This window comes from Modestobacter lacusdianchii (assembly GCF_054177765.1).
In genome coordinates this window covers 57,672-112,722 of record NZ_JBJJTJ010000012.1, presented here as the reverse complement: position 1 = coordinate 112,722, position 55,051 = coordinate 57,672, and the positions used below count along the sequence as shown (strand labels likewise).

General features: G+C 70.8%; 56 protein-coding genes and 2 riboswitches (2 of these 58 only partly in view). Of the genes, 31 read left to right on the top strand and 25 right to left on the bottom strand.

Annotated features, from left to right (window positions below; genetic code table 11):
- The 3 genes from ACJTNH_RS11250 to ACJTNH_RS11240 all read left to right on the top strand — a co-directional run.
- Positions 1-2,500, top strand: partial view of a LysM peptidoglycan-binding domain-containing protein gene (locus tag ACJTNH_RS11250; RefSeq protein WP_458175608.1) — the 3' portion only. It extends 728 nt beyond the left edge of the window; 2,500 of the gene's 3,228 nt are visible here — the last part of the coding sequence; its start codon lies beyond the left edge, outside the window; the stop codon is at positions 2,498-2,500.
- 25 nt (positions 2,501-2,525) lie between these two features.
- On the top strand, positions 2,526-2,960 hold the full coding sequence (locus tag ACJTNH_RS11245) for a hypothetical protein (protein ID WP_458175606.1): 435 nt from the start codon (positions 2,526-2,528) through the stop codon (positions 2,958-2,960).
- A gap of 146 nt (positions 2,961-3,106) precedes the next feature.
- Positions 3,107-3,261: riboswitch (cyclic di-AMP (ydaO/yuaA leader) on the top strand.
- 11 nt (positions 3,262-3,272) lie between these two features.
- A complete protein-coding gene (locus ACJTNH_RS11240) occupies positions 3,273-4,562 on the top strand; it encodes a peptidoglycan DD-metalloendopeptidase family protein (protein ID WP_458175604.1) in 1,290 nt (429 codons plus the stop codon).
- A 79-nt stretch (positions 4,563-4,641) separates the two neighbouring features.
- Here the strand turns inward: ACJTNH_RS11240 and ACJTNH_RS11235 are convergent, their stop codons facing one another.
- The 4 genes from ACJTNH_RS11235 to ACJTNH_RS11220 form a co-directional block, all read right to left on the bottom strand.
- Positions 4,642-5,319, bottom strand: a complete 678-nt coding sequence (locus ACJTNH_RS11235) for a TVP38/TMEM64 family protein (RefSeq protein WP_458175602.1) — start codon at positions 5,317-5,319, stop codon at positions 4,642-4,644.
- 17 nt (positions 5,320-5,336) lie between these two features.
- Positions 5,337-6,593 (bottom strand): peptidoglycan DD-metalloendopeptidase family protein, encoded by a 1,257-nt coding sequence (locus ACJTNH_RS11230; protein WP_458175600.1) that lies wholly within the window; start codon positions 6,591-6,593, stop codon positions 5,337-5,339.
- Between the two features lie 410 nt (positions 6,594-7,003).
- The gene (locus ACJTNH_RS11225) at positions 7,004-7,945 is read right to left on the bottom strand and encodes a M56 family metallopeptidase (protein ID WP_458175598.1); all 942 of its coding nucleotides are present in this window, start codon (positions 7,943-7,945) and stop codon (positions 7,004-7,006) included.
- On the bottom strand, positions 7,942-8,304 hold the full coding sequence (locus tag ACJTNH_RS11220) for a BlaI/MecI/CopY family transcriptional regulator (RefSeq protein ID WP_458175596.1): 363 nt from the start codon (positions 8,302-8,304) through the stop codon (positions 7,942-7,944). The genes ACJTNH_RS11225 and ACJTNH_RS11220 overlap by 4 nt, the downstream gene beginning before the upstream one ends.
- A 265-nt stretch (positions 8,305-8,569) precedes the next feature.
- Positions 8,570-8,721: riboswitch (cyclic di-AMP (ydaO/yuaA leader) on the top strand.
- Positions 8,722-8,810: 89 nt separating this feature from the next.
- Here ACJTNH_RS11220 and ACJTNH_RS11215 point away from each other — a divergent pair.
- The 5 genes from ACJTNH_RS11215 to ACJTNH_RS11195 all read left to right on the top strand — a co-directional run bounded on the left by ACJTNH_RS11215 (position 8,811) and on the right by ACJTNH_RS11195 (position 13,526).
- Positions 8,811-9,791, top strand: a complete 981-nt coding sequence (locus ACJTNH_RS11215; RefSeq protein ID WP_458175594.1) for a C40 family peptidase — start codon at positions 8,811-8,813, stop codon at positions 9,789-9,791.
- Between the two features lie 652 nt (positions 9,792-10,443).
- On the top strand, positions 10,444-11,049 hold the full coding sequence (locus ACJTNH_RS11210) for a DUF305 domain-containing protein (RefSeq protein WP_458175592.1): 606 nt from the start codon (positions 10,444-10,446) through the stop codon (positions 11,047-11,049).
- Between the two features lie 193 nt (positions 11,050-11,242).
- Positions 11,243-11,785 carry a TlpA family protein disulfide reductase gene (locus ACJTNH_RS11205; protein WP_458175590.1) on the top strand — a complete coding sequence of 181 codons (543 nt, stop codon included), beginning with the start codon at positions 11,243-11,245 and terminating at the stop codon, positions 11,783-11,785.
- Complete coding sequence (locus tag ACJTNH_RS11200) at positions 11,782-12,636, top strand: cytochrome c biogenesis CcdA family protein (protein WP_458175588.1); 855 nt, start codon at positions 11,782-11,784, stop codon at positions 12,634-12,636. Before ACJTNH_RS11205 ends, ACJTNH_RS11200 begins: the two co-directional genes overlap by 4 nt.
- 68 nt (positions 12,637-12,704) lie before the next feature.
- On the top strand, positions 12,705-13,526 hold the full coding sequence (locus ACJTNH_RS11195; RefSeq protein ID WP_458175586.1) for a F510_1955 family glycosylhydrolase: 822 nt from the start codon (positions 12,705-12,707) through the stop codon (positions 13,524-13,526).
- 56 nt (positions 13,527-13,582) lie between these two features.
- Here ACJTNH_RS11195 and ACJTNH_RS11190 read toward each other — a convergent pair whose 3' ends face one another.
- On the bottom strand, positions 13,583-13,990 hold the full coding sequence (locus ACJTNH_RS11190) for a four-helix bundle copper-binding protein (RefSeq protein WP_458175584.1): 408 nt from the start codon (positions 13,988-13,990) through the stop codon (positions 13,583-13,585).
- A 209-nt stretch (positions 13,991-14,199) separates the two neighbouring features.
- On the opposite strand from ACJTNH_RS11190, the gene ACJTNH_RS11185 reads away from it, so the two are divergent.
- The 5 genes from ACJTNH_RS11185 to ACJTNH_RS11165 all read left to right on the top strand — a co-directional run bounded on the left by ACJTNH_RS11185 (position 14,200) and on the right by ACJTNH_RS11165 (position 19,982).
- A complete protein-coding gene (locus ACJTNH_RS11185; protein ID WP_458175582.1) occupies positions 14,200-14,502 on the top strand; it encodes a metal-sensitive transcriptional regulator in 303 nt (100 codons plus the stop codon).
- 85 nt (positions 14,503-14,587) lie between these two features.
- Positions 14,588-14,797 (top strand): heavy-metal-associated domain-containing protein, encoded by a 210-nt coding sequence (locus ACJTNH_RS11180; RefSeq protein ID WP_458175580.1) that lies wholly within the window; start codon positions 14,588-14,590, stop codon positions 14,795-14,797.
- A gap of 76 nt (positions 14,798-14,873) precedes the next feature.
- Complete coding sequence (locus ACJTNH_RS11175) at positions 14,874-15,062, top strand: hypothetical protein (protein ID WP_458175578.1); 189 nt, start codon at positions 14,874-14,876, stop codon at positions 15,060-15,062.
- A 70-nt stretch (positions 15,063-15,132) separates the two neighbouring features.
- A complete protein-coding gene (locus ACJTNH_RS11170) occupies positions 15,133-17,415 on the top strand; it encodes a heavy metal translocating P-type ATPase (RefSeq protein ID WP_458175576.1) in 2,283 nt (760 codons plus the stop codon).
- The gene (locus tag ACJTNH_RS11165) at positions 17,412-19,982 is read left to right on the top strand and encodes a heavy metal translocating P-type ATPase (protein ID WP_458175574.1); all 2,571 of its coding nucleotides are present in this window, start codon (positions 17,412-17,414) and stop codon (positions 19,980-19,982) included. Before ACJTNH_RS11170 ends, ACJTNH_RS11165 begins: the two co-directional genes overlap by 4 nt.
- Before the next feature lie 295 nt (positions 19,983-20,277).
- Here ACJTNH_RS11165 and ACJTNH_RS11160 read toward each other — a convergent pair whose 3' ends face one another.
- Together ACJTNH_RS11160 and ACJTNH_RS11155 are read right to left on the bottom strand one after the other, a co-directional pair.
- Positions 20,278-20,769, bottom strand: coding sequence for an ATP-binding protein (locus ACJTNH_RS11160; protein WP_458175572.1), 492 nt, complete (start codon positions 20,767-20,769; stop codon positions 20,278-20,280).
- Positions 20,770-21,192: 423 nt separating this feature from the next.
- On the bottom strand, positions 21,193-21,582 hold the full coding sequence (locus ACJTNH_RS11155) for an ArsR/SmtB family transcription factor (RefSeq protein ID WP_458175570.1): 390 nt from the start codon (positions 21,580-21,582) through the stop codon (positions 21,193-21,195).
- A 97-nt stretch (positions 21,583-21,679) separates the two neighbouring features.
- On the opposite strand from ACJTNH_RS11155, the gene arsB reads away from it, so the two are divergent.
- The 5 genes from arsB to ACJTNH_RS11130 are packed head-to-tail and all read left to right on the top strand — an operon-like array spanning position 21,680 to position 25,815.
- Positions 21,680-22,810 carry an ACR3 family arsenite efflux transporter gene (arsB, locus tag ACJTNH_RS11150; protein WP_458175568.1) on the top strand — a complete coding sequence of 377 codons (1,131 nt, stop codon included), beginning with the start codon at positions 21,680-21,682 and terminating at the stop codon, positions 22,808-22,810.
- Positions 22,807-23,484: an arsenate-mycothiol transferase ArsC gene (locus ACJTNH_RS11145; RefSeq protein WP_458175566.1), complete on the top strand. Its 678-nt coding sequence runs from the start codon at positions 22,807-22,809 to the stop codon at positions 23,482-23,484. The genes arsB and ACJTNH_RS11145 overlap by 4 nt, the downstream gene beginning before the upstream one ends.
- Positions 23,481-24,962 carry an FAD-dependent oxidoreductase gene (locus tag ACJTNH_RS11140; protein WP_458175564.1) on the top strand — a complete coding sequence of 494 codons (1,482 nt, stop codon included), beginning with the start codon at positions 23,481-23,483 and terminating at the stop codon, positions 24,960-24,962. The genes ACJTNH_RS11145 and ACJTNH_RS11140 overlap by 4 nt, the downstream gene beginning before the upstream one ends.
- Positions 24,959-25,387, top strand: coding sequence for an arsenate reductase ArsC (locus ACJTNH_RS11135; RefSeq protein WP_458175562.1), 429 nt, complete (start codon positions 24,959-24,961; stop codon positions 25,385-25,387). The genes ACJTNH_RS11140 and ACJTNH_RS11135 overlap by 4 nt, the downstream gene beginning before the upstream one ends.
- Positions 25,384-25,815, top strand: coding sequence for an arsenate-mycothiol transferase ArsC (locus ACJTNH_RS11130; protein ID WP_458175560.1), 432 nt, complete (start codon positions 25,384-25,386; stop codon positions 25,813-25,815). The genes ACJTNH_RS11135 and ACJTNH_RS11130 overlap by 4 nt, the downstream gene beginning before the upstream one ends.
- Positions 25,816-25,849: 34 nt before the next feature.
- Here ACJTNH_RS11130 and ACJTNH_RS11125 read toward each other — a convergent pair whose 3' ends face one another.
- Entirely contained in the window at positions 25,850-27,079 is a 1,230-nt protein-coding gene (locus ACJTNH_RS11125) for an MFS transporter (RefSeq protein ID WP_458175558.1), read from the bottom strand.
- Positions 27,076-28,491 (bottom strand): FAD-dependent oxidoreductase, encoded by a 1,416-nt coding sequence (locus ACJTNH_RS11120; RefSeq protein WP_458175556.1) that lies wholly within the window; start codon positions 28,489-28,491, stop codon positions 27,076-27,078. The genes ACJTNH_RS11125 and ACJTNH_RS11120 overlap by 4 nt, the downstream gene beginning before the upstream one ends.
- Before the next feature lie 101 nt (positions 28,492-28,592).
- Here ACJTNH_RS11120 and ACJTNH_RS11115 point away from each other — a divergent pair, with 101 nt between their 5' ends.
- The gene (locus tag ACJTNH_RS11115) at positions 28,593-28,952 is read left to right on the top strand and encodes an ArsR/SmtB family transcription factor (protein WP_458175554.1); all 360 of its coding nucleotides are present in this window, start codon (positions 28,593-28,595) and stop codon (positions 28,950-28,952) included.
- 186 nt (positions 28,953-29,138) lie between these two features.
- On the opposite strand, the gene ACJTNH_RS11110 is transcribed toward ACJTNH_RS11115, so the two are convergent.
- From ACJTNH_RS11110 to resB, 5 genes are all read right to left on the bottom strand, one after another.
- The gene (locus tag ACJTNH_RS11110) at positions 29,139-29,342 is read right to left on the bottom strand and encodes a hypothetical protein (RefSeq protein WP_458175552.1); all 204 of its coding nucleotides are present in this window, start codon (positions 29,340-29,342) and stop codon (positions 29,139-29,141) included.
- A gap of 259 nt (positions 29,343-29,601) precedes the next feature.
- The gene (locus tag ACJTNH_RS11105) at positions 29,602-30,264 is read right to left on the bottom strand and encodes an RNA polymerase sigma factor (protein WP_458175550.1); all 663 of its coding nucleotides are present in this window, start codon (positions 30,262-30,264) and stop codon (positions 29,602-29,604) included.
- A 292-nt stretch (positions 30,265-30,556) separates the two neighbouring features.
- Positions 30,557-31,540, bottom strand: coding sequence for a tyrosine-type recombinase/integrase (locus ACJTNH_RS11100; protein ID WP_458175548.1), 984 nt, complete (start codon positions 31,538-31,540; stop codon positions 30,557-30,559).
- A gap of 150 nt (positions 31,541-31,690) precedes the next feature.
- Positions 31,691-33,142 (bottom strand): apolipoprotein N-acyltransferase, encoded by a 1,452-nt coding sequence (gene lnt, locus ACJTNH_RS11095; protein ID WP_458175666.1) that lies wholly within the window; start codon positions 33,140-33,142, stop codon positions 31,691-31,693.
- 253 nt (positions 33,143-33,395) lie between these two features.
- The gene (gene resB / locus ACJTNH_RS11090; RefSeq protein WP_458175546.1) at positions 33,396-35,009 is read right to left on the bottom strand and encodes a cytochrome c biogenesis protein ResB; all 1,614 of its coding nucleotides are present in this window, start codon (positions 35,007-35,009) and stop codon (positions 33,396-33,398) included.
- A gap of 275 nt (positions 35,010-35,284) precedes the next feature.
- On the opposite strand from resB, the gene ACJTNH_RS11085 reads away from it, so the two are divergent.
- A complete protein-coding gene (locus ACJTNH_RS11085) occupies positions 35,285-35,887 on the top strand; it encodes a TlpA family protein disulfide reductase (protein WP_458175544.1) in 603 nt (200 codons plus the stop codon).
- Between the two features lie 2 nt (positions 35,888-35,889).
- Positions 35,890-36,765 carry a cytochrome c biogenesis CcdA family protein gene (locus ACJTNH_RS11080; protein ID WP_458175542.1) on the top strand — a complete coding sequence of 292 codons (876 nt, stop codon included), beginning with the start codon at positions 35,890-35,892 and terminating at the stop codon, positions 36,763-36,765.
- Positions 36,766-36,839: 74 nt separating this feature from the next.
- On the opposite strand, the gene ACJTNH_RS11075 is transcribed toward ACJTNH_RS11080, so the two are convergent.
- From ACJTNH_RS11075 to ACJTNH_RS11035, 9 genes are all read right to left on the bottom strand, one after another.
- The gene (locus ACJTNH_RS11075) at positions 36,840-37,427 is read right to left on the bottom strand and encodes a class I SAM-dependent methyltransferase (protein WP_458175540.1); all 588 of its coding nucleotides are present in this window, start codon (positions 37,425-37,427) and stop codon (positions 36,840-36,842) included.
- Positions 37,428-37,456: 29 nt separating this feature from the next.
- On the bottom strand, positions 37,457-38,824 hold the full coding sequence (locus ACJTNH_RS11070; protein ID WP_458175538.1) for a phenylacetate--CoA ligase family protein: 1,368 nt from the start codon (positions 38,822-38,824) through the stop codon (positions 37,457-37,459).
- 73 nt (positions 38,825-38,897) lie between these two features.
- Positions 38,898-39,437, bottom strand: coding sequence for a signal peptidase II (locus ACJTNH_RS11065; protein ID WP_458175536.1), 540 nt, complete (start codon positions 39,435-39,437; stop codon positions 38,898-38,900).
- A complete protein-coding gene (locus ACJTNH_RS11060; RefSeq protein ID WP_458175534.1) occupies positions 39,418-40,080 on the bottom strand; it encodes a cation diffusion facilitator family transporter in 663 nt (220 codons plus the stop codon). The genes ACJTNH_RS11065 and ACJTNH_RS11060 overlap by 20 nt, the downstream gene beginning before the upstream one ends.
- A complete protein-coding gene (locus tag ACJTNH_RS11055) occupies positions 40,080-40,472 on the bottom strand; it encodes an ArsR/SmtB family transcription factor (protein WP_458175532.1) in 393 nt (130 codons plus the stop codon). Before ACJTNH_RS11055 ends, ACJTNH_RS11060 begins: the two co-directional genes overlap by 1 nt.
- A gap of 73 nt (positions 40,473-40,545) precedes the next feature.
- Entirely contained in the window at positions 40,546-41,142 is a 597-nt protein-coding gene (locus tag ACJTNH_RS11050; RefSeq protein ID WP_458175530.1) for a cadmium resistance transporter, read from the bottom strand.
- Between the two features lie 11 nt (positions 41,143-41,153).
- Positions 41,154-42,053, bottom strand: a complete 900-nt coding sequence (locus ACJTNH_RS11045) for a F510_1955 family glycosylhydrolase (protein WP_458175664.1) — start codon at positions 42,051-42,053, stop codon at positions 41,154-41,156.
- A 165-nt stretch (positions 42,054-42,218) separates the two neighbouring features.
- Positions 42,219-44,360 carry a SpoIIE family protein phosphatase gene (locus tag ACJTNH_RS11040; RefSeq protein WP_458175528.1) on the bottom strand — a complete coding sequence of 714 codons (2,142 nt, stop codon included), beginning with the start codon at positions 44,358-44,360 and terminating at the stop codon, positions 42,219-42,221.
- A 256-nt stretch (positions 44,361-44,616) separates the two neighbouring features.
- Positions 44,617-45,066, bottom strand: coding sequence for an ATP-binding protein (locus ACJTNH_RS11035; RefSeq protein ID WP_458175526.1), 450 nt, complete (start codon positions 45,064-45,066; stop codon positions 44,617-44,619).
- 476 nt (positions 45,067-45,542) lie between these two features.
- Here ACJTNH_RS11035 and ACJTNH_RS11030 point away from each other — a divergent pair, with 476 nt between their 5' ends.
- Entirely contained in the window at positions 45,543-46,271 is a 729-nt protein-coding gene (locus ACJTNH_RS11030) for a GAF and ANTAR domain-containing protein (protein ID WP_458175524.1), read from the top strand.
- A 243-nt stretch (positions 46,272-46,514) separates the two neighbouring features.
- Here the strand turns inward: ACJTNH_RS11030 and ACJTNH_RS11025 are convergent, their stop codons facing one another.
- Together ACJTNH_RS11025 and ACJTNH_RS11020 are read right to left on the bottom strand one after the other, a co-directional pair.
- The gene (locus tag ACJTNH_RS11025; protein ID WP_458175522.1) at positions 46,515-47,255 is read right to left on the bottom strand and encodes an ANTAR domain-containing protein; all 741 of its coding nucleotides are present in this window, start codon (positions 47,253-47,255) and stop codon (positions 46,515-46,517) included.
- 315 nt (positions 47,256-47,570) lie between these two features.
- Positions 47,571-48,485, bottom strand: coding sequence for a recombinase family protein (locus ACJTNH_RS11020; RefSeq protein ID WP_458175662.1), 915 nt, complete (start codon positions 48,483-48,485; stop codon positions 47,571-47,573).
- A gap of 241 nt (positions 48,486-48,726) precedes the next feature.
- On the opposite strand from ACJTNH_RS11020, the gene ACJTNH_RS11015 reads away from it, so the two are divergent.
- The 9 genes from ACJTNH_RS11015 to ACJTNH_RS10975 all read left to right on the top strand — a co-directional run.
- Entirely contained in the window at positions 48,727-48,993 is a 267-nt protein-coding gene (locus tag ACJTNH_RS11015; RefSeq protein ID WP_458175520.1) for a metal-sensitive transcriptional regulator, read from the top strand.
- Between the two features lie 62 nt (positions 48,994-49,055).
- A complete protein-coding gene (locus ACJTNH_RS11010) occupies positions 49,056-49,358 on the top strand; it encodes a rhodanese-like domain-containing protein (RefSeq protein WP_458175518.1) in 303 nt (100 codons plus the stop codon).
- Positions 49,359-49,428: 70 nt separating this feature from the next.
- The gene (locus ACJTNH_RS11005) at positions 49,429-50,805 is read left to right on the top strand and encodes an MBL fold metallo-hydrolase (protein WP_458175516.1); all 1,377 of its coding nucleotides are present in this window, start codon (positions 49,429-49,431) and stop codon (positions 50,803-50,805) included.
- 259 nt (positions 50,806-51,064) lie between these two features.
- Complete coding sequence (locus tag ACJTNH_RS11000) at positions 51,065-51,691, top strand: rhodanese-like domain-containing protein (protein WP_458175514.1); 627 nt, start codon at positions 51,065-51,067, stop codon at positions 51,689-51,691.
- The gene (locus ACJTNH_RS10995; protein WP_458175512.1) at positions 51,688-52,467 is read left to right on the top strand and encodes a sulfite exporter TauE/SafE family protein; all 780 of its coding nucleotides are present in this window, start codon (positions 51,688-51,690) and stop codon (positions 52,465-52,467) included. Before ACJTNH_RS11000 ends, ACJTNH_RS10995 begins: the two co-directional genes overlap by 4 nt.
- A gap of 287 nt (positions 52,468-52,754) precedes the next feature.
- Entirely contained in the window at positions 52,755-53,426 is a 672-nt protein-coding gene (locus ACJTNH_RS10990) for a hypothetical protein (RefSeq protein ID WP_458175510.1), read from the top strand.
- Between the two features lie 451 nt (positions 53,427-53,877).
- Positions 53,878-54,150, top strand: coding sequence for a hypothetical protein (locus ACJTNH_RS10985; RefSeq protein WP_458175508.1), 273 nt, complete (start codon positions 53,878-53,880; stop codon positions 54,148-54,150).
- Complete coding sequence (locus ACJTNH_RS10980; RefSeq protein WP_458175506.1) at positions 54,150-54,956, top strand: hypothetical protein; 807 nt, start codon at positions 54,150-54,152, stop codon at positions 54,954-54,956. Before ACJTNH_RS10985 ends, ACJTNH_RS10980 begins: the two co-directional genes overlap by 1 nt.
- A gap of 19 nt (positions 54,957-54,975) precedes the next feature.
- Positions 54,976-55,051 carry the start of a hypothetical protein gene (locus ACJTNH_RS10975; RefSeq protein WP_458175504.1) on the top strand. It continues 1,544 nt past the right edge of the window, so the window shows 76 of its 1,620 coding nt (coding positions 1-76); its start codon is at positions 54,976-54,978; its stop codon lies beyond the right edge, outside the window.

The window sequence follows — 55,051 nt, the reverse complement described above, 5'->3', positions numbered from 1 at the left end:
CCTGACCGGCATCGCCGAGCAGCACGATCTGCAGCACTGGCAGCCGATCTTCGACCTCAACGCCGGTGAACTCCTGCCCGGCGGAGGCCGATTCACCGACCCCGACCTGATCCGCCCCGGTCAAGTCCTCGACATCCCGCCCGCCGACCCGGCCACTTCCGACCCGGCCACTTCCGACCCGGCCACTTCCGACCCCGCTCCGTCGGCCACGCCCGTCTCGCCAGCGGAGAAGGCGCCACCCGCGTTGCCGGGGGAGAGCGAGTCCTCGGATCCGGCCGAGTCGACACCGGCCACGTCGCCGACATCGGCGCGTCCATCCGAGCGCTCCGAATCACCGTCGGCAGATGTCGACGGCCGCGACGCCGACGAGAGCCCGGCACCGTCGGAGCTGGTGGCCGTTCTTGCTGGCAGCGGCGCGCTGCTCGCCGCCGGTGTCGGCGCAGTCTGGTTGGCATACCGCCGCCGGCGTCTGCGCCGTCGACGCCCTGGCCGCCGACTGGCCTCCCTGCCGAGGGAACTCGTTGGCGCTCAGAGGACCGTGACCGCAGCGGCCGACGCCGGCCATGCCGACTACGCGGCGCTGGACCGAGCAGTGCGCAGCCTCGCCGTCAAGATCTGCGAAGACCCTGAGGGAAGAATGCCCGACGTCGTGGCCGCGCGACTGGACAGCCGCCACCTTGGTCTTCGGCTGTACGCCCCGGCCAGCCGCCCGCCACCCGACCCATGGACCGCCGACGAGACCGGTCTCTGGTGGACGGTTCAGCTCGACCAGGACACCGGCGTCCCCGTGGATCTGGCTCGCGCACGCCTGGCGCCGTATCCAGCGCTGGTCACCATCGGCTCCGACAGCCGAGGTCGCTGGCTGCTGGACCTGGAGCGGATGGGCGCTGTCCACGTGGCAGGGACGGTCGACCGCCGGGATGACTTCGCCCGGCACCTGGCAGCCGAACTGGCCGTCAACAGCTGGTCAGACCTGCTCACCGTCACCACTGTCGGCTTCGGTCGGGAACTGGTCGACCTGGCGCCGCACCGGGTCCACCCCGTCGAGTCCGGTTCTCACATCGGCCTGGACGAATCCGGTGAGAGCGGCACCGTGGACGTGCTGGACGGTCGGCTCCGGGCCGGAACCGGCGACGGCTGGATGCCCCAGGTCGTTCTCGCTCCGCACGACATCGGCGATGACGGCGAACTGGCCGAAGCCGCCGCTGCCCTGCAGTCGCGACAGCAGCGCACAGCACTGGCCCTGGTGCTCGGCGCCGAGCCGGTGCAGCGGAGAAGCGAGTGGCTGCTCACGCTCACCGAGGACGGACTGCTTCTCGTGCCCGCTCTGGATCTTCGCCTGCCGGCGCCGCAGCTGACAGTTCAGCAAGCGCGCGACATCGCCGCGCTGCTGGCCTTCGAACGCGACTCCGGCGACGAACCCATCCCTGCCGCCGACGGCGACCGCCCATGGCAGGTGCACACCGACGCCGCCGGCGCACTGCGCGACAGCGTGACCCCTCCGGCAACCAGCCCGCCACCGGCCCTCGATCGGTTGCCGGCGCCACACCAACAGCCCGCTGCCGCAGCACCCTTCGAGGCAACTGCCAGTCACTCCGGTCCGTTGGCGACCAGCGACGTTGCGCAGGCGACGGCGCGGACTGTCCCTGCCGCACTTCGCCGGCGCATCCAGAACGACCTCACCCAGCTCGATCACGATCTGGCTGACTGGTGGTCACCCGACTGCACCCGGCCGCGGCTGACGTTGCTCGGACCGGTCACCCTGCGAGCCCACGGCAACGAGACGGCTGTGGCCAAGTCCGGGCTGCGCCGCCGCTACGAGGAGACGGTCGCCTACCTCGCCACCCGCCCGCACGGCGCCACCGCCGACGAGGCCGCCACTGCCTTGCAACCGGCCCGCGGCGGCAAGACAGACCCGGTCAGCGCCCGCGCGTACGTGCACCGGGTCACCGCCGGCGCGCGTGGGTGGCTCGGCGTCGACCCCGCCACCGGGCACAAGCACCTCAGCTCTGGTCACCGTGGCCGGTACACACTGACCAACGTGCTCGTCGACGCTGACCTGTTCCGTCAGCTGCGTGCCCGCGCGGAGGTACGCGGCGACGACGGTCTGCCCGACTTGCTCGCCGCCTTGGAGTTGGTGTCCGGGCCGCCGTTCGCCCAACGTCCCACAGGCTATGAGTGGTTGGACGGTCTCGACTTCACTCTCAGCGCCGCGATCTGCGACGTCGCCCACCAGGTCGTCACCGTCGCGCTTGCCATCGGCGACCTGGCTGCGGCGCGCACTGGCTCGGCGACCGCGCTGCTCGTCGCACCGGACGACGAACAGGTACTGCTCGACGCGATGGAAGTCGGCTACCACCAGGGAAACCGCGCCGAAGCCGAGACGTACGTAGCGCGCATCGTGCAGGTGCATGAGGGAGAGGATGAGATGGACCTGCCCATGAGCACGGCGGAGACCATCAACCGCGCCCGGCGGCAGTACCTCAACAAGGCATCCTGAGGCTCTCGACCGCGCCTCAAGATGAGTGCCCACCCGCGTCGATGAAGCAGCGACCAGCGGCACCCGGTGGCTGCACGTCCTGGCCAGTGATGGCGACGTCCTGGCGGCGATCGAGCAGCAGATCGTCGACGCGATCCATGCCCGCACCAGCGACGTCGACACCCCGGCATTCGGCCTGCAACAACCGTACCGGCCGGGTGTCGGGACTCGCGCGGGGGCGCGCACGTCCCGCCGCTGGCGCGTCGGTTCTCCCGTTCGCAAGCTACCGGCAGGACTACCGGCCCGCACGTGCTCACCGGCCACGTCAGCACTGATTGCCCGCGCCGTCACGAGCCGGAGTTCCCCGCAACCGTCGGTCCCGAGGACGACCAGCCTCAACGAAGCCCGCCAGGCGCTGGCCGAGGCCACCGCTGTGGTCGATGCCAGAGTCCAACTGCTGCCGGTGCTCGACATCTCCTGAGCCCAGGCCTGGAACAGAGATGGCAGCTAGCAGCGATGCGGCAGGCCGAAGTAGTTGGCCACTGTTACCGACCTGTGACAACTATCCAAGGTCGTAGTACCGTCCCATCCGGTCCGTGTGAGCCACGACCTCGTCCTGAGGTCCTCGCCCGGACCCCGTCGAACCACCACCGCTCGCGGTGGCGGACCGGGGACCCATCGATCCCCTGGGGTGAATCTCGCCTGGCCACAGTGCCGCCGCGAGTAGGGCTGTCTCCGGCCCGAACCCGTCAGCTAACTCGGTAGACGGTGAGGGAGAACGGAGCCCGTCGCGTTGGCGACATCGCACGACATCATCTGGCACCTCGCACAGCCGCAGTCGGCTCACCCGCAGCGCCCCCGCTGGCGCACCGCGGTGCTCGCACCGGCCTTGGCCACCAGCGCCGCACTGCTGCTGGCCCTCGCGGGCCCCGCAGCCCAGGCCGCACCCGCAGAACCGGCTGCCACAGCGAGCCAGTCCGAGCTCGCCGCCGCCGATGCCGCGCTGCGTGGCATCGAAGAGTCCGTGGCGGCAGCTGAGGAGAACCTGCAGCGGCTCACCGTGGAAGCGGAGGCAGTCGCCGACCAGAGCCTGGTCGCCCAGGCCGAACTGTCCGTCGCCCGGCAGCTGGCCGATACCCGGGTTGCGGAGCTGCATGCCGCACAGGCTGCGGTCGACCAGGCACGCACCGACGTCGCGGCTGTGGGCCGGCAGAGCTACATGGGTGCTGACGCCTATGGCGCTGCCTCGGCGTTCTTCGGTGCAGCAAGCCCCGAGGAAGTGCTCGACCGGGCCGCGACCTTGGAGTACCTCGGGGATGCCCGGGCCGAGCAGCTCGAGGAGTTCGAGGTCGTCGAGGTCCAGCAGCAGGCAGCGACCGAGGCCGCCAAGGCGGCCGTGGATGCGCGCGACGCGGCCGCTCAGGCCGCCGCGGAGGCCGAGCGGGTCGCCAAGGACGAACTCGCCACCGCCCAGCGGACCTACGACGCCGCCGTAGGCGAGAGGGCCGCGCTGGAGCAGCAACTCCAGCAGGCCCGGGAGCGAGTGGCCACCCTCGCCCGCGAAACGGCCACCTCAGCAGCTGCCGAGCAGGCAGACGCCGGCGAACCCGCAGTCGCAGCGGCCGAACGGGGCGAACAAGCGGCCTCCCGCGGAAGCGAGCGGACCTCCGCCGGCACGAGCACCGGCATACCGACGACCGGCCGGGTGACCTCGTGCTACGGCTCCCGTTGGGGAACCATGCACTACGGCGTGGACATCGCTGCTCCGATCGGCACCCCGATCTACGCGCCGGAGGGTGGTGTGGTCCTGCAGGCGGGGCCCGCGTCCGGCTTCGGCCTGGCTGTCTACCTGCAGCACGCTGACGGCTCCATCACCGTGTACGGCCACATCAACAGCTACTCGGTGGCCGCCGGACAGCAGGTGTCGGCGGGCGATCAGATCGCCGAGGTGGGCAACACGGGACAGTCCACGGGTCCGCACCTCCACTTCGAAGTGCACCAAGGTGGGCTCTACCAGAACCGCACCAACCCGATCCCGTGGCTGAGCCAGCGCGGCCTCCCTCTGGGCGGCAGCTGCGGCTGACAGCCGGGTTCGGCCACTCTTCCGCCTCGTCGAGGCCAGATCTCGGCGGCCGCGGCCGCTGAACCGTCGTTGCGCGACCTCAGGTCTCCGGTTCCTCATGGCTCTGGTGGCTGTGCCGCCCACGGCGCAGCCACCAGAGCGCGAGGAGGGCCACGGCGACGAGTCCCGCCAGGCTGGCCAGCCACGGCCGGTCCTGCAGTCCAGCCCACCAGCCGTCGGCACTGCCTGCCGCGGCTCCGAGGCTGACGTACAGCACGGACCCAGGAATGACGCCAACAGCCGTCCCGACCGCGAAGTGGACCAGCGCGATCCCGCTGACGCCGGCGGCATAACTGACCACCGCGAAGGGTGGCGCAGGCAGCATGCGAGCCGTCAGCACCGCCAGCACGCCGTGACGGCTCAGCACCTCGTCGACCCGGTTGAGGCGTTGCCGGAAGGCTCTTTGAACGAGGCTGCGGCCGAGCCAGCGGCTCGCGCCGAACCCGCCGATCCCGCCAGCCAGGGCAGCAGCAAGAACGAGCGCCAGGCCTGCCGACAGTCCGAAGACCGCGCCGGCGAGTACCGACAACGCTGAGCGGGGAGTCGGGAGCAACAAGGCCAGCGACAGGCCCAGCAGTGCGAGCCACCAGTCCGCCGGCCCAGGAGCACGGAAGCGGTCGCGCACCGCGGTGGCCGTAGGCACGTCGACCTGCCATGCCAGGCCCACGACGACCAGGACGGCGACGGTGAGCAGCACCGCGCGCCACCAGCGGTGCACCGGCCCTCCGTGGGAGATCACCGGCAGCGGCCGCCCATGGACACGCCGCGGGCAGCCAGCCACGAGATGGGGTTCACCGCACCGGCGTGCAGGCCCGCGGTGTTGACCTGGAAGTGCAGGTGCGGGCCGGTCGATTGCCCCGTGTTGCCGACCTCCGCGATCACCTCGCCGGCCGACACGCGCTGGCCGGCGGTCACGAAGTAGTCGTTGACGTGCCCGTACACCGACACCGACCCGTCGTCGTGCTGCAGGTAGACGGCCAGGCCGTAACCGGTGGCCTCCCCCGCACGGAGTACCCGACCGGAGGCTGGGGCGTAGATCGGTGTCCCGATGGGCGCGGCGATGTCCACGCCGTTGTGCATCACACCCCAGCGCATCTCGAAGCAGGTGGTGAACCGGCCACTGGTCGGTGCAACGCCACCGCCGGTCACCGGAGTTCGGAGCGCATTGTCGGTGTTGGCGGAGCGCGGGGGCGGCACGGGCGTCTGCCGCGCTCGGGCGGCGGCCTCGGCTGCCCCCTTGGCTGCGGCGGCGGTCCGCTCGGCCTCCGCGGACTGCTGCCTCGCCTGCTCATCCCGCCATGCCTGGTACGCGTTGCGTTGCCCCTGCAGCGTCAGCAGGTTGATCTGGGCATCCTGCAGTTGCCGCTCGTAGGTTGCCTTCTGGGCGCTGGTGGCCTGGGCAGTCGCCTGGAATACGGACAGCTGGGACTCCGCGGCGGCCTTCGCCTGCTCCGCTTCTTGCGCGGCAGCGTCCTTCTCTGCAACGGCCGTGCGAGCCGCTGCGTCCGTGTCGAGCTGACGCGCTTCCGCAACGCGCAACTGGTCGAGCATGGCGGTGCGCTGGTCGCCGAGCAGTTGCAGGGTGGCAGCTTGCTCCAGCAGCTGAGCCGGACCCTCAGCGCTGAGCAGTGCCGCCAGGCCGTTGATCGAGTCATTGCGCATGTAGCTCTCCCGGCCCAGCGTTGCGACGTCCGCCTGGGCCACGCCCACGGCCTCTTCGGCTTCCGCCAGCGCGGCTGCGGCGGCCGCGGCCGCGGCCTCCGCCTCCTCGAGCTGACCCTGCGCCACCCGGTAGGTCTCATTCGCCGCCTCGACGACCACGCCGGCCCGCTCCAGGTCCGACTCGGCGGCTGCGACCAGAGCCGAGATGCGACCGACCTCCGCTGCGGCCACGTCCTGCGCGCTGCGAGCAGACGACAGGGCGGCATCACTGGGGTTGGTGGGTGCGGCCAGCGCCGGAGCCCCCAGGGGGCCGATGAGGACGACGGCCACCGCGATGGCTAGCAACCCTGCTCGACGCCCTGGCTCATGCCGTGGGGAGCGGCCTGCGAGCGGGCGCAGCCGAGCAGACCAGCCGCGACGGTGCCCCGTCATCCGGCGCGGGAGGCTGCTGCCAGCGCCCTGCACGAGGGTGCTGCTGGAGCCGCCACGTCGAAGACGTCCGGTGCGCATCAGGTCTCGTCCTCACTTCACATCGCTACTACTGGTTGTAGTAGTAACGGCAGTGAAGTTGGCGCGCTTGAGGCCGAGGAGCCATCGATCAGTCTGGACCTGACGCATCAGACGGATCGGTGCGTGGAGTGGGTCGACGGACCAGGGGGTCCCAACGGCGGAACCTCAGGAGCCGAAGCAGGCGGACGTGCGATGGCCCTTGTGAGACTCAGTACTCGGGGAACCGCTGATCAGGTGACCGCGCACAGCACGATGTTGACACCCAGCCACGTGGTCGCTGCGGGCAGCAGGAGAGCTCCGGACGCCATCGCCAGAGCCCCCGGCCAGCGAAGAAGACGGCGCATGCGCCGGTCACCGGACCCTCCGAGCCGACTGATCCGCAGTTCGGTGAGCCGGGAAGCCATGGCCAACCCGAAGGGAAGAACCGGCTGCCCGGTCATCTTGCGCAGTGCGACCTGCACGGCCTCGGGCCCGCACCGCTGAGCCGCCTGCGCATCGGCGGCCAGTTCCACCAGGTCCCGAGTCGCGGCTGGCGCCGCGCGCAGCAGAGGACACCACGGAAGCGCAGCAGCCAACGTCTCAGCAACCGTGACGAGAGCATGGTGGTGTCCGCGCAGGTGAGCCCGCTCGTGCTCCAGTGTCGCCGTCACCGCCTCGGGAGGCAGCTGTGCCCGTAAGCCATCGGAGGCGATGATCACTCCAGGTCGGCCGCCGATGGACATGGCCATCGCGCGCTGGTCAGGAACCCACAGTGGCTCGCCTGATGAGGAGCTGAGGGCCAGGAGACGTAGCCGCTCGACGTGCGGGGCGTGCCGCCTCACCGACCTCGCACGACTCACGACGGCCTTGCCGAGCCGCACGACGATGGTCGCGGCCATGATCAGGCTGACTCCGGCGACAGTCTGCTGCCAGGCGGGCACGGTGCCCGTGGTGACCGCTGTCCAGCACCCCCCCACGAGCTGGAACAGCCCACTGGCCTCGTGTTGGTCCATCGGCAGGGCGAGCAGGCCGATCATGGCCAGGCCTGAGGCCACGAGCCCCACCGTCAGGAGTGACCAGCCCACCAACAGGATGGTCGGATCGACCCGCCGATCGGCGAGCCACAGCAATGGGCGGTGCCCGTGCGCGCCCAGAGCCGTACCCGCCAGCAGGACGGCGATCATGCCGATCACGAGGACGCGGCTCGCCGTGCGAGCGCCTCACGCAGCACAGAAGACTCTTCGTCGGTGGCTGTCTCGGCGAAGTGCAGCAGCACCGACCGCGGGTCCTCCGATGCGTCCAGGATCTCCCTGAGCGAGGCGGCCGCCGCCCCTTGGCGGGTCACGGTCGGGCGGTAGCTGAACGCACGGCCCACCGGCTCCCGGTCGAGAAGTCCCTTGCGCAAGAGGTTCCCCAGCACGGTCATCACGGTCGTGTAGGCCAGATTCCGTTGCGGGGGCATCCGCTCGAGGACCTCGCGCACGGTCAGCGGCGAGTCGCTGGACCACAAGACGTCCATCACGGCGGCTTCGAGCTTGCCCAGCCGGGGCATGGCCGCTCCTCTGCTTGCTGCGTCGACACGGGCGTGTGCCCCACGCCGGGCCGGCGGCCTGGCTCAGTTCGTACAACCGGACCAATCGTATGGGCCGCACCAGACGGACATACCGGCATCTGACGCTTTCGGGTGCCCGATCGAACCTCAGTGGTCACTCCAGTACCAACTACTCAACACGCATAGGAGGACGTGGTGGCGGAGTTGCCCCGGCCCTACTTTGAGCGGCGCCGGGAAGAGTTGTCGTCGCCCATGGGGCGGCCTTGACCCGGCGCCGCCGAACCTCGGGCAACAGCCGAGGACCGGGGACCCACCGCAGTCCTGGGGTCAATCGCGTCCGCCCACGTGGGCGGACGCGACGGGCGACTTCCCGCCCGAACCCGTCAGCTAACTCGGTAGGCGGCCATGGAAGACAGGAGCCGCCACCCGTGGCGACACTTCGTGCCGGAAGCACCCGTCGAGCAGTGACCGCCCGCCCTGGACGGCGACCCCTCACCCGTCTCACGGTGTTGGCGCTGCTGGGTGCGGCCAGCATGGGCCTGACTCCGGGCAGCGCCATCGCCGCGCCGGATGAGGCGACCACCGGCCAGCAGGCCGCCCAGCTCGCGGCCGAGAGAGGTCATGAGCTGGAAGTCCTCACCGAGGACTTCAACGAGGCCCGGGAGATCCTCGCCCAGCAGCAGGCCGCCGCGGCTGGCGCCGCCGCCCAGCTGGCGGAGGCTGATGCCCAGCTTGCCGCCCTGGAAGACCAGATCGCCACTGTCGCGCAGACCGCGTTCACCGGTGACGCCCTGGGGTCCCTGCAGGCGTTCATGACCAGCGGGTCTGCGGACGAGTTCCTCGAACGGGTCGCCACCCTGGAGTCTGTCGCCGGATATCACAACGACGTCCTCGAGCGTGTGGCTGCGGCACGCGCAGCTGCGGAGAGCGCAGGCGCTGCGGCGGCGGAGGCCACGGCCGAGGCCGAGGCCCAGTTGCGATCGGTCGAGGCGCAGCAGGAGCAACTGCAGACCGAGATCGAGGGCTACAAGGCCCAGTACGCCACCCTCACTGCTGAGCAGCAGCAGGAGGCCGATGTCGCCCACGGAGGGCAGTCGCTGCAGGCGCCTCCGGCAGGTTCGGTGGATGCGGGCAGTGACGCCGCTCAGGTGGTGATCGACACGGCGCTTGCGCAGGTGGGCGACCCGTACGTGTGGGCCGCCGGCGGGCCGGACGCCTTCGACTGCTCAGGGCTGACCCAGTACGCCTTTGCCGCCGCCGGCATCTCCCTGCCGCACTCCAGCAAGATCCAGGCGTCCATGGGGCGTGCGGTCTCCCGTGCGGAGCTGCAGCCTGGCGATCTCGTCTACTACTACAGCCCGATCAGCCACATCGGCATCTACATCGGTGGCGGGCAGATGGTCCACGCCACGACGTTCGGCGAGCCGGTCAGCGTCGGCAGCGTGGACATGTCCGGCTACGCCGGAGCCCGCCGCATCCTCCCCTGACGAGCCGGCCCGCGGGGCCCGGATGTCCCGGGTCGCCCGTGGGTCGAGTCGGCGGCCACGCTCAGTACTACAGGGCGTAGTAGTGTCTGGGGAGGCGCGCGAGAAGGGGGGGACGATGCGTTCGGTTCGCATGCTGGCGATGCTCGTCCTCGCTGCCGTGTTCTCCATGCACGGGCTGCAGTGCGTGAGCGCAGACGTAGGCGGCACCCACACCGGCACCCACACCGACATGGCTCACATGAGAGCTGCGCCGGCTGGTGCGGGGGGAGAAGTGACGGTGGTCGCAGCCTCGGTCGTGACCACCGTTTCCGCTGACGCCCTGACAGGGGGGAAGGTCGCGCCAGGAGCCAAGGCTTCCAGCCACCCCGCACCGGTCCACAGCGGCGCTCATGCTCTGGCGGTGTGCCTGGGGATCCTGCTCGCCGGACTGGCCTTCCTGGCCGCCGTACTCCTGATCCGGAGAACTCCACCCGGTGGCCGAGGAGCGGGCCTGGTCCGGGCCAGATCGTGGTGGGACTCCATCCAGCTCCCCAGACCGCCGGACCTCGCTTCTCTCTGTCTCCTGCGGATCTAGGCCGAATCGCCGACCCGGCGCGCTCCCGCGTGCATCGGGTCAGTCGTTCACACCCAGATCTCATCCACAGGAGAAGCAATGACCCGCACCGCCCTTGGCCTTACCCGCCTCACCGGAGGGCTCATCGCCGGCGTGATCGTCCTCGCCGGTTGTTCCAACGGCTCGGATGACAACAGCGCTGCCAGCTCGAGCTCGGCGAGTGTGTCGGCTGAGTTCAACGAAGCCGACGTCGAGTTCGTCCAGGGCATGATCCCGCACCACGAGGGTGCCCTGGAGATGGCGCAGCTGGCCGACGGACGCGCTCAGGACCCCCGGGTCCTGCAGCTCGCCAGCAGGATCGAAGCCGCTCAAGACCCCGAGATCCAGACCATGACCGGCTGGCTGGAAGACTGGGGACAGTCTGAGTCCGATGACATGGACGGCATGGACCACGGCTCAGGAGACATGGGCGGCATGGACATGAACATGGACATGTCGGGGCTGGAGACCGCCTCCGGCGCCGACTTCGACCGGATGTTCCTGGAGATGATGACCGAGCACCACCAGGGAGCGGTTGACATGGCCAAGACCGAGATGGTTGATGGTCAGAACATCGACGCAATCGCCCTGGCTCAGGAGATCGCCAGCTCTCAGGCCGCCGAGATCGAGGAGATGCAGGCGCTGCTCGCTGAGCTTGGGAGCTGACGGATCGATCCGGTGGCGGCTCGGTACACAGCTGGGCCGCCACCGGTCCGCCTCATCGGCCGCAGCGCCCGCCGGTCCACGGTGCGGAGGCTGCGCCTCTGCGTCGTCGATTCCGGAGGTCCTCAGCTTGTATCCGCACGCGCCAATCCGCTTACTCAGGCCACCAAGAGCGCTGACGTTGGTCGTTTGCGTCGTGTCGCTCGTGCTCCTGACCAGTTGTTCGTCATCGGACAAGGGCGCTGGAGCCTCTGAGTTCGAGTTCACGCAGGTGACCGAAGCCGGGCAGGTGATCGCCCCTGCTGACCGGGCGCCGGCACCTGAGTTCAGGGGGGAGCTCCTGGATGGAGCACCCTTCACTTCCGATGACCTGGCCGGCCAGGTGGCCGTCATCAACTTCTGGGGATCCTGGTGTGCGCCCTGCCGCCTAGAAACACCGGACTTGCAGGCGGTTCACGTCGACCTTCAAGGCCAGGGGGTCCAGTTCCTCGGGGTCGACGTGAAGGACCAGCGTCAGCTGGCCAGTGCGTTCATGTCCGACGCCGGGGCCGAGTACCCGTCGCTGTATGACCCGCGGGGTGAAGTGGCTCTGAGGTTCCGCAGCTTCCCCGCCAACGTGGTTCCCTCGACCATCCTGCTCGACTCGCGGGGCGACGTGGCCGCTGTCTACACCGGTGCGGTTCTGCAGAAGGACCTGCGGTCGGCGTTGAATGCGTTGCTCGCGGAGGATGGCTCGTGAGCGCGCTCGGTGAGACCTTCGCCGGCATCGTCACCGATGGGTCACTGGTGCTTGCGCTGCTCATAGCTGCCCTGGTGGGTCTGATCAGCTTCGCTTCTCCGTGCTGTCTTCCACTGGTGCCTGGCTACATCGGTTACATCACTGGGCTCGCGGGTGCAGAAGCCGCGGTCGCTGCACCGGCCAGCGAGGCGGTGGACCGGTCGTCCACATCGGGGTCGCTCGGTCGATCAACGGCTCTCGCACCGCCCCAGGTGCGCATCGCCGGGCGACGGCGAGTACTGCTCGGCGCGCTTCTCTTCGTCTGCGGGTTCAGTGCGGTCTTCATCTCCTTCGGCGCTCTCTTCGGTGGCCTGGGCAGAATTCTGCTGCAGTGGTCGCCCGTGCTCACTCGCGTAGCCGGCGTCCTCACCATCCTCATGGGCGTTGCATTTCTGGGCGGGTTCTCCTGGCTCCAACGGGAGCGGCGGATCCATCACCGCCCCACAGGCGGACTGGCCGGCGCCCCGGTCCTCGGCGTCGTCTTCGGTCTCGGCTGGACACCGTGTCTGGGGCCGACTCTCGCCGCGGTGAACACGTTGGCTTACACAGAGGCGTCCGCCGCCCGAGGTGCTCTGCTGGGCCTGGCCTATTGCCTCGGGCTGGGGTTGCCGTTCCTCGCCATGGCACTGGGGGCCAGCCACGCGCTGCGCTTCTCCACCTGGGCTCGCAGGCGCGCCCGCTCGGTGATGCGGGTGGGCGGCGGGCTGTTGGTGGGACTCGGGCTCCTGCTGGTCACCGGCCTGTGGGACACCTTGATCTTCTGGCTACGTGGATGGCTGGCAGCAACCGGACTGGGGGACTTCTTCCTGTGACTGGCACCGATCGATTTCGCGCAAGGCCCCGCGCACTGCCGGCTGTCAGCGGCCTTGCACTGGTGGTCGTGGGCCTGCTGTCCGGTTGCTCTGCAGTCGCTGGGCAGGCGAGCAACTCATCTCCGGCGCCGCACCTGGAGACCGACCCGCCGGACTTCAACCACGTGCACGGGGTGGCGGGTGAAGCCGGCAGCGACGCCGTCCTGGTCGCTGCCCACAACGGGCTGTTCCGGCTGTCCGCCGACGGTGACGTCCAGGTGGGGCCCACCATCGACCTCATGGGCTTCGCCGTCGCCGCGCCCGGGCGCTACCTGGCCTCCGGTCACCCAGGCCCCGGCGTCGACCTGCCGGAACCGGTCGGACTGATCGAGTCGGTCGACCAGGGTCAGAGCTGGCAGCCGCTGTCCCGGCAGGGCCAGTCGGACTTCCACGCCCTCACCGCCAGCCCCGCCGGCGTTCTGGGCTACGACGGCACCCTGCAGCGCAGCACGGACGGCCTGTCCTGGGAGCAGCTCCAGATCCCGTCCGCGCCGGCCAGCCTGTCGGCCGGCCCGGACGGGAACCAGGTGCTGGCGACCACCGAACAGGGGCTGCTGCACTCCACCGACGCCGGCAGCACCTGGGCACCGATCCCCGGGGCCCCGCTGCTCCAGCTCGTCGACTGGTCACCCGATGGCGGCGGAGCCGTCGGCGTCGACCCCCAGGGTCAGGTGTGGACCAGTCAGGACCGCGCCCTGACCTGGCAGCCTGCCGCGGACCTGGCTGCCCCGCCGCAGGCCATGGACGTCGGCAGCACCCCCGACGGCGGCAGCCGGGTGCTGGTGGTCACCGGCAGCGCCATCGCGGAGTCCCGCGACGGGGGACAGACCTTCACCGACCTCCGGGACTGACCCCGCGCCCGGGGTACCGGGCGCGGGGTGTCAGGCGGTCCGATGTGCTGGGCGGCTCAGCCGAGGGAGTTCAGCAGCGCGCGGCAGGCGGCCTCGCAACGCCGGCAGACTTCGGCGCAGACACGGCAGTGCTCATGCATCTCCGCGTGCTGGGAGCACTCGTCCCCGCAGGCCTTGCACGCCGCGGCGCAGGCCTCCAGCACCGCCCGGGTGAGGTTGGCGTCGTAGCCGGTGTGCCGGGACAGCACCCGGCCGGTGGTGTCGCAGACGTCGGCGCAGTCGAGGTTGGTCCGGATGCACGTGGTGAGCTCGGCGACCATGTCCTCGCTGAGACAGGCATCCGCGCAGGCGGTGCACGCCTGGGCGCACTCGAAGCACGCCTCGATGCACTCCTGCAGCTTCTGGCGGTCCAACCCGCCCAGGTCCTTGGGATAGGTCTCCAGCATCTGCCCGACAACAGTCACGGTTGCTCCTCGCTCAGGTGTGGAGGCTCGCCCTGGTGGCCACCCCCGGCGCCGACGGACCTACCCCACCCCGCATCTACTAAGCCGGTTAGTCCTCGTTGTTGCGGGTAGATCGCGGCCGCACCAACCACTTGGCAGGCATACCCCGGGGGGGTACTCTCTTCCATGGGTGGCGCGGACGACCCGCCGCGACCTGGAGGAGGCAGAAGGTGACCGAGGAAGCGCACAGTCAGCACGGCTACATCAGCAGCAAGGACGACTACCTCAAGCGGCTGCGCCGGATCGAGGGCCAAGCCCGAGGCCTGCAGCGGATGGTTGAGGACGACAAGTACTGCATCGACATCCTCACCCAGGTCTCAGCCATGACGAAGGCCCTGCAGTCGGTCGCTCTGGGACTGCTCGATGACCACCTCAACCACTGCGTCGTCCGCGCCGCCGCCACCGGCGGCCCCGAGGCCGACATCAAGATCCAGGAAGCGTCGGAGGCGATCGCCCGCCTCGTCCGCTCCTGACCCCGACCCGGCGCCCGCGACCCGCGCGGCGTCGCGGCGGGCCCCCTGCGGCTCGCCGCGCAACCACTGCAAGGAGAGAAGTCAGATGACCACGTCCACCTACACCGTCGTCGGCATGACCTGCGGCCACTGCGTCAGCTCCGTGACCGAGGAGGTCAGGCAGGTGCCCGGCGTCACCGACGTCGCTGTCGACCTGGCCAGCGGTGGCCTGACCGTCACCAGCAACACCCCGGTCGAGGACTCCGCGGTCCAGGCCGCGGTCGAAGAGGCCGGCTACCAGGTCGCCGGCCGCTGAGGCCCGCTCGCCCGGTCCCGCCACCGCAGACGGATGGGACCGGGCGACCCTCACCGGCCCGGTTCAGGAGGACTCCATGAACACCCCACTGAAGATCAGCTCCTACGTCCTGGGCCTCGTCGTCGTCTTCGCGGCAGCAACCGGGATCGGAAGCCTGGTCGGCCCGATCGGGGACGAGCCGGCCGCGGTGACCGAGGTGCCCCACACCGGCGGCACCGACCACGGCGACATGCAGCCAGGCACCGACCACCCAGCCGACGACTGAGCCACCCCGCGTCCGGCGCCCAGACCGGCACCGCGGACCCACGCAAGCACGCAGCGTCCCAGGAGGACCGATGAGCTCAGCAGCCCACCCCGCGCAGACCGTGGCCACCGACGGCGGCCAGGTCGAGCTGACCATCGGCGGCATGACCTGCGCCTCCTGCGCCGCACGGATCGAGAAGAAGCTCAACAAGCTCGACGGCGTCACCGCGACGGTCAACTACGCGACCGAGAAGGCCCGGGTCACCTACGCCGGCGGGATCGCACCCGAGACGCTGATCGCCACGGTCGAGCAGGCCGGGTACACCGCCAAGCTCCCCGCACCGCCCCGGGCCAGCACAGACACCTCCACCGAGTCGGTAGAGGCCGACCCGGTGCGTACCCTGCGACAGCGCCTGCTGATCTCCGCCGTCCTCACGGTCCCCGTCGTGGCCATGGCCATGATCCCGGCGCTGCAGTTCACCAACTGGCAGTGGATGTCGCTGACCCTCGCCGCCCCCGTGGTCGTGTGGGGGGCTTGGCCGTTCCACAAGTCGGCCTGGACGAACCTGCGCCACGGCACCTCCACCATGGACACCCTCGTCTCCATGGGGACCCTGGCGGCGCTGGGCTGGTCGCTGTACGCCCTGTTCTGGGGCACCGCCGGCATCCCGGGGATGACCCACCCGTTCGAGTTCACCATCAGCCGCACCGACGGCAGCGGGAACATCTACCTCGAGGCCGCCGCCGGGGTCACCACCTTCATCCTCGCCGGCCGCTACTTCGAGGCCCGGTCCAAGCGCCGCGCCGGCGCCGCCCTGCGCGCGCTGCTCGAGCTGGGCGTCAAGGAGGTCTCGGTGCTTCGCTCCGGCCGCGAGGAGCGGATCAGCGCCGACCTGCTGGCCCCCGGGGACCTGTTCATCGTGCGCCCGGGGGAGAAGATCGCCACCGACGGCGTCATCACCGAAGGCTCCTCGGCAGTCGATGCCTCGATGCTCACCGGGGAGTCCGTGCCCGTCGAGGTCGGTCCCGGTGACGCCGTCGTCGGGGCGACGGTCAACGCCGGCGGCCGGATCGTCGTCCGCGCCACCCGGATCGGTACTGACACCCAGCTGGCCCAGATGGCGCGCCTGGTGGAGGACGCGCAGAACGGTAAGGCCGAGGTCCAGCGGCTGGCCGACCGCGTCTCCGGGGTCTTCGTGCCCGTGGTCATCGCCCTGGCCGTGGCCACCCTCGGTTTCTGGATCGGCACCGGCGCCGGCCTCGCCGTCGCCTTCACCGCCGCCGTCGCCGTGCTGATCATCGCCTGCCCGTGCGCCTTGGGGCTGGCCACGCCGACCGCCCTCATGGTCGGCACCGGCCGCGGCGCCCAGCTGGGCATCCTGATCAAGGGACCCGAGGTCCTGGAGTCCACCCGCAAGGTCGACACCGTCGTGCTGGACAAGACCGGCACCGTCACCACCGGGCGGATGACCCTGGTCGACGTCATCGCCGGCACCGGTGAGGACGCCGATCAGGTGCTGCGGCTGGCCGGCGCCCTGGAGGATGCCTCCGAGCACCCCATCGCCGCCGCCATCGCCGTTGCGGCTCGGGACCGCTCTGGGTCACTTCCTCCGGTCGAGGGCTTCCTCAACGCCGAGGGGCTCGGCGTCCAGGGCGTCGCCGAAGGCCACGCCGTCATCGTCGGGCGGACCCGGCTGCTCGCCGACTGGTCCCAGCGGCTGCCCGCCGACCTCCAGCAGGCCATGAGCGCCGCCGAGGCCACCGGCGGCACTGCCGTGGCCGTCGGCTGGGACGGAGCCGCACGAGGCGTGCTGGTCGTCGCCGACGCCGTCAAGGACACCTCGGCCCAGGCAATCGCAGAGCTCCGTCAGCTGGGCCTGACTCCCATCCTGCTGACCGGTGACAACGAGACGGTCGCCCGGGCGGTCGCGGCGAAGGTCGGCATCGACGAGGTGATCGCCGAGGTCCTGCCCCAGGACAAGGTCGACGTGGTCAAGCGCCTGCAGTCCCGCGGCAAGGTCGTGGCCATGGTCGGCGACGGGGTCAACGACGCCGCGGCCCTGGCCCAGGCCGACCTGGGGCTGTCCATGGGCACCGGCACGGACGTCGCCATCGAAGCCAGCGACCTCACGCTCGTGCGAGGAGACCTCCGGGCCACCGCCGACGCCATCCGGCTCTCTCGCCGCACCCTGACGATCATCAAGGGCAACCTGTTCTGGGCCTTCGCCTACAACGTCGCGGCCCTGCCGCTGGCCGCTGCTGGCCTGCTCAACCCGATGCTGGCCGGCGCGGCCATGGCCTTCTCCTCGGTGTTCGTCGTCTCCAACAGCCTGCGACTGCGGCGCTTCACCAGCCTGGCCGCCACCAGCCAGTGAGCGGCGTCAGCCACCCACCACACCGTCGACAACCACGACAGCTCGCGCACGAACCGAACCGGCACACGGAGGGTGATGTGGCGACACCAGCAACAACAACGGTCATCGAGGTCTCGGGCATGCTGCGGGCCTCATCGAAAGCCGTCGTGGAGGCCAGGCTGTCCCGCCAGCGCGGCGTGCACGCGGTCGAGGTCAACCCGGTCGCCCAGACCGCGAACGTCGCCTACGACCCTGCGACGACGACGGTCACCGAGCTCACCGACTGGGTGCGGGACTGCGGCTACCACTGCGTCGGCCAGTCAGTGCCCACGCACGTCTGCCAGCCGCAGACCGAGCCCGCGCCGGCCGCCCACTCCCACGCTCACGCCCACAGGTCCAGCGACCCGGCCACACACACCAGCGACCACGCTCAGCACGCTGAGCCTGCCCCGCACAGCGAGCACGGCCACGCCGCCGGTCACCAGACAGGGCACGAGCAGCCAGCCGGCCCCAGCCCCCAGGACGCCATGGGTCACGGCGGGCACCACGGCTCGATGGCGATGGACGACATGGTCCGCGACATGCGCAACCGGTTCTTCATCGCCGCCGCGTTGTCGATCCCCATCCTGCTGTGGTCCCCGATCGGCCGCGACGTGCTCGGGTTCACCGTGGCGGCACCGTTCGGCATGCGCGACGACGTGTTCTCGCTGCTGCTGTCCCTGCCGGTGGTCTTCTACGCCGCCTGGATCTTCTTCGACGGCGCCTACCGGGCACTGCGGGCCCGCACCCTGGACATGATGGTGCTCGTCGCCGTCGCGGTGGGCGCCGGCTGGGTCTACAGCCTCGCCATCACCCTGACCGGCGGCGGCGAGGTGTTCTACGAGGCCGCCTCGGTGCTCACCGCGTTCGTGCTGCTGGGCCACTGGTTCGAGATGCGCGCCCGCGGTGGCGCCAACGACGCCATCCGCACCCTGCTGGAACTGGCACCACCGCGCGCGATCGTGCTGCGCGACGGTCAGCAGGTCGAGGTGCCCACCGCGGAGGTGACCACCGGGGACCTGCTGCTCATCCGGCCGGGAGCCAAGATCCCCGTCGACGGCACCGTCGAAGACGGTGAGTCCGAGGTCGACGAGTCCATGGTCACCGGCGAGAGCCTGCCGGTGACCAAGACTCCCGGCTCCGGCGTCATCGGTGCCTCGGTGAACACGACCGGCACCCTGCGCGTGCGAGCCACCAAGGTCGGCGCGGACACCGCACTGGCCCAGATCGTGGCCCTGGTGCAGGAAGCCCAGAACTCCAAGGCACCCGGGCAGCGGCTGGCCGACCGGGCCGCCTTCTGGCTGGTGTTCGTCGCGCTGATCGGAGGAGGCGCGACCTTCGCCGTCTGGCTGGCAGCCGGTGCCTCCTTCGCCACCGCCATGCTCTTCGCCATCACCGTCGTCGTGGTCACCTGCCCCGACGCCCTGGGCCTGGCCACCCCGACCGCGATCATGGTGGGCACCGGCCTGGGCGCCCAGCGCGGCGTGCTGTTCAAGAACGCCACTGCCCTCGAGGCCTCCGCCCGCATCGACACCGTCGTGATGGACAAGACCGGCACCCTCACCAAGGGCAAGCCCGAGGTCACCGACGTCATCGCCGACGACATGACCGAGGCGAAGCTGCTGGCCCTCACCGCCGCCGTCGAGCGGGAGTCCGAACACCCCCTCGCCGCCGCCGTCGTCCAGCACGCCGACAGCCGCGGACTGCCCGTCCTCACCGCACAGGGCTTCCGCAACGTCCCCGGTCACGGGGCCAGCGCCCAGGTGAACGGGCGACGCGTCCTGGTGGGCAACGCCCGCCTCATGGCCGATGAAGGCATCGAACTCGGTCAGCTGGGCCGCCGGCGGGACCAGCTCGCCGACAGCGGCAGGACCGCCGTCCTCATCGCCGTCGACGGCCACCCGGCCGGTGTCATCGCCCTCGCCGACGCCCCGCGGGAGACCTCGCCCGCCGCGGTCGCCGCACTCCGTGACCTCGGCGTCGACGTCGTGATGCTCAGCGGCGACAACGAAGCCACAGCCCGCCGCATCGCCGAGCAACTCGGCATCGACAGCGTGATCGCCGACGTCCTCCCCGGCGACAAGGCCGCCAAGATCACCGAACTCCAGCGCGCCGGCAAGCGGGTCGCCATGGTCGGCGACGGCGTCAACGACGCCCCAGCCCTCGCCCAGGCCGACCTGGGCATCGCCATCGGCGCGGGCACCGACGTCGCGATCGAGACCGCCGACGTCGTCCTCATGCGCTCCGACCCACTCGACGTCCCCACGGCACTGCAGATCGGCCGCGGCACCCGACGCAAGATGCGCCAGAACCTCGGCTGGGCGATCGGCTACAACGCGATCGCGCTCCCGATCGCCGCCGGAGTGTTCGAGCCGGCCTTCGGCCTCGTCCTGCGACCGGAGATCGCCGCCCTGTCCATGTCCGGGTCCAGCTTCATCGTCGCGGTCAACGCCCTGCTGCTCAAGCGCCTGCGGCTACCTGCTGCCGCTTCAACCCCGGCAGCCAGCCCGACCAGGCAGCCAACCGGCGCCCCGTCCGTTCAGCGGTGACCGCTGCCGCCGACATGCCTGCTGTCCCACCCGATCATGATGGCCGCCGTGACCAACCGCGCCACTGACAGCACCGACGCCGAACCGTCGCCCCTTGACCCGGACGACAAGTGCTGCCGCTCCACACCCCGCTGCGACGGCTGCCCCTACATCGGAGGCAACCCGAACCGCCAGCGGCAATGAACTGACGGCTGATCAGCTCGGTACATCGGCGGAGGACAGCGGCGGGCCAGCGAGAGCGACGACAATCAGGGCGCCGGGCCGATTCCTCGGGTGAGACGTCGCGGCGCGAGGATCAGGAAGGCTTATGGATGGAGACCCAGACCATCTTGCGTCCACTGTCGCGGTGGACGCCGTGGGCGGTGGTGAGGTCGGCGATCAGGTACAGCCCGTAGCCGCCCTGACCGGCGGGGCGTTCCCGAGCCGGGGTGGGTAGCCGGTCGGGGGCGCTGTCGGTGACGATCACGACCCACCTGCCCTCCTGGTCGGCAATGTGCAGGGTGGAGGGCGGGTCGCCGTGCCGCAGCGCGTTGGACGTCAGCTCGTCGATCACCAGGATGGCCTGCTCGACGGAGTCCTCGGCAGCTAGCGAGAGGACGCCGTCGGATTCTGCGTCCAGTGATGCGAGTAAGAAGACCTGCACCTGCTGGCGCACCGCGCTCAACCCGCGCAGGGACCCCAGCTGCAAGGTGAGCCGGGCATCCAGGGCCCCGGGAACGGGAGTGTCCTCATGCCAGGAGGCGTACGCCTGGGCGTAGTCCGCCGGCGTGCGGGTGGCCTCGTTCATAGGGTGGCGTCCTCCGGCGCTGCGTGCTCATCACGTGTCATCCCGCGTGGTGGGCACGAGGTCGGGACTGCGCGGCGAGCCGCTGGATCTGTGCGGGACGAACTGTGCCACGCCCTTGTGAGGTGCGGTCCGAGTGGAGCACCGGCGAGTCAGCGGATGACCCGAACTGCCGAAGGCCATCAGGCGCCAGACCTGACCTCCGCCATGTGGGCCTGGCGTCAGCTGCCGCGGCGTGCCTAGCGCCGCCGGCCGGCCAGCCGTGCTTGACGACCGAAGCGCGTCAAGTGGGGTGATGCGGTGCTCGTCCTTCCAGCCGCGCAACGACCACACGCAGGCCGGCCCACGCTGGGTGGCTTCGTCTCCAGCCCCGGTTGACTTCAGCTTCCGCCAGAGCCAGTCCGATAGCGGTCCGGGTGCCGGCTCTCAGCAGCTGGTTGGCGTTTTGAAGCCGACTGGCGCATTTGTAGTGCTCAGTACGCCGGCCAGTGCGTCCAGGGCCCCGGGAACCAGGGCGAAGTAGGCCCACACCCCGCGCTTGTCGCGGGAGAGCAGGCCGGCGTCGACGAGCACCTTCAGGTGGTGGGACACCGTGGGCTGGGACAGCCCCAGGGGCTCGGTGAGGTCGCAGACGCAGGCCTCGCCGTCCTCGTGGGCGGCCACCAGGGACAGCAGCCGGAGCCGGGCGGGATCGGCGATCGCCCTCAGGGTGCGCGCCAGGTCGGTGGCCTCAGTGGCGGTGAGCGGCTGGCCGACCAGGGGGGCGCAGCAGGCGCCGGCCACCGACGAGGGATAGGGCAGCAGCTCGGTACTCACCAGGCCATCATGCTGCCTTCATTGACACCTGTCGATACCTCAGCCACGATCGCATCGACAATCGTCGATGCTTGATCCGAGAAGGGCACCACCGCGCATGAGCGACACTGTCGCCGAGACACCCCGGCCGCACACCGACCTGGACACCCCGGTGATGGCGCGGCTGTCCACCCTGGATCGGTTCCTGCCGGTGTGGATCATCGTGGCGATGGCGCTGGGCCTGCTCCTTGGCCGGCTGATCCCGGGCCTGGACGACGCCCTGGACGCGGTGAAGGTCGGCGACGTCAGCCTGCCGATCGCGATCGGCCTGCTGCTGATGATGTACCCGGTGCTGGCCAAGGTCCGGTACTCCGAACTGGACCGGGTCACCGGCGACCGCCGGCTGCTGGGTGCCTCGCTGGTGCTGAACTGGCTGCTGGGCCCGGCGCTGATGTTCGCCCTCGCCTGGCTGCTGCTCCCCGACTTGCCCGAGTACCGCACCGGCCTGGTCATCGTGGGCCTGGCCCGCTGTATCGCCATGGTGCTGATCTGGAACGACCTGTCCTGCGGTGACCGCGAGGCCGGCGCCGTCCTGGTCGCGATCAACTCCGTCTTCCAGATCTTTGCCTTCGCCGCCCTGGGGTGGTTCTACCTGCAGGTGCTGCCCGGCTGGCTCGGCCTGTCGACCACCTCGGCGGAGTTCAGCGTCTGGGCCATCGTGGTGAGCGTCCTGGTGTTCCTGGGCATCCCGCTGGTCGCCGGGTTCGCCACCCGCACGATCGGGGAGCGCACCAAGGGCCGCGACTGGTACGAGTCCCGGTTCCTGCCGAAGATCGGGCCGGTCGCCCTCTACGGGCTGCTGTTCACCATCGTCATGCTCTTCGCCCTGCAGGGTGACGCGATCACCTCCGCCCCCTGGGACGTCGTCCGCATCTCGCTGCCGCTGCTGGCCTACTTCGCCCTCATGTTCGGCGGGTCCTTCCTGCTCGGCATGAAGCTGAAGCTTGGCTACGCCAAGACGGCGACGCTGGCGTTCACCGCGGCCGGCAACAACTTCGAGCTCGCCATCGCCGTCGCGATCGGCACCTTCGGCGTCACCTCCGGGCAGGCGCTGGCCGGTGTGGTCGGCCCGCTGATCGAGGTGCCGGTGCTGGTCGCGCTGGTCTACGTATCACTCTGGGCCGCCCGGCGCTGGTTCCCCGGTGACCCGACCGTCCCCGCCCGCAGCAACGAGGGAGCGTCACGATGACCCAGTCCACGAACCCGTCCCAGGTCGAGGCCCCGACCGGCCAGCCCGGGTTCCCCGGGCTGCTGGACCCCAACGTGGTGCTCGCCCGCCACGTGGAGGACCTCGCCACCCGCTTCGCCGGCATGGTGGGGCGGGAGACCGTCGAGCGGATGGTCTTCGAGTCCTACGCCGCCCTGGGACGCACCGCCAAGGTCAAGACGCACCTGCCGGTGCTGACGTGCCGCTTCGCCACCGAACGGCTCACCGCCCTCGCGCAGGCGAAGGGGGTGCTGGCCAAGGAAGCGCCGGAGGTGCTGTTCATCTGCGTGCAGAACGCCGGTCGCTCCCAGATCGCCGCCGCCATGGTCGAGCACCTGTCGCAGGGGCGGGTGCACGTCCGCTCGGCGGGCTCCATGCCCGCCGACGAGGTCGATCCGGTCGTCCTTGAGGTGCTCACCGCCCGCGGCATGGAGGTGACCGACGCCTTCCCCAAGCCGCTGACCGACGACGTCGTGCAGGCCGCCGACGTGGTCATCACCATGGGCTGCGGCGACGCCTGCCCGGTCTACCCGGGCAAGCGCTACCTGGACTGGGACGTCACCGACCCCGCCGGCCAGCCCGCGGCCAGGGTCGATGCGATCGCAGCCGACATCGAGACCCGCGTGCGCGGCCTGCTCGCCGAGCTCGGCGCATGACCCACCTGGTCGTCATCGGCGGATCCGACGCCGGCATCTCCGCAGGTCTGCGCGCCCGCGAGCTGGACCCCACCGCCGAGGTCACCGTCGTCGTCGCCGACGCCTACCCCAACTTCTCCATCTGCGGCATCCCCTACTACGTCTCCGGGGAGGTGGCGCCCTGGCAGTCCCTGGCCCACCGCACTTATGCCGACCTCGAGGCCGCCGGGCTGTCCCTGCGGGTCAACACCTGGGCCACCGGCATCGACGTCGCCGGGCAGCGCGTGGCGCTCACCAACCCCGACGGCAGCACCGAGCTGCTGGCCTACGACGAGCTGGTCGTGGGCACCGGCGCCCACCCCGCGCTGCCGGCCATCGCCGGTGTCGGTGGTGAGGGCGGTCTGGGACCGGCCGAGGGGGTGCACTTGCTGCACACCATCGGCGACACCCACGTCCTCATGGCCAGCCTCACCGACCGCCCCGTGCGCTCAGCGCTCATCGTGGGGGCGGGCTACATCGGGGTGGAGATGAGCGAGGCGTTCATCGCCCGCGGCATCGCCACCACCGTCGCCCAGCGCCCGGCCGAGGTGCTGGCCACCGTCGACCCGGAGCTCGGCGCCCTGGTGCGCGCGGAGATGGAAGCTCACGGTGTCGAGGTCCTCACCGGTACCTCGGTCACCGCCCTGGCCCGCACCGGAGACGGGCAGATCGCCGTCACCGCCACCGGCGGCCAGCTGGAGCGGGTCTTCGACGTGGTGGTCATCGTCGCCGGGGTCCGCCCCGACGTCGCGCTGCTGGTCGAGGCCGGTGCGACCCTGGGCGCCGGCGGCGCGGTCGTGGTCGACGAGACCATGGCCACCGGCCTGCCCCACGTGTGGGCCGCAGGCGACTGCGTCATCACCCACCACCGGCTGATGGGCATCACCTACCTGCCGCTGGGCACCACCGCGCACAAGCAGGGCCGGGTCGCCGGCGCCAACGCCGTCGGCGGGCACGCCCGCTTCGCCGGCAGCGTCGGCACCCAGGTGGTCAAGGTCTTCGACCTGGTCGCCGCCCGCACCGGCCTGCTCGAGCACGAAGCGATCGCCGCCGGGTTCACGCCGGTCACCACCCAGACCAGCCCCGATGACCGCAAGGCCTACTACCCCGGCGCGCAGCCCATCACCATCCGGGTCACCGCGGACGCCGACACCGGCCGCCTGCTGGGCGCCCAGCTGGTCGGCCGGCTGGGCAGCGAGGTCGCCAAGCGCGCCGACGTCTACGCCACCGCCCTGTTCCACGCCATGACGGTGGAGGGCATGGCCGACCTGGACCTGGCCTACACCCCGCCGCTGGGCTCCCCGTGGGACGCCGTCCAGATGGCCGCCCAGGCGTGGAGCCGGGAGCACCGCCCCACCAGCATCGACCCCCTACCGTCGGCAGCCAGCCCCACCCAGACTGCCCACACTGAGATCGGCCGCACCGAGACCGGCCCGAAGATCGAGGAGAAGACCCCGTGAGTGACCGACCCAGCGTGCTGTTCGTCTGCGTGCACAACGCCGGCCGCTCCCAGATGGCCGCAGGCTGGCTGCGCCACCTGGCCGGCGACGCCGTCGAGGTCCGCTCCGCCGGCTCGGTCCCAGGCGACCAGGTCAACCCCGCCGCGGTCGCGGCGATGGCCGAGGTCGGCATCGACATCTCCGACCAGCGCCCGAAGGTGCTCACCACCGACGCCGTCGAGGCCTCCGACGTGGTCATTACCATGGGCTGCGGTGACGCCTGCCCGATCTTCCCCGGCAAGCGCTACCTGGACTGGGCGCTCACCGACCCCGCCGGCAAGGGCGTGGAGGCGGTGCGCCCGATTCGGGACGAGATCGAAACCCGCATCCGCGGCCTGCTGGCCGAGCTGCAGGTCGTCCCCACCGGCGTGAGCAGCGCCTCGTGAGCGGCAAGCCCAGCGTCTTGTTCGTCTGCGTGCACAACGCCGGCAAGTCCCAGATGGCCGCCGGCCTGATGACAGACCTCGCCGGTGACGCGGTCGACGTCCACTCCGCCGGCACCGCACCCGGCACGAAGGTCAACGCCGAGGCCGCCGCGTCGCTGGCCGAGCTCGGCATCGACATCACCACCCAGCAGCCCAAGGTCATCACCGAGGAGCGGGTGCGCGCCGTTGACGTCGTGGTGATCCTGGGCCAGGAGGCGCAGGTAGAGCCGGTCGAGGGCACCCAGGTGGAGCGGTGGGACACCGTCGAGCCCTCCCAGCAGGGCATCGAGGGCATGGAGCGGATGCGGCTGGTCCGCGACGACATCGCCGTCCGCGTCCGCGTCCGCGACCTCGCCGGCCGGCTCGGCACCCCGGCCGAGCGGGTCTGACCCACCGGGCCGGTCCGGGCTAGGCCGGGCTGGGCTAGCTGCGGCCGCTGATCGTGGCCAGACCGGCCGCGGCGGCCACCAGCACCGCCAGCACCGCGAACATCGCCGGGTAGCTGCCCAGCGCCTGCGCGATCGCGGTGCCCGCCCACGGGGCTACCGCGGCCGCCGCGGTGATGGGGGCGGCGAACACACCCGACAGCGCGCCGTAGCGGGCGCTGCCCCACCGGTCAGCGACGACGGTGGCCTGCAGCAGCGTGGCCGTGCCCCGCACCGCACCGGTCACCACCGCCAAGGCCACCAGCACCGCGGCCGGCCCCGGGACGACGGCGAGCGCGGCGATCGAGGCGGCCGAGACCGCCACCACTCCGACCGTGCGCACCGTCGGGGTGGTGCGCCGCGTCAGCGGGGCGTAGCCGATCCGGCCCAGCAGCTGCCCGGCACCCAGCAGCCCCAGCGTGGTCGCCGCCAGCGACGCCGACATGCCCCGCCCGGTCAGCAGCGGGATCAGGGTGAGGCTGGCGCAGTACATGCCGAACGCGGTCACCGTCAGCGCCCCGGCCAGCAGCAGGAACCCCGGGCTGGTGACCACGGCCCGCACCGGCGCCGCCGGCGCCGCCCGGTCGGTGGCCGCGGCCCGGTCGGTGGGCGCAGGCATCCAGGGCGGGGTGAGCGCCAGCGCGTGCAGCGGGACGGTCACCACCGCCAGAACCAACGCCAGGGCCAGGTAGGTGCCCCGCCAGCTCAGGTGCTCCAGCAGCAGGTGGGTCAGCGGGGCGAAGACCGTGCTCGATAGCCCTGCCACCAAGGTCAGCCGGGTCAACGCACCCACCCGGGCCGCCCCGTACCAGCGGGTGAGCGCGGCGAACGCCGCCTGGTAGAACACCGCAGCCATCGTGACCCCGGCTACGAGCCAGGCCACCAGGAACCAGCCGAACCCCGGGGCCAGGGCGATGCCCACGGTGGCCGGCACCGCCAACACCGAGCCCACGGTCATCACCAGCCGCGGCCCATACCGGTCCAGCCACCGCCCCACCGGGACGCCAGCGACCGCGGAGACCACCAGCCCGGCGGAGAACGCCGCGGTCACCCCGGTGGCCGACCAGCCGGTGTCGGCGGTGATCGAGGCCAACGCCACCGGCAGCGCGTAGTACAGGACACCCCAGCTGGTGACCTGGGTGACGCACAGCGCCGCCAGCACCCGCCGCGGCGGACGGATGAGCCCGTCTGCCCCGGTGCGCGGGGTGCTGGCGGCGCTGGCGGTCAACAGCTCGAGGAAGCCGGAGCGCCGATCGTCACAGGCTGCGGGGTGCTGCTGCAGCAGCTGGCCGCCGGCGCCTCGGCGGAGTAGCCGTGCTCGCTGCCCGTGCTGAACCCAATCCCCGCGGCCGTGGTCTCGGCGGCTTCCCGGTCGCCCAGGTCGGTGCTGCACACCCCGGTGGAGGGCAGGTTCAGTTGCACCGAGTCCGCCGCCGCGAGGTCCCCAGCGAGAGCGGCGGCGATGGAGCGCACCTGCTCATAACCGGTGGCCAGCAGGAACGTCGGCGCGCGGCCGTAGGACTTCACGCCGGCCAGGTAGAAGCCCTCGTCGGGGTGGGTGAGGTCGTGGTGCCCGTGCGGGGGCACGGTGCCGCAGGAGTGGAAGTTCGGGTCGATCAGCGGCGCCAGCCGGGCCGGTGCCTCCACGCCCGGGTCCAATGACAGCCGCACCTCCCGCAGCATGTCCAGGTCCGGCCGGAAGCCGGTGGCCGCGGCGATCGCGTCCACGGTCAGCGCCAGCGCGCCGTCCCGGCCGGTACCGGTCACCTGCAGCTGCCCGTCCCCGGTCGGAGTCAAGTCGGAGATGGTGACCTCCCGGTGCAGCTCGACGTGCCCGGCCTGCACTGCGGCCTTGAGAGTGGAGCCCAGCAGCCCGCGGGCGGGCAGACCGTCGGAGTCTCCACCGCCGTACAGGCGGGCGGGGGAGCGGCCCCGGATGGCCCAGCTGATCCGGGTGCCCGGCTCGCTGCGCTGCAGCTCGACCAGCCCCAACAGCGTGTTCGCCGCCGAGTGCCCCATGCCCACCACCAGGATGTGCCGGCCGGCGAACCGCTCCCGGTCGGCCCCGGTCACGTCGGGCAGCGGGCCGACCAGCCACTGCTGCGCGTCGGCCTCACCGATCGCCGGGAGCCCCGCGGCACCCAGCGGGTTGGGCTGCCCCCAGGTGCCGGAGGCGTCGATGACCGCTCGCGCGGTCAGGTCGGCCACCCGCCCACCGGCCACGGTGCGCACCAAGTAGGCGCGCCCGTCCCGGCCCACCGTGCGGGTCTTGTCCACCCCGGCCCGGGAGACGGCCACCACGCGGGTGCCGGTGCGGATCCGCGACGCCAGCTGCTGGGTCGCGGCCAGCGGCGCGAGGTAGCGGTCGACCAGCTCAGCGCCGGTGGGCAGCTGCGTGCGGTCGGGGGACTCCCAGCCGGTCGGCTCCAGCAGCCGGGCGGCCGCGGCGTCGACGTCGTACTCCCACGGGGAGAACAGCCGTACGTGCGCCCAGGACCGCACCGCGGCCGCGACGTCCTCGCCGGCCTCCAGGACCAGCGGCTCCAAGCCCTGCTCCAGCAGATGCGCGGCCGCGGCCAGCCCCACCGGGCCCGCGCCGATCACCACCACCGGCAGATCACTCGTGCTGTAGGCGCTCATGGTCACTCTCGTCCTCACATCGACGGCTGCACGTCCCAACGCCGACCGACGTTAACAACAAGCACTGTTGATAGCAAGCATGGTGTGGCATACTTGCGGGCATGCGGCAGGACCTGGACGTGCGACTGCTCGACGTCGGCGAGCTCACCTCACCGGCCGACCGTGCGCGCCTGCTCGCCCCCCAGCTGAAGGCGCTGTCGGACCCCAACCGACTGCACCTGCTCCTGCTCCTCGCCGAGGGCGCTCGCACCGTCCGGGAGCTCACCGATGCGACAGGCATGAGCCAGACCCTGGTCAGTCATCACCTCACCCCGCTGCGCGAGCAGGGCCTGGTCACGATCACCCCCAAGGGTCGCAGCAACGTCTACTCGCTGTGCTGCGAAGCCCTCGCCGGCCCCGTCAAGACCCTGGCGACGCTCGCCGCCCTGACCCCCGAGGGTGCCGACGCCTGCTGCAGCTGAGGTGAACGCAGGCTCGGGGTGGAGACCTCGAGTCGTTCAACATGTCGCGGTCACCGTGCCCTGCGACTGAGCGTCGCTTCCCGTCGGCCTGCCGGCTCCGGGGGTGGCTGGTAGAAATCGACGCACAGGGCCCCCCGCAATTGGTGTGCGGGGGGCCCTGTTACCAGCGGCTGGTCAGGGTGAGGGTCAGCCCTCCTCGGTCACGCTGGTGTTGGGGTGGCGGGCCGCGGCGGCGTTGGAGATGTAGCGGCCGCTGATCGCCGAGCGGTGGTGTGTGCCGGCGCTGCGGTTGCCGCCGCTCTCGGTGACGCTGGTCCGCGGGTGGCGGGCCGCAGCGGCGTTGGAGATGTAGCGGCCGGTGATCGCGGAGCGGTGATGGCCTCGGGCCATGGTGGGTACCTCCTGAGTGAAGGACGGCTCCTGTTTGGATCCGCCTACTGGCTCATAGGTCCGTGACCGACGGCGATCCCTCAGGCCTTGGGCTTCTTCTTGGCCTGTGTGCGCATCTGGCCCCGAGCCGCTGAGCGAGCCACCAGAGACGCCGCCACGGCGGGCTTGACCGTGAAACGCACCGCGCGGGCGCGGGGGCTGCCCAAAGACGAGGCCTCGATGAGCTCACCAATGGGTGCGCTGCTGTGACGGGGAGGGGTCATGCGCTCTTCCTTTCACTGGCCAGGCGCCGCTTCCAGCGGCCGATGAGGTTCTCCACGGCCTTGGCGTCCTTCAAGCCGGTCATCATCGCGATCTCGGCGTGGCTGTAGCCCTCGGCCTGGTAGATGAGGGCGGACTGGGCCTCGGCGCTGTCGACGGCGCTGAGCACCTCTTGGATCTCGGCGTCACGGTCGAAGGTGGCGGCGATGTTGTCGTGCGCCGGCGCCAGGACGTTGTTCTCGACCAAGTAGTCCAGTGACTCGCCCGTCGGTGTGCGGCGCTGGAGCCGGGACCACTCCTTATAGACGTTGGGGAACTGCCACTTGCACTGGCCGATGAAGTAGGTCTTGAGGCTGGCACCCCGGGTGGGGTCCCACTTGTTCTGCTTGAGGACCTTCTCCAGGAAGTCGTGCAGGGCGTAGACGACGGTCATGGAGGCGAGGTCCTCGACCTCGACGGGGTCGGTGATCCGACCGTCGGGCAGGTCGCGGAAGCCGAAGTTGGTGGCCTTGGTGACGATCCCGAAGACGAGGCCCTGGCGGATCCAGCTCCGGAAGACGCCCAGGCCGTAGCGGGCGAACTCCTCGGCGACGGGGTTCCACACCTTCGGCGCGTAGGCGTTGAGCTGGAGGTCCAGCAGCAGGTCAGCGTCCCCGAGCATCCGGTCGAGGCGGTCGTCGTCGGGTTCCCGCTCGGCGGCGACGAGACGATCTGCGTAGCTCGGCTGATGATCGTCTTCGGAGTCTTCTGATGAGGGTTGTATGTCCTCGTGCGCAGCCCAGCGGCCACCGTCGCGGTGGGGTGACTGGCTCATGCGCGGTCTCCGGATCGAGTCATCAAGTAACGAGGCCTCGTTGCTTGGTTCCTCTTAAGTCCACCCGCAGGACCGATCCCTCACCCTGGACCAAGATTCTTGGAAAAATCTTCAGGGGCGGGACCACGGTGCCCTCTACCTAGGCGTTGTTGCTGGTCAGCGCGCTGGCGAGAAGATAGTTTGGGGATCGGTCGAGGTTGTGCCGGCTGCGGTCATACCGCCGGGTGGTGCGTGGATCGGCGTGCCCGAGGGCGTCTTGGACGTCCTGCAGCGCAGCGCCCAGGCGGAGCGCCTCGGTGGCGTAGGAGTGCCGCAGGCTGTGCGGGGTAACGCCGGCCGGCAGCCCGGCGGTGCGGCACAGCCGCCTCAGCTGCTCGTAGGCCAGCTGGTAGCCGTAGCGGTGCCTATCAGCGCCGGCGGTGAAGATCGGGCCGCTGGTCCGGTCCCCCAGGTAGGTCTCGAGCGCGCGCACCACCGGGGGAGCCAGCGGCACCCGCGCGGTCTTGCCGCCCTTGCGGGTCACCTTCAGCACGCGGTGGCCGTGGTCGTGGCCGTAGTCGCGAAGGTCAGCGCCCAGGGCCTCGGAGATGCGCAGCCCGCAGAAGGTCAGCAGGGTGACCAGGGCAGCCGAGCGCGGGGAGTGCGCGGCCGCGGCCGCGAGGAGCCGGCGCAGCTCATCAGCGGTCAGGCCGATGGCCTGCGAGTCATCGGAGACCTTGGGGCGCCGGACGGAGGCCACGGGGGAGTGGGTGAGCACCCCGGCGTCGTGAACCCCGTAGTCGTAGAAGCCAGACAGCGCCGAGAGCTTGCGGGCCACCGTCGCCGGGGACGCGGGGCGCCCGATGCGGGGCTGGGGCTCGGTGGTCAGGTGCCGGACCCACAGATCGACGTGGTGCCGCTCAGCGGCGAGCGGGTGGACGCCGAGTCGGGCGCACCACCTCGCCCACGCCTCGAGGTCGCGCCGGTAGGCGGTGGCGGTCTTGCCGGGGTGGCCCACCAGCCACCCGGCGGCCAGGCGCAAGAACGGGTCATCCTCGGACGAGCCGGGGAGGCGGTCCAGTGGAGCGGGGCGGACCGCGGGCACCGGAGCCGAGATGGCGGCGGTCAGCGGCACGAGGGTCACGCACCGACGTTAGCGGCGGGGTACGACAACAACGTCCCCCTGACGCGCCCAGACCACTGACGCGCCCGGGCCGGTGACCGCCAGCCAGGCGCCCGCCACACCATCACCGGGCGGGCTGAGTAACCGTGAGCAACTGAGTGAGCTGTCGCCTCAGCTGGCTGAGTCTCGGTGATGCACGACCTGGAGGAGCCCCGGACCTCTCGCCTGGTGCCTAGGGCGGAGCAGGCGCAGGGCTGGCCCGAAGAGGAGAAGAAGAGCGGTAGCCAGCAGAACCGGGAAGTCACCGGTCCGGGCGTAGGGGGTGAGGCCGGACCGAAGGGGAACCGTGGCGGTGAGAAGTTCGGGCGTGCCGAGCTCGCCCTGTGCAGCCACGCGTCCATCGGGCAGAACGATGGCGGTGTACCCGGTGGGTGCGGCCTGCAGAACGGCCCGGTCCATCTCTCGAGCCCGCATCCGGGCTGCGGCCACCTCAGTGGCCGGCACCTCCTCGGTGGTGTACGAGGCGGCGTTGGTCGGCACGAGCAGGATCTGCCCTCCGGCGGTCACGGCGGCCCGCGCTCGGTCGGAGAAGAACACTTCGTAGGAGATGACCACGCCCAGCGGCCCCGCGGGCGTCTCCAGCAGTCCCGGGCCGCGACCGGGAATGGCGTCCCGGGGCACCAGGGCGGTGGTGTCTGAGAGCCGTTCGAACAAGCTCCGGGCCGGGATGTACTCCCCGAAGGGAACCCGGTGCACCTTCTCGTAGCGATCCACCATGGCCCCGTCGGGCGCCCAGGCGACCGCAGCGTTGCGGAAGGCCCGCTCACCGGATTCGGTCACTCCGGCGACGACGGTGGCACCGATGCGAGGCGCAAGTGCTGCGATCCGGTCTGCTTCAGCGGTGTCGGCCACCGGCCCCGTCACCAGGATGCTGCTCTCGGGCCACAACACCAGGTCGAGCTCAGCAGGTAGGTCATCGCTGACGTCGAACAGCCGTTCTGTGACTGCCTGCTCGTCTGACTGCACGGCAGGTATCCCGCGCGGGCCGCCGCCCTGCACCACGGCTGCCCGGAGCTGGCCGGCCGGTGCGTCGCCGGGCGCGGCAAGAGCGACGCCAGCGGCGCTCACTGCAGCCAGGGCCGCGACGACCATCACCGTATGGGCCCGCCGGTGAGCCACAGCCAGACCAGTCACTGCTGCCCCAGCGCCTGTCGCCAGTCCGACGACGAGGAGGGAACCGCCGAGGGGTGCGGCCGCAGCGAAGGGGCCATCGAGCTGCCCGAGGGCCAGCCCCGGGATGGGGAAGCCGCCGAACGGAAAGCGGGCACGTACGGCCTCGAGCACGACCAGCGCCGCCGGAAGCGCCCACCAGCGCCCCTGAGTGACAGGGGCCAGGAGGATCCCGCCAGCGAAGATTGCGACCTCGATCAAGAGGACAGCCGCGAAACCGGCCGAGTGAAAGTCGGTCAGCCAGGACAGAGTCGGGGTGAAGAAGCCGGACCCGGCCAGGACGCCGAGCGCCAGGCGCTGGCGCCACTGCAGGCCCAACAGCGCCCAACCGAGGACAGCGGCCCCGCCCGGCGCCAGGACCCAGGCCGACCTCGGGGGCATGCTGCCTGCCAGGAGAAGCCCGGCGAGAACGCCGGCGAGCGAGCGTTCCCAGCCGGGTGTCCACCGATGACGTGCCTGGGCATCCGGCGTTGACCTCCGGTGCCCGAAGGCAGGAGCGCCTCTGTCTCCTGCCCGGGTCATGGGTCAGTCGACTCGGCAGCCACCGTCACGTCGGCAGCGCAGAGGTGGAGCGGTCGGCGGTGGGGGAGCCTGCAGGGGCCTGCACCGAATCCGGGTGAACCGGCAGCGGCGCGCTGGTGAGCCGTCACGGCCCGGTCCGGCGTTGGCTCAGCGGGGGACCGTCGAGCAGATTGGCGGCGAGTCGGTGAACCCGATCATGGACCTCGCCGTCTCCGCCCCGCGCCAACCCCGCCAGGGACAGCGTGGTCAAGGGACCGTCCCCGGCGTCTGTGTCGGTGCCGGTGATCCGGGCGAAGATTCGTTCGCGGCGAACCATCAGCGTGGCCAGGAGCCCCAGCAGCATGGTGATCGAGCTGACGAGGACGGCGACCTGCCCTGGATCGTTGGACAGCTGTAGGGCTGCAAACTCCCGGAACCCGTCGAAACGCACGATGGTGCCGTCGTCGAGCGTCGCACTCTGTCCGATGACGAGGTTCGCCTCACCGATCGCGGTCAGCACACCCGCGTCGATCTGTCGCTGCGGCAGGCTGAACACCGGCTGGGGCCTGCCACTGTCCAGGCCCAGGTAGCCCCGGTAGCCGATGATGGCCACCTGCGGGGCGAGGGGGCGCGCGTCGACCGAACTGAGGACACCGCCCTGGATCACGCCGGTGGGTGCGAAAAAGCCCTGGAGCGCGAAGTCGTCACCGGGACCGTCCCCGACGTCGGGGAGTTTCACCACGCCCTCACTGGCGAAAGTGGCGCTGTCTCGGGGCAGGAACGGCGCTGAGATCTCAGCGAAGACCTGCCCGTCGGGCATCGTCACCGTGAACAGTGGAGTAAAGCCGTGTCCGGTGACGTACAGCCGGTCACCGTCGGAGCGGAACGGGTCGTTGACCCCGATGGTCGTCTGCGCTGTGGAGGCTCCTGGTTTGGCCTGCACACCGACGTCGGCGGTGAAGGACGCTGGTGTCCCATCGAGCTCGTAGGTGGCGCGGAAGTCCACCAGGTCGAAACACAGTGGCGTGAGAGTGCCCTCATCGACCAGCGGCCCGGCGGTGTACTGGTCGTACTGCTGGAAGGAGTTGCAGAAGCCGTCGCCCTCAGTGACCAGGATGCTGCCTTCGTATCCCCACAGCTTCCCGCCGGCCAGCGAAACCAGCAGGGCCAGGAGGGAGAGGTGGAAGACCAGGTTGCCGGTCTCCTTGATTCGGCCCCGCTCCGCCGAGATCTCCCATCCGGTGTCGGTGCTGCGACGAACCACGCGGAACCGCGCTGATCGCAGGTCGGCCTCGACCCCGGCGGCGATGCTGGAGGCAGGTAGCGCCACCTGATCGGTGCTGTGCACAGGGAGACGATGGAGATGTCGCGGCACGGGTGGGGGATCGGCTCGCGCGGCCCGCAGGTGCTCCCTGCAGCGAGGCACCAGGCATCCGATCAGCGAGATGAACAGCAGTAGGTAGACCGCTGCGAACCAGGGGCTGGAGAAGACCTCGAACATGCCCAGCTTGTCCAGGATCGGAGCCAGCGTGGGGTTGTCTCGGAAGAACTGGGCCACCGAACTCGGGCTCAGCGAGCGCTGGGGGAACAAGGAGCCGGGAACAGCGGCCAGCGCCAGGAGGAACAGCAGCATCACCGCTGTGCGCATGCTCGTCAGCCAGCGCCAGCGGCGCACCATCCACCGGCTGAACCGACTCAGCACGGAGCCGCGGGAGACGCCGGCCATCGGCCGTTCCGTACGGGTCCGCAGGTCGGTCACAGCCGCCCCCTCAGGGCCTGGCGGGCTGGCGCCCCTGGGTGAGGTGAGGCGGTGGAGAGCCTGCTCATGCAGCTCCTTCTCAGGGACTCAAGCCCGTTGCCGCTCCGGGCCGCAGGGGCGCAGGGGGTCGTCGACCGGCGGTATCGGCGCATCGCGCGGGCTGTCGTCCGCACGCTTTTATCGATCTCTGGCGATGTTAGCGTGCTAGCCAGGCCAGCTCGCTGGCGTCGCAGGTGCCGCTGTCGTGGCGGCTCGGTAGCACAGGAGCGTCCTTCATGGCAGCTGTAACACTGAGCCGGCGAACGCTGCTGGCCGCAGGCGTGGTCACCGTCTCGGCCGCGCTGCTCGGCTGCTCCAGCAGCTCTGCACCCGACAGCGGCGATGAAGGGTCTGGCGAGTTCGACTTCACCGAGGCCACACCCCCTGGTCAAGTGATCCCTGCCGCGTCCCGTCGGGCTGCGCCGTCGTTCACCAGCGAGTACCTCGACGGCGCGGCCTTTGACTCGGCGTCGCTGGCTGGAGACATCGTGGTGATCAACTTCTGGGGATCGTGGTGTGCGCCCTGTCGGATCGAGATCCCTGAGTTCCAGCTCGTCTACACCGACGTCGCCGACGCCGGTGTGCAGTTTCTCGGCGTCGATGTGAAGGACCAGCGTCAACTGGCACAGTCCTTCATCGACAACGTCGGGGCTACCTACCCCTCCCTGTTCGACCCTCGAGGCGAGGTCGCGCTGGCCTTCCGAGGCTTCCCCTCCAACGTCGTACCCACGACGATCTTGCTGGACCGCAGCGGTCAGGTCGCTGCGACCTACGTCGCGGCGGTCTCCCAAGAGGAACTGCGCGCTGCCCTTGACCAACTTCTGGCCGAGGACGGCTGACCATGAGCGACCTGGGCGCCACCTTCGCCGGCATCGTCACCGACGGCTCCCTCCTGCTCGCCGTGGCGGTGTCAGCTCTGGTGGGACTGATCAGCTTCGCCTCCCCATGCGTCCTGCCCTTGGTCCCCGGCTACCTCGGCTACGTCGCAGGGCTCACCGGAGCCGGCGCGTCGGCCACCACCGAGGTAAGGCGTGGTCCTTCGACGACGGGAACTCCGCTCACGGACACGACGACGGCGGGGCGTATCGATACCTCCGCCCAAACCTCTGCCCGACCAGTTCGACAAGGCGATCGGCGCCGGGTGATCACCGGGGCCCTGCTCTTCGTGGCCGGTTTCAGCGTGGTCTTCGTGTCCTTCGGTGCCCTCTTTGGGGGCCTCGGGCGGCTGCTGCTGGAGTGGGCACCGGTGCTGACGCGCGTCATGGGCGTGGTCACCATCGTGATGGGCCTGGCCTTCTTGGGTCTGTTGCCCTGGTTGCAGCGCGAGGCACGCATCCACCGTCGGCCACCGGCCGGGCTTGCCGGTGCACCGGTGCTGGGAGTGGTGTTCGGTCTTGGCTGGACGCCGTGTCTGGGCCCGACACTCTCGGCGGTCAACGCCTTGGCCTACACCGAGGCCTCCGCCGCCCGCGGCGCAGTCCTAGGCCTGGCCTACTGCCTGGGCCTCGGCGTGCCCTTCCTGCTCGTGGCGCTAGGTGCCCGCCGTGCACTGAACTTCTCAGCTCTCGCTCGCCGCCGCGCGCAGATCGTCATGCGCGTCGGTGGCGTGCTGCTGGTCATCCTCGGAATCCTGCTCGTCACTGGCTGGTGGGACGCCGTGATGGTGTGGCTCCGGTCCTGGCTCGCAGCTACCGGGCTCGGCTCGTCGGTTATCTGAGGCCTGCTTGGGCTGTGCGCCTCTCGTTGCCGACGGGGCTCGATCGCGACCTGCGATGTGGGGCGTGAGCGGGATCAGTCCGGCTTCTTGGCGGTGAAGCGCATGGCTTGTCGACCGCCCGTCGCTCGGACGCCGACGGCCGTAAGGCCGGCGTGTGTCAGGGCTGGTCCCAGCAGCTGTTGGGTGATCAGCTGGTGGGGTGAGCGGTCGGCCCAGTGCACCCACTCGGTCAGCGGGGTGGCGACCACGTCATAGCCGACGAAGCTCCCACCGGGCTTGAGCACGCGGCTGACCTCAGCGAGTGCCCGCTGCCACTCGATGACGTGGTGCAGCATCAGGTAGCTGACCACGACGTCGAACGATCTATCGGCGAAGGGCAGAGCGATCGCGTCGGCCTGCCGGGCGGTGACCCGCGGCTTGTCGGCGAAGCGTCGCTGAGTGGCGGCAACCATGACTGGATCGATGTCGGTGACGGTCACCGTGCAGTCGGGATAGCGCTGGATCGTCGCGGCCGCCATGGCGCCGCTTCCACCGCCGAGTTCGAGCACCGTGCCGCGCGGGCTCACTCCCTGCAGCGCCCAGCCGAGGATCAGGCGGCCGGCGATCCAGCGCCACGGCGGGCTCTGGCAGAACCAGCGTTCGGCGGTCGACATGACAGGCATGGGCGTCTCCTCACATACCGGGCGAAAGGTCAGGGCCCAGGCGGGAGCGGCGGGGGCGGCAGGGGCTGGACCAGGCGGTACTTGCCGCCAGCTGAGGGCCGAGGTGGGGCTTCGCCACGCTCAAGTGCGATCTCGAGGCCGTGGGCTGTGAAGAGCATGGTCAGCTTGGTGCTCATCTGGTGCCAGGCGCGGTCTGAGTCGGCGCTGGCCGTGGGTTGCAGGTGGATTCGCAGGGCAGCGGGAGTGGTTTGGACGATCTGGGCCAGCTCGATGCCGGGGATGCGGTCGACCGTGGCCGACAGGGTCAGCGGAGTGATGGTGACGGCTGAGCCGTTGGCGGCGGTGAAGGTCAACACGTCGGCGCTGCGGCCCTGCACGCGAATAGCGGGCAGCGGGTTGCCGCACTCGCAGGGGGCGGGTCGGGCTAGCACGCTGTCGCCGAGGTCGTAGCGCAGAATCGGCTGAACTTGGTTGGCGAGGTTGGTGATAAGCACCGTGTGGGACTGCTCGCCGGGGGGAGTGGGGCGGTACTGGGCGTCGACTGGTTCGACAAGAACCCAGTCGGTGTTGACGTGCAGCCAGCCCTGGGTGCAGCTGTAGCTCAGGAAGGGGCACTCGGTGGCGGCGTAGGAGTTGCCGACCTTGGCCCCGAAGGCGGCTTTGATCCGCTGCTGCTCGTCGACGGGGAGGGTTTCGGCAGCCAGGGCGACAAGGGCAGGAGAGATGTGCAGGCGTCCGGCCTCGGCCTCGGTGGCCAGCAGCGCCGCGGTGGTGGCGTAGGGGGCGAGCACGGCGGGGCGGAAGTCGTTGAGCTGGGCGACCAGCTCGGGCAGAGGTGTCTGCACGGCAAAGAGTCGGACCCGGCGGGCTCCGCGCCTGCTGCGGCGCAGCCTGGCCGCTGCTGCAGCGGAGGCGAAGTGGCCGCCGGTCGCAGTGACCATGGCTATGCGTGCGCCACCGGCGATGATGCGAGCCACGTCGTTCGGGCGCAGCCAGTTGGTGATCATGCGGGCGGCCATGGCATTGACGACGCTCATCGTTCCGCCGTCGATCAAGAACAGCCCGCGGGTCCCAGTGGTGCCCGAGGTGGTAGCCACGGTGTAGGAGCCGGCGAAGTCGACGCCGATGTTCGCCGGGTCGGCGACGAAGTCCTCGACGCCCTGTCGGCTCACCCGTGCGTCGGCGATGACGTCATCGAAGCGGCCCATCAAGGTGGCTTTGGTCGTCACCGGCAGCAGCGATGCGTCCTTGATGTGGTCGGGTAGGCCGGTGTAGAGCTCGCGGTAGTAGTGCGAGTGGCTACGGGCGAAGGCCACCGCGGCGGCCAGGCGGGACCGCTGACGTGCAGCGATGACCTCTGGGCCGCCGCGGTAGGTGCGGCTGGCATCGAGCAGCATTCGCCCTGCTCCGGCGGCGCCGGGATCGACGACGGGAGACAGGCTGTGCCCAAGACTCGGTGCCATGGCGCTCCTACGTTCCTGAATCCCGAGCAGGCTGAGAACGCAGGACGGCGAGGGCCACGGTGGCTGCGCCGAGGGTGATGAAGACGTCGGCGAAGTTAAACGTGGGCCACCACCCGGTATGGAGGTAGTCGGTCACCAGACCGTCGCCGGCCCGGTCGACCAGGTTGCCCGCAGCCCCGGCAAGAACGGCTGACACCCCGACGAGCAAGAGCCATGGGGCGTCGGCGGCTGCTCGCCAGGCGAAGACCGCCACCCCTACGGTGATGAGGCCCGTCACCGCGATGACCACCCAGCTCGGCAGGCCGGCGCCGAGGCTGAAGGCGGCGCCTGAGTTGTAGCCCAGCCGAAGGTCGAGCAGCCCCAGGTGGATGCTCCGCCCACCGGTGAGCTCCTGCTCGGCCACGGCCTTGAACACCAGATCGCTCGCCGCGAGAGCCCCCGCCGTCGCGGCGATACCCAGGCGAGCCGTGCGGGGACGGCTACGCCGGGGCCGATCCCTCACCGCTGCCGAGGAAGCCGAAGCACCCTCAATCGTCATCGTCATCATCGTCGTCCTCGACGAGCTCGCCCTCCCAGGCCTCGCGGCCCTCGTGAATGGCGAAGGCAGCGATGACGAAGCCAGCGACGGGGTCCAGCCAGGTCCAGCCGACAACGGCGTAGAGACCGAGACCGATGAGGGTGGAGATGCTCAGCAGCACGCAGATCTTGGTCTCGGCCGCATCGGCCAGGATGAGCCGGTCGCCCCCGAGGGCCTCGCCGACGCGGCGCTTGGCGCGGGCGAGCAGCGGCATGATGATCACCGAAGCGGCCAGCAGCACCAGGCCCACGATCGAGGTGTCGGGCTCCTCGCCGCCGACCAGGCTGCGGATGCCCTCGAAAATCACATAGGCGGCGAGCACGAAGAAGGTGATCGCCACAGCTTTCAGGGCCCGGCGCTCCTTGGCTTCGTCCGCCTCGCCGTGGCGCAGCCGCGCGGCCAGGCGCAGGCCCACCAGCACCGAAGCGGCGGACTCGATGCCTGAGTCGAAGCCGAAGCCGATCAGCGACACCAGGCCCGCGAGGATGCCGGCGGTGATGGCGATGGCGCCCTCGGCGACGTTGTAGACGACGGTGAACTGCGCCAGGCGCAGTCCTCGCTTAGTCAGGCGCTCGGTCTCAGCGGGGCTGAGGGTCGTCGTGGTCTCACTCATCAGTTCTCGGTCTCCTCGCGGCTGTCCGCTCCGTAGGTGGGGCACAGGTCAACGGCATCGCCGGTGAGGGCCAGCAGCCGCTCGGCGGCAGCCAGCAGATCGAGCAGCTCATCGCGGGTGGTCAGCGAGAACATCGACGCACGTCCCTGTGGGCGGGAGTCGACGAGGCCGCAGTCCCGCAGGCACGCCAGGTGCTTGGAGACCGTCGACTGGGCCAGACCCAAGTGCCCGGTCAGCTCGACCACGCGGTGTTCGCCGAGGCTCAGGTGACGCAGAATCGCCAGGCGGGTGGGGTCGGACAGGCTGTGGAACAACGAGGCTGCCGGCGAGAGGCCGGCGGTCTCCAGCTGAGGGGCGTCGGGTGCAACGCCCTCCGGGGATTTCATCGACATGCGGCGATGATAGCTGGGCGCAACTACCCAGCCAAGACTGTCCGACCTGAACATCGCAGCTGTCCGGAACAGGTCACAGGCCGAATGCCCCACCTTCGACGAGGATCACCACACCCAGGCCGATGAGCACGAGCGGGAAAAGGACGCTCTCCCAGCGCTCCAGAACGTGGGCGATGGGCTTGCGGGTGGCGACGAACCTCGCGGCGGCGACGAGCACCGAGATCAGTGCCAGGAAGATGACCGAGTAGGCCACGATCCCGGCAGTGCCCACGGTGACGAACACCGGGACGTAGACGCCGATGTTGTCCCCACCGTTGGCGAAGGTGACCGCCGCGACGGCGAGCACGCTGACGGTTCTGCCGTCATCGTCATCGTCATCGTCGTCATCACCGCGCCAGGCACGCCAAGCCGCGAGCAGACCGAGGACCAAGGGGATGAGGCCGAAGTAGGGGATCGCCCCCTCGGGCAGGAAGGTGCTTGCCCCTAGGGCGACGAGCACGGAGGCAGCCAGGATGCCGCCGAAGCCGAGGTACTGACCGGCAGCGATCTTCGCCGTCAGGCCGCGGCTCCCGGCTCCGCGGGCGAAGAACAGCGACAACACGATGATGTCGTCGATGTTGGTCACCATGAACAGGCCAACGGCCTGCAAAGCCCGGGTCAGAAGATCCATGATCGCCGGGCCTAGCTCAGCGGGGCGAAGGTCTCGCCGCCGTCGGTCGAGTCGTGCACTCCGTCGCTGGACACGACAAGGACCCGCAGGCCGCCCTCGGCGGTGGTGCTGGCCCCGACTGCCTGGGGCGAGTCGGAGGTGCGGGCGCGTTCCTCCCACGTGGTGCCGGCATCGGTGCTGACGGCGACCGTGCCGTTGGGGGTGACGCCGACGACGGTCTGGCCCGCGGCCCAGTCCACCACCAGCAGAAGGGGAGCGTCGGCTACCGGCTCCCAGGTGGCGCCCCCGTCGACGGAGCGCAGCGGCCCGGACTCGTGGGTGGCCACCAGTAGCGTTCCATCCTCGGAGCCGGCCAGTGCATGAGGCGTCACAGTCGTAGACAGGTCGCGCCAAGCCGCACCGTCGCTCGTGGTGCTCAGTGCACTGCCGTCAAAACCGACAACAACGCCGGCGCTTGAGGCAGTGAGGGCATGGAAGTCGGATTCGCCCTGACGGGAGAGGAGGTTCCAGGTCTCGCCCCCGTCGGTGGACTCGATCAGGCCGACCGGCTCCGGTAGGTCGACGCCGGGCCCGGGGTGGCCAGAAGCGAAGAAGTGGTTGGGGCCGGCCACGGTGAAGCCCATCAGGTCGATGACGGGTCCGATGCGGGTCGGACCGCCGTCGTCGTAACGGAACAGGCCGTCATGGGTGGCCAGGTAGACCAGCTCGTCGGCGGGGTTCACTGCCACGCCATGGACGTGGGCGCTGGGCAGCGCCTCGTGAGCCGCCTCGTGCGCCGAGTCCCCGGCGCCAGCTGGGGAGGTCTCATCGCCGCCGCACCCGCTGAGGGTGAAGGCAGCTGCGGCGGCGGCAACGGCGAGCGCAGTCGACCGACGGCGACGGAGCGGTGGGCGAGAAGGCAGGAAGGCCATGATCACTTTCCGAAGGGAGGGTCTGGCGCGCAGGCTCCGATGCATGCCTCACGCTCAAGAGGTTTCATCGACGTTCAGCGATGTTATCGCGTAGCACGTGGGTCGGCGGCACGACCCCTAGACCCTTAGATAACGTCCTTTATCTATGGGTGGAGGCGACGGGGGTCAGCGCGTCCCGTTGTCATCGGGCACATTCGGTGGCACGACGTTGGGGCCTGCCGCGGCGGGGCGCGGTCGGTCCTGCCGGTGCAGCTTGACCGCGACGATCGCAACGTCGTCGTCGAGCCGGTCCGGGAGCATCCGGGTCAGCAGCTGGTCGCACAGCTCGTCCAGGTCGCGGCCGGCGAGGTCTTCGAGGGTGTCCTGGAGGCGCTGCAGGCCTGCATCGAGGTCCTGGTCGCGGCGCTCGACCAGGCCGTCGGTGTAGAGCACGACCACCGAGTCGCGGTCCAGGACGACCTCGGACTCGCGCCGCCGGGCGTCGGGGCGCACGCCCAGCAGCAGGTCGGCCCGGAGGCCGGTCAGCGGGTACACGGTGCCGTCGGGGTTGATCACGAACGGTGGGGGGTGGCCGGCGTTGGACCACCGCAGCCGGGTGATCCCGCGCTCCCGCTCGTCGGGGGTCTGCTCGAACCGGGCCACGGCCACGGTGGCCGCGGTGCCCACCATGAGGGTCTCCATGACCGCGTCTGCGTGACTGAGGATGGTGGCCGGGCCGTGGTCGTCCTGGGCACCGATGGTCCGCACGATGGTGCGCAGCTGCCCCATCGCGGCGGCGGCCCGGGTATCGTGGCCGACGACGTCGCCGATGACCAGCACGGTTGCGCCGCCGGGCTGGAAGAACGCGTCGTACCAGTCACCACCGACCTGGGCTGCCTGCGCGGCGGGGGTGTAGCGGACGACGACCTGGGCGTGGTCGGGTTCCGGCGGTGGGGTCAGCAGCGAGCGTTGCAGGCCCTCGGCCAGGCTGCGCTGCTCGCGGTAGAGGCGCGCGTTGTCCAGCGCGAGCCCGGCCCGCGCGGCGACCTCCTCGGCGGTGGCGATGGCGTCGGCGGACAGAGGGCCGCGCCCGGGCCCGGTGAACAGGCTGAGCAGCCCGTTGATGCGGCCCCGCCCGCGCAGCGGGAGGACCGCGAAGGAGTCCGGCGCGAGCTCCTCGAGCAGATCCGCGGCCTCACCGGGGGCGAGCACCCCGAGGATCCGCTCGGTCGCTCCCCGTTCGATGAGCAGGGTGCGGTCGGTGTCCAGCGCACGGGCCACGTAGGAGGCGTCTGCGAGCGCGGCGATGCGCACCTGGGCGTACCGCTGCACCAGCGGCAGCAGCTGCGGGTCGGTGTGCCCGACCCCGACGTCGCGCAGGGAGCGGCGGAAGTTGGTGTGCTGCTCGTCGCCCACCAGCGTCACCAGGCACCAGTCGGCCAGCGTCGGCACCACCAGCTGGGCCAGGCGGGCGACGGCCTCCTCGGCGTCCAGGGTGCCGGTCAGCTCGCGGGTGACGTCGGCCAGCAGCTCGGTGCGCTGCTGCGTGCGGCGCGGCGCGGTGATGTCGAGGAAGTACAGCGACACCCCATCGGCGCCCGGGACGGCACGGATCTGCACCCACACCTCCAACGGCTCGAGGTAGTACGCGCCGAAGGCGACAGGCTGCCCCGTCGCAGCCGCTCGCTGGCAGGTCGCCTCGAGCTCGGTGCCCACGATCGTCGGGAACGCCTCCCACAGCGTGCGGCCCAGCAGCTGCTCGCGGAGCCGGCCGGTGATCCGCTCCGCTTCGGCGTTGACCATCGTCATGACCCAGTCGTGGTCCATGGCGATGAACCCCTCGGCCATGCCCTCGACCACCCCGGCGACCCGGTCCCGCGCCTCCCGGCGGCTCGTCACGTCCCAGGAGGTGCCGAGCACCCGGACGGTGGTGCCGGCCTCGTCGCACAGTGCACGACCGCGGGAGGCGATCCAGCGGACCGATCCGTCCGGGCCGACGATGCGGTACTCGCCCTCGTAGTGCCCACCCGTGTCGATCGCGCGCTGGCGAAGCGCCGTGACCCGGGCCAGGTCATCGGGGTGGATCCGGGCGTTCAGATCCTCGATCGTCAGGGGAGAGGCGGTGTCGTACAGCCCGAACAGCTCGGCCAGCTGGGTGTCCCAGCCGAGGGTCCCGGTGGTCAGGTCCCAGTCGAAGGTGCCGATGCCGGTCGCTGCCCGGGCCAGGTCCAGCAGCTCACCCTGCGCGGTCGGCGGGATCACCGCCTCGCGGCTGCGTCCACGGTTGGCCGGGTCGAGTTCGCCGGTGTTCGACCTCTCCTCGACCACTGCACCTGCCTACCTGATCGTTGCCGGTGGCCACCTGGCCACGAAGACGTGCGGGACCGGACGCCACCCCGAAGACCTGCAGTCATCGGTGAACGGCTGAGATTAGACGGCCGGGACTGGGCCGGCGGAAAGCTATCCGGGTGAGGGGACGTCGTGACCTGTCGCCAGGTGTTCCTCCATCAGCGACAACCGGGCCGGTGCCCTCGAGCCGCCGCGCTGATGCCTTGCTCCTGTCGGCACGCTGCGACCGGCGGGGTCAGGAAACCGTCGCCAGGTCCACGTAGCCCCACACGTGCTTGCGGCCGGCGGTCACCGACCAGCCGTAGGCACGGCACAGCCGGGAGATCAGGAACAAACCCAGGCCGCCGAAGGCCGGGTCCCGGTCGGTGGCCGGGACAGGAACGCGGTCCACTGCGGTGTCGGTGACGTCGATCAACCAGCCGTTCCCGGCGGCGGTCACCGCTGCCTGGACCGGCGCCTGGCCGTGCCGAAGGCCGTTGGAGACCAGTTCCTCATAGGCGAGCAGCAGGCGCTCGACGTCGTCGGCGATGTCACCAGGAGGTGTCCCCGCACCCAGGACCAACGCCTGCAGCTGGATCCGCGAGCTGGTGAGGTCTGCGGCGTCGTGCAGGTCCCAGCCCCAGGCGGGCAACTGGTCGCGCAACAGCGGCGGTAGCGGCCGCTGCTCCCACAAGGGTGCGTCCATGCCCGTGCTCCACCTCCCGCTCTGCTCAGGGAAGTCGACCCGGGGCGGATGCCGGCAGCTACCGGACGCACGCAGGCCTGACCATCGGTCGCTCACCGTAGAACGGCTGCAACCGTACGTGCCCCTGGTCCTTCGGGCACCGCGGAGAGGCGCAGCTTTCCCCTGACCGCTGGGTCTCCCCTGCAGATTGCAGGGGGAAGGTGGGCGCCCGAGGGACCGAGCAGTGTCACGCAGCGGTCGTTCCACGCCGAGGGACCCCGGGACCTGCAGGCGGCTCCACCGGCCGGCTGTTTGACCGGTGGAGCCTGACCTGCTGCGGCCTCCAGGCCGCACCAGGCCAACTACCACCATGCGCCCAGCAGCCGTTCCAGGCTTGCTGGGGCACCGCCGGTTGGCGTGCGGTGGACCGCGGTCTGGCCGCCGCGTCGACCCTGCTTCGAGTTCACTGGATCGGCCCGGCGCAGTACGTTCTGGTGGTGACCGACGCACCCGAGCCGCCTGCCGAGCCGCCTGCTGAGCCGGTGGAGCACCTGGCTGAGGTGATGAGCCGGGTGGCCCGTCAGCTGCAGGAGGAGCACGGGGACATCGAGGCCACGCTGCAGGCGATCACCGCTGCCGCGGTCGCCGCGGTGCCCGGTGCGGCCGAGTGCGGGATCAGCTACGTGATCGGCCGGCGGAAGGTGGAGCCACGGGCCTGGACGAGCGAGCTGCCCAAGGCCGTCGATGGCCTGCAGGACGAGCTGGGTGAGGGCCCCTGCCTGGACGCGATCTGGGACGAGCAGGTGGTCCGGGTGGACGACGTCCGGGCCGAGCAGCGGTGGCCGCGGTTCGCCGCGCGGGCCGCGGACCTGGGCGCGGGTAGCCTGATGTGCTTCCAGCTGTTCGTCGAGGGCGACAACCTCGGCGCGCTGAACCTCTACGCCCGCGAGGCCGGTTCCTTCGACGAGGACAGCCAGGAGGTCGGGTTGCTATTCGCCGCCCACGCCGCCGTCGCCCTGGCCGGCGCCGAGCACGAGCACAACCTGCTGGGCGGCTTGCGCAACCGCGATGTCATCGGTCAGGCCAAGGGCATCCTGATGGAGCGGCACAAGATCACCGCCGACCAGGCGTTCGGGGTGCTGGCCCGCACCTCCTCGCTGACCAACCGCAAGCTGCACGACCTCGCCGAGGAGCTCACCAGCACCGGCCAGCTCCCCGACAACTGACTGCTGCCTGCTCGCCGACCGGTGAGGCAGCTGCCCCGTTGCCCTGGCCGGTGACGCCCGAGTACCGGGGCGGCACGGTGTGGTCCTCGAGTGAGGCGGCCACCGGCGTCAGGCGGGGCGGCGACGACTCGTCATGCGCAGCGCGGCCACCCGGTTCCCATGGTGGCCGCGCCGAGGATCAGCTCGCCGGGGGAGTCGCGCAGTGGTCTCGTGGACCCCTCCGCTGGGTCCGCCGGTTCAGACCTACCTGCTGAGGCCCGGTAGCTCGCCGGTGTGCACGAGCTGCTCGGCGATGTCGCGGAGCTTGCGGTTGGTGTGCTGGGAGATATCGGTGAGGACGGTGAAGGCCTGGTCGGCGGTGACCCGTCGCCGTTCCATCAGGATGCCTTTGGCCTGGTCGATCACCGCCCGGGACTCCAGGGCGTAGCGGAGGTTGGCCGCCGTCGACGCGGCGTCGTCGTAGGCGTGCATGTTGGCCAGGGCGACCGTCGCGTAGGCGGCGAAGATCTGGGCGGCTGCCCTGCTCTGGGCGTCGAAGGCGCTGGCCTGGCGGGAGTAGGTGTTCAGTGCCCCGGTGCGGCGCTCGTCGATGGACAGCGGGACCGACAGTGAGCTGAGGTTGCCGTACTGGCTGGCCCGGCGGGCGTAGCCGGCGAACCGCTGCTCGGTGCGGGTGTCGGTGATCTCCACCAGCTCCAGGTAGGTGGCGGCGTGCAGGCACGGCCCCTGGTCCTGGGCGTACTGGATCTCGTCCAGGTCGCGGGCGAGTGGCCCGGTGGAGGTGACCGTCGCCCGCTTGCCGTCGCTCTGCACGGTGATCGAGGCCTCGATGTCACCGGGCAGCGCGATGGTGGCCAGGTCGGTGACCGTCTGCAGCACCGACTCCATCGAGTGGTGGCGCAGGGTCAGGGTGCCCAGCTGCTCCAGGGCGGCACTCGCCTCGGGGGTGAGAAGCGGGGGAGTCGACTCGTCAGGTTCGGGCATGGCTGCGCTCCGGGGGACTGCACCGGGGCTGCGGCCTCCGGCGAGGACCTCGCGGTGAGGTCCCGGGTAGCGCGCCGCTGTGTGACGCCCAGCCAGCTCAGAGTTCGCGGCTCCGGCTGGGTCGATCGGGTGCAGCCGTACAGCTCGACAGGTTGCACCAGGAGTGGGGCGGCCCCATCGGCCCGAGCTCGACAGATGGAGCCTGGGCCGCTGCCCATCGGCTTGAGCGAGTGACTTATCAGTGACCGTACGCCTGCCCACCGTGTTGGGTTGTGCGCTACCGAACGTCGGCGCGCGCAGGCCGTGCACCGGTGGTCAGCCGGTGGGTGCGCCGCGCTGCAGTTCGGGAGCGTGCTCATCGACCAGGCAGCCGCACGGGTGGGCGACCGCGACGACGACCGGCTCGCGCTGCCCGTGCACGCGGGCGTACTGCTCCTCCAGCCCGGTGGTCGGTTGTGCACACAGCGGGCAGTCGGGGGAGTAGCCGGCCGGCCAGGTCAGGACCTCGAGCTCGTCACCGCCACGGCGCGATGTCCGCCCCATCAACCTGATCTCAGAATGCGCGGCCCGCCCAGCCGGTGTCGGGAGCGATTTCCCCTCGGCTGGGTAGGGCACGGGCTCGGGCAGCTGCAGGAATGTCTGCTCCGGACCGTCGATCGCATTCCTGGGGCCGGTGGCGCTGACGGGCGTCTGGGCCAGCGCGCGCACGAGAGAGCTGCGGCCCACCCCGAGGGTGGCCGCGATCTGGATCAGGGTCATGCCCCGGGCGCGCATCGTCTGCGCGGCGACGACCCGCTCCGGAGTCATCACGGTGGGGCGCCCGCCGGCGCGGCCGCGGGCCCGGGCGGCGACCAGGCCGGCGCGGGTGCGTTCGCTGATGAGGCGGCGTTCCATCTGGGCGACGGCGGCGAAGATGTGGAAGACGAGCTCACCGCCGACGGTGGTGGTGTCGATGGCCTCGGTCAGGGACCGGAACTGGACGCCCTTGGTGCCGAGGTCGTTGACGATGGTGGTGAGGTCGGCGACCGAGCGGCCGAGCCGGTCGATGCGCCAGACGGCGAGGGTGTCCCCGGGCCGGAGGAAGTCCAGGCAGGCGATGAGCTGCGGGCGGGCGGCGGTGGCGCCGGAGGCGTAGTCGGTGAACACCCGCACCGCGCCGGCGGCGGTCAGGGCGTCGTGCTGCAGCGCGGGGTCTTGTTCGAGGGTGGAGACCCGCGCGTAGCCGACCATGGTCACGCGCGCAGGCTAGCGGGAGCGGCCCACAAACGTCAGGGGCTCGGTAATTCGGGCCGTTGATTTCGGGCACGGGTTCTGGGCCGGTTGACCCGTTGGCCGACCTGGGCAAACGCCCAACGAGTCAAGTGGCATGAAGAGCGGCCCAGAAACGGGCGATTTCGGTCCTCGCTAGGTCGAGCAGAGCGAGTCCACTGCACCGTTGCATATACCCCTGGGGGTATGTATCGTTGTCGCCGTGGACATCCCCCAGGGTGAGCTCGCCGACGTCGTGAAGCGCCTCAACCGCATCCAGGGCCAGATCGGCGGCGTCGTCCGGATGATCGAGGACGGCCGTGACTGCGCCGCGGTGGTCACCCAGCTCGCGGCTGCGTCCAAGGCGCTGAACAAGGCCAGCTTCGCCGTGGTCAGCACCGGGATGCGGTACTGCTCGATCAACTCCGAGGAGGAGACCCGCGAGGTCGACCTCCGCGAGCTCGAGCGCCTACTGCTGTCCCTGGCCTGACGCCCTCGCCCTTGGCTCACGGTTTGTGTTCACACCCGACCGATGACCCGAAGGAGTACGCCATGACCTCCATCGCCCAGCTGACGCCGACCCAGGTCGCCGACCAGACCTCCGCCCGGGTGCTCGATGTGCGCCAGCCCGACGAGGTCGCCACCGGCGCGATCGCCGGCAGCATCAACATCCCCCTCGGGCAGCTCGCCGCCCGCCAGGACGAGCTGGACAGCGCCACCCCGATCATCACCGTGTGCCAGAGCGGGCGCCGGAGCCAGCAGGCCGCTGAGTTCCTCGCCGCTGCTGGTCACCAGGTCAGCAACCTCGCCGGCGGCATGAACGCCTGGGTCAAGGACGGCAAGCCCGTCGCCTGAGCGGCCGGGCCCAGCTCGCCGCAGTCTCACCTCTAGATACCCCTACCGGGTAGGGCATAAGGAGTTCGTCATGCAGATCGACATCATCGAGACCACCAGCCTGGGCGACCGCAGCTACCTGGTCAGCGACGCCAGAGTGGGTGTGGTCGTGGACCCCCAGCGCGACATCGACCGGGTGCAGGCGCTGGCCGCTGAGCGGGGCGTGGCGATCGGTCACGTGGTGGAGACCCACGTGCACAACGACTACGTCACCGGCGGCCTGGAGCTGGCCCGGGTGACCGGTGCGGCCTATGTCGTCCCCGCCGGGGACACCGTGTCCTACGACCGGGTGCCGGCCTCCGACGGCGACGTGCTGGTCGCCGGCCCGATGCGCCTGCAGGTCCTGCACACCCCCGGGCACACCCACCACCACGTCTCCTACGCACTTGCTGACGCCGAGGGCGCCGTGCAGGCGGTCTTCACCGGCGGGTCGATGCTCTACGGCGCAACCGGGCGCACCGACCTGCTGGGTGCCGAGCACACCGACACCCTCACCCACGCCCAGTTCCACTCGGTCCGGCGCCTGGCGCAGGAGCTGCCGGCAGGCACCGCGGTGTTCCCCAGCCACGGCTTCGGCAGCTTCTGCGCCGCCACCCCGACGAGCGGGACGTCCTCCACCGTGGGGGAGCAGGCCAAGGTGAACCCGGCCCTCACCCAGGACGAGCAGGCCTTCGTCGACCAGCTCATCGCCGGCCTCGGCGCCTACCCCGCCTACTACGCGCACATGGGGCCGATCAACGCCGCCGGCCCCGACCCGGTGGACCTGTCCACCCCGCGAACGGTAGACGCCGCCGAGCTGGCGACCCGCCTGGAGGCCGGTGAGTGGGTGGTCGACCTGCGGGCCCGCACCGCCTTCGCCGCCGGCCACCTGCCCGGGGCGCTGAACTTCGAGCTGAGCAACAACTTCCTCACCTACCTGGGCTGGCTCTATGACTGGAACGCCCCGCTGACCCTCATCGGGGAGTCCGAGCAGCAGGTCGCCGACGCCCGCCGCGAGCTGGTCCGCATCGGCGTGGACCGCCTCGCCGGTGCCGCGGTGGGCACCCCCGAGGAGCTGGCCGCCGGCCGGGAGCTGGGCTCCTACCCGGTGACGGACTTCGCCGGCCTGGCCGCCCAGCTCGCCGACCACGACGACACCGTCGTCCTGGACGCCCGCCGCGACGACGAGCGCGCCGCCGGCGGGGTGCGGAGCTCGATCCACCTCCCGATCCACGAGCTGTCCGGGCGCATCGACGAGGTCCCGGCCGGGGACGTGTGGGTCTACTGCGGCTCGGGCTACCGCGCCTCGATCGCGGCATCGATCCTGGCCCGCGCCGGCCGGCGCCCGGTGCTGGTCGACGGCGGCTACGGCGACCCCGACACCGGGTCGGCCGCCGTCGGGCTGCACACCGAGTCCGTCTCGGTCTGAGGCGCGCCCTGCGATGTGCCGAGCCGTTGCCTGCCGGATCTGCGGCCTGACCACCTGGTCGGGCTGCGGTCAGCACGTCGACCGCGTTCTCGCCGGCGTTCCTGCCACCCAGCGCTGCCCGGGCCACGAGCCCGCATCCCCATCCACCGGCGGCGGTCGGCTGCGCCGACTGTTGTGCCGGTCCTGATCTCCCGGTCGCCACCGGTTCCCCCCACCCGATGGCGACCGGGCCCCTCAACTCAGAAAGTGGACCCATCCGATGACCAGTCCTGTCCTTATTGCCCCCGACGCCATGGCTGCCCGGCTCGCAGAGCCGGCCGCCCCCACGGTGATCGACGTCCGCACTCCCGCTGAGTACGAGACCGCGCACGTGCCCGGCTCGCTCAACGTGCCGCTGCCCCTGGTGCAGGAGCACGCCCAGACTCTCGCCGCCGCCCTGGACGGGCCGGTCGTGCTGGTCTGCCAGGCGGGCAGCCGCGCCCGCACCGCCCACGACGCCCTCACCGCCGCAGGAGCCGAGCAGTTGGCCGTGCTCGAGGGCGGGATGAACGCCCACACCGCCGGCGGGCACCCCCTGCGCCGCGGCCGCCAGCGCTGGGCCCTGGAGCGCCAGGTCCGCCTGGTCGCCGGCAGCCTGGTCACAGCCAGCGTGCTGGCCTCCATCCGGTACCCCAAGCTCCGCTTCCTGGCCGGCGGCGTCGGCACCGGCCTGACGGTGGCCGCGGTGACCGACACCTGCGCCATGGGCGCAGCACTCTCGGCCCTGCCCTACAACCGCGGGGACAAGCCGGTCCAGCTCGACGACGTCGTGGCCGTCCTGCGTTCCTCCACCGGACCCGAGCGCGCCGCCGACACGAGCGCCGCGAGCGCCCCCGCCGCCTCGTGATCGGCGCAGCGATCGGCCTCGGCCTGGTCATCGGCGCCCTCGTCGGACTCCTCGGCGGAGGCGGGTCGATCCTGGCCGTCCCCGCCCTGGTCTACGTCGTCGGCCAGCCGCTGCCCCAGGCCGTGGCCACGTCGCTGCTCGTCGTCGGGATCACCGCCGTGGTCGCCCTGCTGCCCCGACTGCGAGCCCGCCAGATCGCCTGGCGGATCGCACTGATCTTCGGGGCAGCAGGGGCGGCGACGGCATTCGCCGGCGCCGCGGTCAACCGGCTGCTCCCCGAGGATGTCGTGCTCGCGCTGTTCGCCGTCCTCATGATCGCCGCCGGCGTGCGGATGCTGCACGACAAGCCCACCACCGGTGCTGCGTGCGCGACCGACCACGGCACCGTCAACTGGCGCCGCTGCCTACCCCGCACCATCGCCGGTGGGCTCGTCGTCGGGTTCCTCACCGGCCTGCTCGGCGTCGGCGGCGGATTCTTGATCATCCCGGTGCTGGTGATCGTGCTGGGCCTGCCGATGACCACCGCGATCGGGACCTCACTCGTGATCGTGGCCGTCAACTCCGCTGCCGGCTTCGCCGCCCACGCTGGCGACGCGCCCATCGACGTCCCCGTCACCGCTGGCTTCACCGCAGCTGCAGTCATCGCCGCCCTCGTCGCTGGGCGCCTTGGGGCTCGGCTCGACACCAGCCGACTCAAGCGCTGGTTTGCCTGGCTCGTCTTCGCGGTCGCTGCTCTCTTGCTGGTCGAGGTGGGGATCAGCGTCGCTGCAAGTTGACTGACTCCCTCGTGGGCCCCTAGCCCAGCGTCACCAGATCCGGTCGGGAGGATCGAAGGCACGTCTGGAGACGTCGCGGTCGATGCCGCATCGGGCTCGACGGCGTCGACCGCGCGCATCAACCGGCACGAGGCGCAGCGGCACTTGCGCAGCCGGGGGTCTTGAGTAGGTCTCCGGTAGTTCCGCGGGGCCTTCTGTCTCCGCGCCTGTGCCTCTTCGCGGAGGGCGTGCGGTTCTGCAGTACGGCACCGGAGAAGTACCGGGGGTCAGCATCGCAGGGTCGGCGCATGCAGACCGAAGTCCCGTCGAGTTCGTTGCAGTCGAGACACAGTCCGACCGACCGTCGTGACGACGTCTCCGCGGCGATGAAGACGAGCTCCGCCTCCCTGACCCGACACGGCCCGTGGCCGATGACGGTGCCGGCGATGCGTGCGGCCGTCATCGCCATCCGTGGTGGAGTTTTCGACCGACTTGACGGTCACGACGGCGACCGCGCTGATGGGGCGTCAAGCGCGCAGACCATCTGTGAGCGGTGCCGATCGGATGTCGACCTCCCACTCTGGGCAACCGCCGATGTCCCGGCTCCCGTCGTGGTCGTGCTGCCGGGCCACGCCGGGGCCGGGGCCTCTGCGGTTGCGCTGGCCGTTGCCGAGGGACTGGCGCAGGGCCAGCGGGTGCAGCTGGTCGACTACGCCGAACCGCTGCGATCGGGGTTGGCCGCGGCCTCCACCATCGAGCTGGGCACAGACAACGCGGGGTGGCGGCGTGGTCGCCGCGGTCGGCTGGATGTCTTCCGCCTCGCTCAGCATCCGAGTGACAGAGCGCGCCCGCCGCTCCCGGAGGTTGCGGACACAGCGCGGCTGGCGGTGGTCGATGCGGGCTGGGCTGTGGCCACCGAGCTGCTGGCGGGCCCGGTCCGCTCGCTCGCGGCTCGATGCTCCTCGTCGTCACGCGGGTGACGGTTCCGGCGATGGGGCAGACGGAGCACGTGCTGGCCGTCGTCGGCGGCGAGGCGGTGGTGGCCGCGGTGGGACCCGCCCGATGGCCGCGGGCGGTCCAGGCCAGTTGTGGACCGCGGCTCGCTGAGCTGCGATCGCGTGGCCGTGTGGTGCGGGTGCCATGGGACCGGCGACTGGCGACGTCGGGTCTGACAAGCGATCGGCTGCCCAAGGGGGTGGCCGCCGCCGGCCGGTCGCTGGCCGCGCTGTTGATGCTGGCCGCGCCGCCGCCGCCACCGCCGCAACCGCGGCATCGGGCTTCGGAGGCGCAGACCCGGCGCAAGGCCGCGGGTGTCTCTCGGTGATCAATCGGCGCAGCACGGAGCGTGCGTGGGTTCGAGGCGCATCAACCGTCGTCCTCCTGGCGCTGGGCCTGGTTGCCCTGACGGCGTGGCCTGCCGAGGCCGCGTCGGTGGACCTGACCGCCGCGGTCTGCCCTCAGGCGCCGCCGGGGATGGAGACCTTCGCCAACCAGGTGACCGGCTGGGTGAAGTGGGGGGTGCTGGCCCTGATCGGGATCAGCGCCGTCGTGTCGCTGGGCTCGATCCTGGTGGGCCGCATCTTCTCCCACCCGCACGCCTCCCGTTACGGGGCGATGGGCGTCGCGGTGGTCGTGATGGTGGCGATCATCTACACGGTCATCCTGGTGATCCTCGATTCGATCACCGGCAGCGGGTGCACCTGATGCGCCGCCGTCCAGGAGCTCGCGGAAGCGGTGCCCCGGAGTGGGGTCCGGGTCGCTTGCTCGTGCTGATCGTGCTCAGCGCCGTGGTGGCGCTGGCGGTGTTGGCCGGCCTGGTGGTTGCGGTCGTCGGCAGGTTCGTCGACGACGAGCCCGGCACGACCGACGCTCCTCGACCGCCGGCCCCCACCACGGCCACGTCGCAGCAGGATGCGCTGGCCGCTGCACCGATGACGACTGCCGACCCGGACGCCGCGCTGCCCGGACCGCTGTCCGACCAGATCGCGGGCGTGATCCAGCTGCCCCGCGCCACCGGTGCCGGCCCGGGCGGGGTGCCCAGCGGCTTCCCCCGCACACCCGAAGGGGCGGTGGCGCAGCTGGCGGCCATCGACGTGACCGCGATGCAGACCGGCTCGATGGACGGCGTGCGACAGGTCATCGCCGATTGGGCAGCGCCGGGCGGCCCGACCCCCGAGACCTGGTCCGGGATGGACGGCATGGCCGCTCTGCTGTCGGCGGCTGGTCTGTCCGGTGCCGGTTCGCCGCAGGTGGCCATCGTCGTCCGCCCCGTCATGGGTCTGATCAAGGGCACGGTGGGGTCGGAGTTCGCGGTGGTGTGCGTCAACTTCGAGTTCACCGTCACCGTGGAGCAGACGTCGCGGATCGCTATCGCCGACTGCCAGCGCATGCAGTGGAACCGGGACCGGTGGGTGATCGGTGCGGGGGTGGAGCCGGCGCAGGCGCCGTCGGTCTGGCCGGGTACGGACGCGGCGATCGAAGCCGGCTGGCGGGACCTCCGTCATGGCTAGGCCGCAGCCTCGCCGAGGCATGCGATGGACGTGCCTGCGGGCGTTGGTCTTCGTGCTGCTGCTGGCGCCGGTGTGGTTGGCGACGGCGGGGTTGG

What these genes read in the sequence shown, in the direction of transcription:
- ACJTNH_RS11140 (WP_458175564.1), top strand. Translation starts at nt 23,481, where the DNA reads ATGACCCACCTGGTCGTCATCGGCGGATCCGACGCCGGCATCTCCGCA.
- ACJTNH_RS11075 (WP_458175540.1), bottom strand. Translation starts at nt 37,427, where the DNA reads ATGCCTGTCATGTCGACCGCCGAACGCTGGTTCTGCCAGAGCCCGCCG.
- ACJTNH_RS11020 (WP_458175662.1), bottom strand. Translation starts at nt 48,485, where the DNA reads ATGGTCGGCTACGCGCGGGTCTCCACCCTCGAACAAGACCCCGCGCTG.
- arsB (WP_458175568.1), top strand. Translation starts at nt 21,680, where the DNA reads ATGAGCGACACTGTCGCCGAGACACCCCGGCCGCACACCGACCTGGAC.
- ACJTNH_RS11085 (WP_458175544.1), top strand. Translation starts at nt 35,285, where the DNA reads ATGGCAGCTGTAACACTGAGCCGGCGAACGCTGCTGGCCGCAGGCGTG.
- ACJTNH_RS11070 (WP_458175538.1), bottom strand. Translation starts at nt 38,824, where the DNA reads ATGCTGCTCGATGCCAGCCGCACCTACCGCGGCGGCCCAGAGGTCATC.
- ACJTNH_RS11175 (WP_458175578.1), top strand. Translation starts at nt 14,874, where the DNA reads ATGAACACCCCACTGAAGATCAGCTCCTACGTCCTGGGCCTCGTCGTC.
- ACJTNH_RS11025 (WP_458175522.1), bottom strand. Translation starts at nt 47,255, where the DNA reads ATGCCCGAACCTGACGAGTCGACTCCCCCGCTTCTCACCCCCGAGGCG.
- ACJTNH_RS11035 (WP_458175526.1), bottom strand. Translation starts at nt 45,066, where the DNA reads ATGGACGCACCCTTGTGGGAGCAGCGGCCGCTACCGCCGCTGTTGCGC.
- ACJTNH_RS11060 (WP_458175534.1), bottom strand. Translation starts at nt 40,080, where the DNA reads ATGAGTGAGACCACGACGACCCTCAGCCCCGCTGAGACCGAGCGCCTG.
- ACJTNH_RS11000 (WP_458175514.1), top strand. Translation starts at nt 51,065, where the DNA reads ATGACCAGTCCTGTCCTTATTGCCCCCGACGCCATGGCTGCCCGGCTC.
- ACJTNH_RS11055 (WP_458175532.1), bottom strand. Translation starts at nt 40,472, where the DNA reads ATGTCGATGAAATCCCCGGAGGGCGTTGCACCCGACGCCCCTCAGCTG.
- ACJTNH_RS11005 (WP_458175516.1), top strand. Translation starts at nt 49,429, where the DNA reads ATGCAGATCGACATCATCGAGACCACCAGCCTGGGCGACCGCAGCTAC.
- ACJTNH_RS11105 (WP_458175550.1), bottom strand. Translation starts at nt 30,264, where the DNA reads ATGCTCGGGGACGCTGACCTGCTGCTGGACCTCCAGCTCAACGCCTAC.
- ACJTNH_RS11045 (WP_458175664.1), bottom strand. Translation starts at nt 42,053, where the DNA reads ATGGCCTTCCTGCCTTCTCGCCCACCGCTCCGTCGCCGTCGGTCGACT.
- ACJTNH_RS11010 (WP_458175518.1), top strand. Translation starts at nt 49,056, where the DNA reads ATGACCTCCATCGCCCAGCTGACGCCGACCCAGGTCGCCGACCAGACC.
- ACJTNH_RS11210 (WP_458175592.1), top strand. Translation starts at nt 10,444, where the DNA reads ATGACCCGCACCGCCCTTGGCCTTACCCGCCTCACCGGAGGGCTCATC.
- ACJTNH_RS11115 (WP_458175554.1), top strand. Translation starts at nt 28,593, where the DNA reads ATGCGGCAGGACCTGGACGTGCGACTGCTCGACGTCGGCGAGCTCACC.
- ACJTNH_RS11050 (WP_458175530.1), bottom strand. Translation starts at nt 41,142, where the DNA reads ATGGATCTTCTGACCCGGGCTTTGCAGGCCGTTGGCCTGTTCATGGTG.
- ACJTNH_RS10990 (WP_458175510.1), top strand. Translation starts at nt 52,755, where the DNA reads ATGCAGACCGAAGTCCCGTCGAGTTCGTTGCAGTCGAGACACAGTCCG.
- ACJTNH_RS11220 (WP_458175596.1), bottom strand. Translation starts at nt 8,304, where the DNA reads ATGCCCCGGCTGGGCAAGCTCGAAGCCGCCGTGATGGACGTCTTGTGG.
- ACJTNH_RS11145 (WP_458175566.1), top strand. Translation starts at nt 22,807, where the DNA reads ATGACCCAGTCCACGAACCCGTCCCAGGTCGAGGCCCCGACCGGCCAG.
- ACJTNH_RS11180 (WP_458175580.1), top strand. Translation starts at nt 14,588, where the DNA reads ATGACCACGTCCACCTACACCGTCGTCGGCATGACCTGCGGCCACTGC.
- ACJTNH_RS10980 (WP_458175506.1), top strand. Translation starts at nt 54,150, where the DNA reads ATGCGCCGCCGTCCAGGAGCTCGCGGAAGCGGTGCCCCGGAGTGGGGT.
- ACJTNH_RS11065 (WP_458175536.1), bottom strand. Translation starts at nt 39,437, where the DNA reads ATGATGACGATGACGATTGAGGGTGCTTCGGCTTCCTCGGCAGCGGTG.
- ACJTNH_RS11160 (WP_458175572.1), bottom strand. Translation starts at nt 20,769, where the DNA reads ATGAACGAGGCCACCCGCACGCCGGCGGACTACGCCCAGGCGTACGCC.
- ACJTNH_RS11170 (WP_458175576.1), top strand. Translation starts at nt 15,133, where the DNA reads ATGAGCTCAGCAGCCCACCCCGCGCAGACCGTGGCCACCGACGGCGGC.
- ACJTNH_RS11110 (WP_458175552.1), bottom strand. Translation starts at nt 29,342, where the DNA reads ATGGCCCGAGGCCATCACCGCTCCGCGATCACCGGCCGCTACATCTCC.
- ACJTNH_RS11120 (WP_458175556.1), bottom strand. Translation starts at nt 28,491, where the DNA reads ATGAGCGCCTACAGCACGAGTGATCTGCCGGTGGTGGTGATCGGCGCG.
- ACJTNH_RS11080 (WP_458175542.1), top strand. Translation starts at nt 35,890, where the DNA reads ATGAGCGACCTGGGCGCCACCTTCGCCGGCATCGTCACCGACGGCTCC.